This window comes from Haloarcula amylolytica, from assembly GCF_049705545.1.
In the GTDB taxonomy this organism is placed as follows: domain Archaea; phylum Halobacteriota; class Halobacteria; order Halobacteriales; family Haloarculaceae; genus Haloarcula; species Haloarcula amylolytica_B.
Genome location: NZ_JBNAMU010000001.1, coordinates 1,592,994 through 1,649,222, shown reverse-complemented (window position 1 = coordinate 1,649,222; position 56,229 = coordinate 1,592,994). Strand labels below are relative to the sequence as shown.

At 61.8% G+C, this 56,229-nt stretch carries 53 protein-coding genes and 3 rRNA genes (2 of these 56 running past the window's edge); 27 read left to right on the top strand and 29 right to left on the bottom strand.

Features of this window, described 5'->3' with window-relative positions; genetic code table 11:
- The 3 genes in view from ACOZ4H_RS08795 to ACOZ4H_RS08785 are tightly spaced (at most 55 nt apart) and all read left to right on the top strand, a layout consistent with a single transcriptional unit that may run on beyond the window.
- Window positions 1-442 carry the end of a DUF7502 family protein gene (locus ACOZ4H_RS08795; RefSeq protein ID WP_424328916.1) on the top strand. Its footprint begins 515 nt before the window's first position, so 442 of the gene's 957 nt are visible here — the last part of the coding sequence; its start codon lies off the left edge, out of view; the stop codon is at window positions 440-442.
- A complete protein-coding gene (locus ACOZ4H_RS08790; protein ID WP_424328915.1) occupies window positions 439-1,380 on the top strand; it encodes an AAA family ATPase in 942 nt (313 codons plus the stop codon). The genes ACOZ4H_RS08795 and ACOZ4H_RS08790 overlap by 4 nt, the downstream gene beginning before the upstream one ends.
- A 55-nt stretch (window positions 1,381-1,435) precedes the next feature.
- The gene (locus tag ACOZ4H_RS08785) at window positions 1,436-2,302 is read left to right on the top strand and encodes a DUF58 domain-containing protein (RefSeq protein ID WP_424328914.1); all 867 of its coding nucleotides are present in this window, start codon (window positions 1,436-1,438) and stop codon (window positions 2,300-2,302) included.
- A gap of 21 nt (window positions 2,303-2,323) precedes the next feature.
- Here ACOZ4H_RS08785 and pyrI read toward each other — a convergent pair whose 3' ends face one another.
- The 4 genes from pyrI to ACOZ4H_RS08765 all read right to left on the bottom strand — a co-directional run bounded on the left by pyrI (window position 2,324) and on the right by ACOZ4H_RS08765 (window position 5,987).
- Window positions 2,324-2,791: an aspartate carbamoyltransferase regulatory subunit gene (gene pyrI / locus ACOZ4H_RS08780; protein ID WP_424328913.1), complete on the bottom strand. Its 468-nt coding sequence runs from the start codon at window positions 2,789-2,791 to the stop codon at window positions 2,324-2,326.
- Window positions 2,788-3,702, bottom strand: a complete 915-nt coding sequence (pyrB, locus tag ACOZ4H_RS08775) for an aspartate carbamoyltransferase (protein ID WP_424328912.1) — start codon at window positions 3,700-3,702, stop codon at window positions 2,788-2,790. The genes pyrI and pyrB overlap by 4 nt, the downstream gene beginning before the upstream one ends.
- 156 nt (window positions 3,703-3,858) lie before the next feature.
- Window positions 3,859-5,016, bottom strand: coding sequence for an FG-GAP repeat domain-containing protein (locus tag ACOZ4H_RS08770; RefSeq protein ID WP_424328911.1), 1,158 nt, complete (start codon window positions 5,014-5,016; stop codon window positions 3,859-3,861).
- Between the two features lie 38 nt (window positions 5,017-5,054).
- Window positions 5,055-5,987, bottom strand: coding sequence for a sugar phosphate isomerase/epimerase family protein (locus ACOZ4H_RS08765; protein ID WP_424328910.1), 933 nt, complete (start codon window positions 5,985-5,987; stop codon window positions 5,055-5,057).
- A gap of 264 nt (window positions 5,988-6,251) precedes the next feature.
- Between ACOZ4H_RS08765 and ACOZ4H_RS08760 the strand changes: the two genes are divergently transcribed.
- Together ACOZ4H_RS08760 and ACOZ4H_RS08755 are read left to right on the top strand one after the other, a co-directional pair.
- The gene (locus ACOZ4H_RS08760) at window positions 6,252-6,878 is read left to right on the top strand and encodes a MinD/ParA family ATP-binding protein (protein ID WP_424328909.1); all 627 of its coding nucleotides are present in this window, start codon (window positions 6,252-6,254) and stop codon (window positions 6,876-6,878) included.
- A 28-nt stretch (window positions 6,879-6,906) separates the two neighbouring features.
- Window positions 6,907-7,536: an RAD55 family ATPase gene (locus ACOZ4H_RS08755; RefSeq protein ID WP_424328908.1), complete on the top strand. Its 630-nt coding sequence runs from the start codon at window positions 6,907-6,909 to the stop codon at window positions 7,534-7,536.
- A gap of 11 nt (window positions 7,537-7,547) precedes the next feature.
- Here the strand turns inward: ACOZ4H_RS08755 and ACOZ4H_RS08750 are convergent, their stop codons facing one another.
- The 3 genes from ACOZ4H_RS08750 to ACOZ4H_RS08740 form a co-directional block, all read right to left on the bottom strand.
- The gene (locus ACOZ4H_RS08750; protein WP_424328907.1) at window positions 7,548-7,748 is read right to left on the bottom strand and encodes a hypothetical protein; all 201 of its coding nucleotides are present in this window, start codon (window positions 7,746-7,748) and stop codon (window positions 7,548-7,550) included.
- Between the two features lie 129 nt (window positions 7,749-7,877).
- Complete coding sequence (locus tag ACOZ4H_RS08745; RefSeq protein ID WP_424328906.1) at window positions 7,878-8,822, bottom strand: FKBP-type peptidyl-prolyl cis-trans isomerase; 945 nt, start codon at window positions 8,820-8,822, stop codon at window positions 7,878-7,880.
- A 79-nt stretch (window positions 8,823-8,901) separates the two neighbouring features.
- Window positions 8,902-9,930: a threonine ammonia-lyase gene (locus tag ACOZ4H_RS08740; RefSeq protein WP_424328905.1), complete on the bottom strand. Its 1,029-nt coding sequence runs from the start codon at window positions 9,928-9,930 to the stop codon at window positions 8,902-8,904.
- An 80-nt stretch (window positions 9,931-10,010) separates the two neighbouring features.
- Between ACOZ4H_RS08740 and cyaB the strand changes: the two genes are divergently transcribed.
- Genes cyaB through ACOZ4H_RS08720 form a run of 4 tightly spaced genes read left to right on the top strand, consistent with a single transcriptional unit; the run spans window position 10,011 to window position 13,623 of the window.
- The gene (gene cyaB, locus ACOZ4H_RS08735) at window positions 10,011-10,553 is read left to right on the top strand and encodes a class IV adenylate cyclase (protein WP_424328904.1); all 543 of its coding nucleotides are present in this window, start codon (window positions 10,011-10,013) and stop codon (window positions 10,551-10,553) included.
- Between the two features lie 59 nt (window positions 10,554-10,612).
- Entirely contained in the window at window positions 10,613-11,815 is a 1,203-nt protein-coding gene (locus tag ACOZ4H_RS08730) for a methionine adenosyltransferase (protein WP_424328903.1), read from the top strand.
- Window positions 11,816-11,862: 47 nt separating this feature from the next.
- Window positions 11,863-13,050, top strand: coding sequence for a tRNA sulfurtransferase (locus ACOZ4H_RS08725; RefSeq protein ID WP_424328902.1), 1,188 nt, complete (start codon window positions 11,863-11,865; stop codon window positions 13,048-13,050).
- Between the two features lie 27 nt (window positions 13,051-13,077).
- Window positions 13,078-13,623, top strand: coding sequence for a DUF5804 family protein (locus ACOZ4H_RS08720; RefSeq protein WP_424328901.1), 546 nt, complete (start codon window positions 13,078-13,080; stop codon window positions 13,621-13,623).
- 38 nt (window positions 13,624-13,661) lie between these two features.
- Here ACOZ4H_RS08720 and ACOZ4H_RS08715 read toward each other — a convergent pair whose 3' ends face one another.
- The 16 genes from ACOZ4H_RS08715 to ACOZ4H_RS08640 all read right to left on the bottom strand — a co-directional run bounded on the left by ACOZ4H_RS08715 (window position 13,662) and on the right by ACOZ4H_RS08640 (window position 31,698).
- On the bottom strand, window positions 13,662-14,573 hold the full coding sequence (locus tag ACOZ4H_RS08715; protein ID WP_424328900.1) for a PLP-dependent cysteine synthase family protein: 912 nt from the start codon (window positions 14,571-14,573) through the stop codon (window positions 13,662-13,664).
- A 100-nt stretch (window positions 14,574-14,673) separates the two neighbouring features.
- A complete protein-coding gene (locus ACOZ4H_RS08710) occupies window positions 14,674-15,093 on the bottom strand; it encodes a CopG family ribbon-helix-helix protein (protein ID WP_004592383.1) in 420 nt (139 codons plus the stop codon).
- 164 nt (window positions 15,094-15,257) lie between these two features.
- A 5S ribosomal RNA gene (rrf, locus tag ACOZ4H_RS08705) occupies window positions 15,258-15,380 on the bottom strand.
- Window positions 15,381-15,509: 129 nt separating this feature from the next.
- Window positions 15,510-18,440 (bottom strand): 23S ribosomal RNA (locus tag ACOZ4H_RS08700).
- A gap of 401 nt (window positions 18,441-18,841) precedes the next feature.
- Window positions 18,842-20,313: ribosomal RNA gene (locus ACOZ4H_RS08695) — 16S ribosomal RNA — on the bottom strand.
- Together the 16S, 23S and 5S rRNA genes form the textbook arrangement of a ribosomal RNA operon.
- 633 nt (window positions 20,314-20,946) lie before the next feature.
- Window positions 20,947-21,243: a translation initiation factor eIF-1A gene (locus tag ACOZ4H_RS08690; RefSeq protein ID WP_424328899.1), complete on the bottom strand. Its 297-nt coding sequence runs from the start codon at window positions 21,241-21,243 to the stop codon at window positions 20,947-20,949.
- 150 nt (window positions 21,244-21,393) lie between these two features.
- The gene (locus ACOZ4H_RS08685; RefSeq protein ID WP_424328898.1) at window positions 21,394-21,630 is read right to left on the bottom strand and encodes a UPF0058 family protein; all 237 of its coding nucleotides are present in this window, start codon (window positions 21,628-21,630) and stop codon (window positions 21,394-21,396) included.
- Window positions 21,631-22,150: 520 nt separating this feature from the next.
- A complete protein-coding gene (locus ACOZ4H_RS08680) occupies window positions 22,151-22,900 on the bottom strand; it encodes a DUF7289 family protein (RefSeq protein WP_424328897.1) in 750 nt (249 codons plus the stop codon).
- Window positions 22,897-23,361 (bottom strand): DUF7266 family protein, encoded by a 465-nt coding sequence (locus ACOZ4H_RS08675; RefSeq protein ID WP_424328896.1) that lies wholly within the window; start codon window positions 23,359-23,361, stop codon window positions 22,897-22,899. The genes ACOZ4H_RS08680 and ACOZ4H_RS08675 overlap by 4 nt, the downstream gene beginning before the upstream one ends.
- A complete protein-coding gene (locus ACOZ4H_RS08670) occupies window positions 23,358-24,248 on the bottom strand; it encodes a hypothetical protein (protein ID WP_424328895.1) in 891 nt (296 codons plus the stop codon). The genes ACOZ4H_RS08675 and ACOZ4H_RS08670 overlap by 4 nt, the downstream gene beginning before the upstream one ends.
- On the bottom strand, window positions 24,242-24,814 hold the full coding sequence (locus ACOZ4H_RS08665; protein ID WP_424328894.1) for a DUF7288 family protein: 573 nt from the start codon (window positions 24,812-24,814) through the stop codon (window positions 24,242-24,244). The genes ACOZ4H_RS08670 and ACOZ4H_RS08665 overlap by 7 nt, the downstream gene beginning before the upstream one ends.
- 2 nt (window positions 24,815-24,816) lie before the next feature.
- A complete protein-coding gene (locus tag ACOZ4H_RS08660; protein ID WP_424328893.1) occupies window positions 24,817-25,341 on the bottom strand; it encodes a DUF7287 family protein in 525 nt (174 codons plus the stop codon).
- A 57-nt stretch (window positions 25,342-25,398) separates the two neighbouring features.
- On the bottom strand, window positions 25,399-27,435 hold the full coding sequence (locus tag ACOZ4H_RS08655; RefSeq protein ID WP_424328892.1) for a type II secretion system F family protein: 2,037 nt from the start codon (window positions 27,433-27,435) through the stop codon (window positions 25,399-25,401).
- Window positions 27,432-29,924, bottom strand: a complete 2,493-nt coding sequence (locus tag ACOZ4H_RS08650; protein WP_424328891.1) for a type II/IV secretion system ATPase subunit — start codon at window positions 29,922-29,924, stop codon at window positions 27,432-27,434. Before ACOZ4H_RS08650 ends, ACOZ4H_RS08655 begins: the two co-directional genes overlap by 4 nt.
- 137 nt (window positions 29,925-30,061) lie before the next feature.
- Entirely contained in the window at window positions 30,062-31,207 is a 1,146-nt protein-coding gene (locus ACOZ4H_RS08645; RefSeq protein WP_424328890.1) for a pyridoxal phosphate-dependent aminotransferase, read from the bottom strand.
- Entirely contained in the window at window positions 31,204-31,698 is a 495-nt protein-coding gene (locus ACOZ4H_RS08640; RefSeq protein ID WP_424328889.1) for an Lrp/AsnC family transcriptional regulator, read from the bottom strand. The genes ACOZ4H_RS08645 and ACOZ4H_RS08640 overlap by 4 nt, the downstream gene beginning before the upstream one ends.
- Window positions 31,699-31,814: 116 nt before the next feature.
- On the opposite strand from ACOZ4H_RS08640, the gene ACOZ4H_RS08635 reads away from it, so the two are divergent.
- From ACOZ4H_RS08635 to dhaM, 5 genes are all read left to right on the top strand, one after another.
- Entirely contained in the window at window positions 31,815-32,147 is a 333-nt protein-coding gene (locus tag ACOZ4H_RS08635) for a hypothetical protein (RefSeq protein WP_424328888.1), read from the top strand.
- Between the two features lie 157 nt (window positions 32,148-32,304).
- A complete protein-coding gene (locus tag ACOZ4H_RS08630; RefSeq protein ID WP_424328887.1) occupies window positions 32,305-32,895 on the top strand; it encodes a thioredoxin family protein in 591 nt (196 codons plus the stop codon).
- Window positions 32,896-33,036: 141 nt separating this feature from the next.
- Window positions 33,037-34,035, top strand: a complete 999-nt coding sequence (gene dhaK / locus ACOZ4H_RS08625; protein WP_424328886.1) for a dihydroxyacetone kinase subunit DhaK — start codon at window positions 33,037-33,039, stop codon at window positions 34,033-34,035.
- Window positions 34,032-34,742 carry a dihydroxyacetone kinase subunit DhaL gene (gene dhaL / locus ACOZ4H_RS08620; protein ID WP_424328885.1) on the top strand — a complete coding sequence of 237 codons (711 nt, stop codon included), beginning with the start codon at window positions 34,032-34,034 and terminating at the stop codon, window positions 34,740-34,742. Before dhaK ends, dhaL begins: the two co-directional genes overlap by 4 nt.
- Window positions 34,742-35,122: a dihydroxyacetone kinase phosphoryl donor subunit DhaM gene (gene dhaM, locus ACOZ4H_RS08615; protein WP_424328884.1), complete on the top strand. Its 381-nt coding sequence runs from the start codon at window positions 34,742-34,744 to the stop codon at window positions 35,120-35,122. The genes dhaL and dhaM overlap by 1 nt, the downstream gene beginning before the upstream one ends.
- A 101-nt stretch (window positions 35,123-35,223) precedes the next feature.
- On the opposite strand, the gene ACOZ4H_RS08610 is transcribed toward dhaM, so the two are convergent.
- Window positions 35,224-35,382 carry a hypothetical protein gene (locus ACOZ4H_RS08610; protein WP_424328883.1) on the bottom strand — a complete coding sequence of 53 codons (159 nt, stop codon included), beginning with the start codon at window positions 35,380-35,382 and terminating at the stop codon, window positions 35,224-35,226.
- Between the two features lie 196 nt (window positions 35,383-35,578).
- Here ACOZ4H_RS08610 and ACOZ4H_RS08605 point away from each other — a divergent pair, with 196 nt between their 5' ends.
- The 5 genes from ACOZ4H_RS08605 to ACOZ4H_RS08585 all read left to right on the top strand — a co-directional run bounded on the left by ACOZ4H_RS08605 (window position 35,579) and on the right by ACOZ4H_RS08585 (window position 40,272).
- Window positions 35,579-36,616, top strand: coding sequence for a DUF7504 family protein (locus ACOZ4H_RS08605; protein ID WP_424328882.1), 1,038 nt, complete (start codon window positions 35,579-35,581; stop codon window positions 36,614-36,616).
- Window positions 36,617-36,666: 50 nt separating this feature from the next.
- Window positions 36,667-37,335, top strand: a complete 669-nt coding sequence (locus ACOZ4H_RS08600; RefSeq protein WP_424328881.1) for an O-methyltransferase — start codon at window positions 36,667-36,669, stop codon at window positions 37,333-37,335.
- 99 nt (window positions 37,336-37,434) lie between these two features.
- A complete protein-coding gene (locus ACOZ4H_RS08595) occupies window positions 37,435-37,827 on the top strand; it encodes a hypothetical protein (RefSeq protein ID WP_424328880.1) in 393 nt (130 codons plus the stop codon).
- An 88-nt stretch (window positions 37,828-37,915) separates the two neighbouring features.
- Window positions 37,916-38,518, top strand: a complete 603-nt coding sequence (locus ACOZ4H_RS08590) for a chemotaxis protein CheC (RefSeq protein WP_424328879.1) — start codon at window positions 37,916-37,918, stop codon at window positions 38,516-38,518.
- 101 nt (window positions 38,519-38,619) lie between these two features.
- On the top strand, window positions 38,620-40,272 hold the full coding sequence (locus ACOZ4H_RS08585; RefSeq protein ID WP_424328878.1) for a long-chain fatty acid--CoA ligase: 1,653 nt from the start codon (window positions 38,620-38,622) through the stop codon (window positions 40,270-40,272).
- Window positions 40,273-40,316: 44 nt separating this feature from the next.
- On the opposite strand, the gene ACOZ4H_RS08580 is transcribed toward ACOZ4H_RS08585, so the two are convergent.
- Complete coding sequence (locus ACOZ4H_RS08580; protein WP_424328877.1) at window positions 40,317-41,090, bottom strand: hypothetical protein; 774 nt, start codon at window positions 41,088-41,090, stop codon at window positions 40,317-40,319.
- Window positions 41,091-41,216: 126 nt separating this feature from the next.
- Between ACOZ4H_RS08580 and ACOZ4H_RS08575 the strand changes: the two genes are divergently transcribed.
- Window positions 41,217-42,371, top strand: coding sequence for an acyl-CoA dehydrogenase family protein (locus tag ACOZ4H_RS08575; RefSeq protein WP_424328876.1), 1,155 nt, complete (start codon window positions 41,217-41,219; stop codon window positions 42,369-42,371).
- Between the two features lie 846 nt (window positions 42,372-43,217).
- Here the strand turns inward: ACOZ4H_RS08575 and ACOZ4H_RS08570 are convergent.
- Window positions 43,218-44,546 (bottom strand): Cdc6/Cdc18 family protein, encoded by a 1,329-nt coding sequence (locus tag ACOZ4H_RS08570; RefSeq protein WP_424328875.1) that lies wholly within the window; start codon window positions 44,544-44,546, stop codon window positions 43,218-43,220.
- Window positions 44,547-45,173: 627 nt separating this feature from the next.
- Between ACOZ4H_RS08570 and ACOZ4H_RS08565 the strand changes: the two genes are divergently transcribed.
- Complete coding sequence (locus ACOZ4H_RS08565; protein ID WP_424328874.1) at window positions 45,174-45,971, top strand: N-acyl homoserine lactonase family protein; 798 nt, start codon at window positions 45,174-45,176, stop codon at window positions 45,969-45,971.
- Window positions 45,972-45,989: 18 nt separating this feature from the next.
- Here the strand turns inward: ACOZ4H_RS08565 and ACOZ4H_RS08560 are convergent, their stop codons facing one another.
- Window positions 45,990-46,172 carry a hypothetical protein gene (locus ACOZ4H_RS08560; protein ID WP_424328873.1) on the bottom strand — a complete coding sequence of 61 codons (183 nt, stop codon included), beginning with the start codon at window positions 46,170-46,172 and terminating at the stop codon, window positions 45,990-45,992.
- A 69-nt stretch (window positions 46,173-46,241) separates the two neighbouring features.
- Window positions 46,242-46,961 carry a DICT sensory domain-containing protein gene (locus ACOZ4H_RS08555; protein WP_336330864.1) on the bottom strand — a complete coding sequence of 240 codons (720 nt, stop codon included), beginning with the start codon at window positions 46,959-46,961 and terminating at the stop codon, window positions 46,242-46,244.
- A gap of 268 nt (window positions 46,962-47,229) precedes the next feature.
- Here ACOZ4H_RS08555 and ACOZ4H_RS08550 point away from each other — a divergent pair, with 268 nt between their 5' ends.
- From ACOZ4H_RS08550 to ACOZ4H_RS08525, 6 genes are all read left to right on the top strand, one after another.
- The gene (locus ACOZ4H_RS08550) at window positions 47,230-49,128 is read left to right on the top strand and encodes a 2-oxoacid:acceptor oxidoreductase subunit alpha (RefSeq protein WP_424328872.1); all 1,899 of its coding nucleotides are present in this window, start codon (window positions 47,230-47,232) and stop codon (window positions 49,126-49,128) included.
- 3 nt (window positions 49,129-49,131) lie between these two features.
- Window positions 49,132-50,070: a thiamine pyrophosphate-dependent enzyme gene (locus ACOZ4H_RS08545; protein WP_008313341.1), complete on the top strand. Its 939-nt coding sequence runs from the start codon at window positions 49,132-49,134 to the stop codon at window positions 50,068-50,070.
- Window positions 50,071-50,156: 86 nt separating this feature from the next.
- The gene (gene lrpA1 / locus ACOZ4H_RS08540) at window positions 50,157-50,585 is read left to right on the top strand and encodes an HTH-type transcriptional regulator LrpA1 (protein ID WP_004591923.1); all 429 of its coding nucleotides are present in this window, start codon (window positions 50,157-50,159) and stop codon (window positions 50,583-50,585) included.
- 35 nt (window positions 50,586-50,620) lie between these two features.
- The gene (locus ACOZ4H_RS08535; protein WP_424328871.1) at window positions 50,621-52,378 is read left to right on the top strand and encodes a DHHA1 domain-containing protein; all 1,758 of its coding nucleotides are present in this window, start codon (window positions 50,621-50,623) and stop codon (window positions 52,376-52,378) included.
- 38 nt (window positions 52,379-52,416) lie between these two features.
- On the top strand, window positions 52,417-53,208 hold the full coding sequence (locus tag ACOZ4H_RS08530) for a CBS pair associated ParBc domain-containing protein (protein ID WP_424328870.1): 792 nt from the start codon (window positions 52,417-52,419) through the stop codon (window positions 53,206-53,208).
- 75 nt (window positions 53,209-53,283) lie between these two features.
- Complete coding sequence (locus tag ACOZ4H_RS08525; RefSeq protein ID WP_424328869.1) at window positions 53,284-54,987, top strand: methylmalonyl-CoA mutase family protein; 1,704 nt, start codon at window positions 53,284-53,286, stop codon at window positions 54,985-54,987.
- A gap of 64 nt (window positions 54,988-55,051) precedes the next feature.
- On the opposite strand, the gene ACOZ4H_RS08520 is transcribed toward ACOZ4H_RS08525, so the two are convergent.
- Window positions 55,052-56,229, bottom strand: the 3' portion of a protein-coding gene (locus ACOZ4H_RS08520) for an HTTM domain-containing protein (protein WP_424328868.1). The gene runs 229 nt beyond the window's last position; only the last 1,178 of its 1,407 coding nucleotides appear in the window; its start codon lies beyond the right edge, outside the window; it ends in the stop codon at window positions 55,052-55,054.

Here is a 56,229-nt window from a genome sequence, read left to right as displayed (position 1 = left end):
CGCGCTCGTCGACAGCCGGCGACTGCTCGGGACGCTCGTCGTCGTTATCCTGCTGAGTCTGGCGACAGTGCAGGTGGCCGTCGTCGACATCGGTCTATTGGACCGCGATCCAGTCGAGACGGAGTCGCCGAACGACCGGCCCAGCAATTACGAGGGACTCGAAGACGGCGACGCGATACTCGGCGATAGCGAGGACGTGCAGGCCGGCGACGAGAACCTCACCGCCGAGATCGATTCGACGGGCGGCGACGAGGAGGTCGACCGGAGCCAGTCGTTCCCGTCGTCGCCGGACACCGGGGGACCGGGGAGTGGAAGCGGCACGGTCGATAGCCAACAGGCCGGGTTCGCCGGCCAGGAAGACGTCGAGGATGCGGACCTCATCCGCGAGTACAATCTCAGGATCCGAGAGCAAGACACGGACGACGAGGACACCGACCCATGAGCCCAGAGCAAGACATCGACGAACTACAGCGGAAAATCGCGAACGCACGTGAACAGATCAGCACACGGATCGTCGGTCAGGAGGAGGTACTAGAGCAACTGCTCATCTGTATCCTGGCCGACGGTAACGCCCTGCTCGAATCTAACCCGGGACTGGGGAAGACGACGATGGTCCGGACAGTCGCGGAGGTGACCGATCTTCAGTTCTCCCGGATCCAGAACACCCCCGACCTGATGCCCTCCGACATCACGGGGACCGAAATCATCCGCGAGACCGACAGCGGCCGCGAGTTCGTCTTCGAGAAGGGGCCGGTGTTCGCCAACGTCGTGCTGGCCGACGAGATCAACCGGGCGACGCCGAAGACACAGGCGGCCCTGCTGGAAGCGATGCAGGAGAAACAGGTGACCGCCGCAGGCGAGACCTACGAACTGCCGCGCCCCTTCTTCATCCTGGCGACACAGAACCCCATCGACCAGTCGGGGACGTACGCGCTCCCGGAGGCCCAGACCGACCGCTTCATGCTGAAGCTGCTGGTCGACTACCCCGACTACGACGAGGAGCGGACTATCGTCGACATGTACACCGCCGGCGCGGAGCAGGTCCCCGTCGAGCGCTCGCTGACCCGCCCGGAGATTCAGGAAATCCAGCAACTGGTCCGCGAGATGCCCATCGCCGACGACCTCCGCGACCGGGCGGTCCAGCTCGTCCGCCGGACCCGCGAGGCCGACGACATCGAGTTCGGTGCCAGCCCGCGAGCGAGCATGGCGCTCGTCCAGACGGCGAAGGCGCGGGCGTTCCTCCGCGGCCGCTCGCACGTCACGGGCGAGGACATCGAAGCCCTGGCCGCCCCGGTGCTCCGGCACCGGATTATCGTGGACTTCCGGGCCGAGCGGGAGGGCCGGACGGCGGACGACCTCATCGCGGCGCTGATGGAATGACCCGCCCGACGACCGCAGTTTGGCGGGCGGCTCAGCGAGAGTGGGAGGGCCAGCCGTGACTATCGAACCGGACTTCCTGGACGAACTCGGCCGGTTCACCGCCGCGCTGAACCGCCAGACCACCTCGATTCGACAGGGTGATCAGCAGTCCCCGCGGGTCGGCGAAGGGCTCACGTTTAGCGATTACCGTCGCTACTCACCGGGGGACGACACGCGACGGATCGACTGGAAGCTGTTCGCCCGGACGGAGGAGTACTTCATCAAGCAGTACGAGGAAGAGCGGAGCCTGACCGTCCACCTGCTCGTCGACACGAGCGCGTCGATGGACTACGGCGAAGCGTCGAGTCACAAGTTCGAATACGCCGCCAAGCTCGGGCTCGGATTCGCCTACCTCACCGCAGAGGAGAACAACGACTTCCGGTTCTGTACGTTCCGCAACCGGGTGGACCGGATCGATACGGGTCAGTCGAACCGGGGGGAACTCCTCTCGCTCATCGACCAGTTGAACGAGATGACGGTCGACGGGACGGCCGATTTCGAATCCGCGCTGGAGGCGTACGCCGAACGCATCCGCTCGCGCTCGCTCGTCGTGGTGTTCAGCGACTGTCTGACCGAGCCTGAGGAACTCGAATCGGGCATCGCCGCGCTCGCACGCAACGACGCCGACGTGTTGCTCGTCCGCGTGGTCGCCCCGGGGGAACGGGACCCCGGCGTCGTCGGTGACGTGCTGTTCGCCGACCCCGAGAGCGACGAGAAACGCCGGTCGTATTTCAGCGGCTCGCTGGCCGAAACGTACCAGTCACGACTCGATGCCCACGTCGACTCGGTGTCGAACCGTGTCACTGCGCTTGGCGCGGACCACGTACTGGTCGATACCGGCGAAGACTACTTCGACTCGTTTGCGAGCATCTGGCTGCAGTAGCCGGACGGCAGCAGGGACGACTTACTCTGCGAGAATGTGTGCCGGCAGGTCGTCGCGGATGATCGTATCGCAGTACTCACAGCGCACCCCGTCGTCGCCGACGGCAAACCGCGAGTCGACGGGCTCGTCCTCAGTCGTGATGCAGTTGTGGTTCGGGCACTCGAGGACCCCCTCGACGACCGACGGGCGCTCGACGCGGCCTTTTTCAACGACCTCGTAGTCGCGGATAATGTTAATCGTCGCCGCAGGGGCGATGAGCGAGAGCACGTCGACCTCGTCTTGGGAGAGTTCGCGACCCTCGACCTTGACCACGTCCTTGTGGCCCAGACGGTCCGAGGGCATGTTCATCGCGACGGAGACGGAGTCGCCGCTGGTCCCGTCGATGCCGAGAATCGCCAGGACGTTCAGCGCCTGTCCGCCCGCGATATGGTCGATGACGGTGCCGTTCTGGATCTTCGAGACGCGGAGTTGCTGGTCGTTGTCGCTCATTGGTCGCCTCCGAGCATCAGGTCGAGCAGGGCCATCCGCACCGGGACGCCGTTGTGGGCCTGCTGGAAGTACTGCGCGTGGGTGGTCTCGTCGACGTCGTGGGCGATCTCGTCGACGCGCGGGAGCGGGTGCATGACGGTCAGATCGTCCTTGGCCGCATCCAGCGTGGCAGCGTCGATCTGGTACTGGCCGGCGACTTCGCGGTACTCGCCCTCGTCGGGGAACCGCTCGGCCTGGATGCGTGTCACGTAGAGCACGTCCAGTTCCGGAAGTATCTCGTCGAGTTCGGTGTGCTCGCGGATGCCCGCACCGGCCTCGTGGAGATCGTAGCGGACCGAGCGCGGAAGCTGGAGCGATTCGGGGCTGATGAAGTGCTGTCTGGCGTCGACGGTCGTGAGGGCGTGGGCCAGCGAGTGGACCGTCCGTCCGTACTTCAGGTCGCCCATGATGCCGATAGTCAGGTCATCGAAGCCCGCGTTCTCACGGATCGTGTAGAGATCGAGCAGCGTCTGTGTCGGGTGCTGGCCGGCTCCGTCGCCGGCGTTGACGAGCGGCACGTCGACGAACTCGCTCGCCATCTTCGCGGAACCCTCCATTGGGTGCCGGAGCACGAGCGCGTCGGTGTACCCCTCGACGACGCGCACGGTGTCGGCCAGTGACTCGCCTTTCTTCACGCTGGAGGACTCGACAGAGCCCATATCGACGATGTCGCCACCGAGGCGTTTCATCGCCGTAGTGAAGCTCATCTTCGTCCGGGTACTTGGCTCGAAAAAGAGGAGGCCAAGCAGCGTGTCGCTGTGCCGGTCCGCGAACGCCCCCGGGTCAGCCGCGATGTCGGCCGCGTGGTCGAGCACCGTCTCGATGTCGCCCCGCGAGAGTTGTTTCGCGCTGATGATGTGGTCGTGCCGCATTTCACTCGATACCGCGCTCCGGACGGTCTTGAATCCCCCGACACGGGAACAGGACGTTCGCCCCCAGCGTCATGTTCGGTTTGAGGGAGCATCGACACGAAGGTCGAAAACAGGCCGTTGAGAGCGTAGCGGCGGACGTAGCAGTAGGACGATTCGTCAGGGATTGCTCTGCCAGACATCGACGCGTGGCTCAGTGTACGCCTTGCCGACGATGTCGGGGATGCCGTCACCGTCGAGATCGACGACTTTCGCCTCGTGGGTGGGAATGCCGGTATTCAGTTGTTTCCGCTCGAAGTTCCCCGTCCCGTCGTTGTGGAACACGAACTGTCGGGGTTCGTGTCCGTCCTCCAGCCCCATTTCCGCGACGAAGATGTCGGGGCTGCCGTCGTCGTCGAAGTCCGCCACGTCGAGGCTGTGCGGGTTCGAGAGGCCGTCATGCAGCAGGGTCAGGTCCCACTCGGGCGGGTCGAACACGCCCAGTCGGGCCGGGCGGTCGTCGAGGTACGGCTCGTCGCCCTCGACGAGGATTATCTCCAGGTCACCGTCGCTGTCCACGTCCGCGATGGCGACGCGGGTACACTGCCAGCCCTCGGCGATCAGCTCTCGGTCCCACCCGTCGGCCGTCCGGTGGAAGACGTTGGGGCCGGCGACGATTTCGACCTCGCCGTCGCCGTCGACGTCCTCGACAGCGACGCCCTCGACGTCGAGGTCCTCCGCGACGATGTGGCGGTTGGCCACCGGCCACGGCTCCCGGGTCGGGTCGTCGGGAATGTCGTAGTAGAACACGGTTCGGGACTCCTGAGACAGCCCGACGACCTCGTTCTGTCCGTCGCCGTCCACGTCCGCCACGGCGGTGTCGTGATACTTCTCGAAGTCGTCGGTGATGAGCCGACGCGTCCACTGCTCCCGCGGGTCGTCCGGAATCTCGAACCACCACAGCTTGTGCTGGTGGATGTTCTGGCCGGCGACCAGGTCCGGGCGGCCGTTCCCCGTTATGTCGCCGAGCGAGCCCCCGACGGAGAGCTCCGGTGCGCTGGCAACGTCGTGGCGCTCCCAGCCGGGGTTTTCGTACCAGAACACGTTCGTCTGGAGCCAGCGAGCAACCGGCCCCATACCGAACACGGACAGCAGGTCGACCGACTTGTCGACGAGCGGGAACCTGACCTCGTGCTCGTCGCCGAGCGCGCCGACGATGACGTCTGGCCGACCGTTCCCCGTGAGGTCGGTCGTGAGACAGAAGCTCATCGTGCTCGCCGGCGGCGAGGCCTCGATGCGCTCGTGGTGGAGATTCATATCCCAGCCGTTCGGGTGCATCGGTATTGTTATAGCCGGGCTAACACCGCCGACAGCGGTCACGAACTCGTGGCAGGAATCCGTGTGGGGCTCCGCGATTGGTCACTCCCATCGAGGAGATGCTCCAGCGTGGTCGCCCCGTGGTCGACCTTCGCTGCCGGGTCGCTGTCGAGTTCGTTCTCGTATATCACCCAGTCGACGCCGGCGTCGGTCGCGGCGTCGACGACCGCATCCATATCCACGAGGCCCTCGCCGTGGGGGACGTTCTCGTAGCCCCGCAACGGCCCGGCCGAGGCTACGTCCCGAAGATGTACCATCTCGATACGGTCGCCACAGAGTGAGAAGAGCGCGGTCGGGTCATAGCCGGCTTCGCGGATTTCCGCGACCTCCGGCTCGAGCGTGACTTCCGTCGGCGCAGTCCGAGCAATGAGGTTCCATATCGGGGTCTCGCTCGGTATCGTCGTCGGCTCGGTCGGCCGAAGTTCAGTCAGCAACCGGTGTGTGTACCGCCCGACTGCTGCGGGTATCGGCGTTTCTCCGGTGATTTTGCCCACCCCGTCCGGGAGGAAGGGGCGGAACGCCCGCCGGCCGGTGTGATACCCGAGCTGCATGTCCCAGTCTGCGAGGGCGGCCGCTGCGTCGCGGAACCGGCGGGAGAGCGAGCGGATATCGCTCCGGGTTCGAAGCTCGGACGTCGAGAGATGTGGAACGACGACTGTGTCACACCCCACTGTTCGGCACCGGACTAGCAGGTCAGATTCGCCGTCCAGAGCAGCCTCGATTTCAGGGAAGTCTGCGTGGACGGCGACTGGTACGAGGTCGGCGTCATCGAGGGCCGCCGCGACATCTTCAGGCGGTTCTTCGTGGAACCGGTAGGCGAATTCGACCCCGTCGTAGCCGGCAGCACCGACACGCCGGACGATTTCAGGGAGTGACTCGGATAGGGTACGGATACTGTATAACTGGAGAGCCTTGTTCGGTCCACTGTCCATACTCCATAGTTGTGTTGTGACTATTATCGTTACACACATACTATCTCTTCATAGGTGGAGTCTAAACGAACGGTTCGGCCGTCGGGACGTTTGCCACTCGAAGTGTAGTCCCGCTACGGACAGCGGAATGCAGCGCGTAACAATCGTATAAACGTAGGCAACAACCAACCACGATGAGACGGTCGCCCTAGCCCGGGTTCGGTGGTCACTGTCCCACGGCTCCCAGCACGAGGGTTCAAAACCGATAGGCGGACCACCCACAGTATGCTCGCAATCGCTGGCGGCAAGGGTGGCTGTGGGAAAACGACGGTGGCCCTCGGGGTCGGACAGGCACTGGGGACGACGACCGGACGGTCGCTGGTCGTCGACACCGACCGTGATATGCCGAATCTCCATCGCCGCGCCGGTGTCGATCCGACATTCGGAATCACGGACATCACGGCCACGGCTGACCCGGCTACGGTCGCCCAGGGTGCCACGACCGTCGAGAACGTCGACGTGCTGCCCTGTCAGGCCGCCTCCGAAGCCGCTGTCGGCAACGCCATCGACAGGCTATCCCGGTGTGACCGGCCCGTGGTACTGGACTGTCCTGCCGGCGCCGGCCCGGACGCCGCCCGCCCGCTGCGGGCGGCTGACAGGACAGTGCTCGTGAGTGAACCAACCCGACAGAGCCTCACCGACACAGCCAAAACTGCGGCGATGGCTAGGGCGCTCGACGCGCCGCCCGCCCTCACGGTCCTCGTCGGCAGTGACGGGTCGGTAGATCCATCGGACCTGCTGGCCTCTCCGAGAACGGTCCACATTCCATCGGTGTCGAAACCGCTGGAATCGGACCGAGCGGCGGCAAAATACGTCGAGATAGCGAACGTTCTCACCAAGCGGAATACTTAATCTCGTGGCTAAATAACCTCTCAGTGGTATGGTCAACCGGTTGCGAACGGGCATCGATGTCCTCGACAGAAAGCTCGACGGTGGCATCCCTGCCGGGAGTATCGTCGTGCTCTCTGCCCAGCCGGCCAGCCAGGCGGAGCTGTTCCTCTACGAACTCACCGCCACGCGCGGAACCCTGTGGCTGTCGCTCGACCGGACCGCCGAGTCGGTCATCGCAAGCATCGAGCAGACGCCGGCTAACACCGGCGACCCGACGGTGCGACACATCTCCGGCGAAGCGCCGCTCGACAACGCCGGCAAACTCGTCTCGGCGCTCCCGGAGACTTCGAACCTCATCGTCGACCCCCTCGACGTGCTGGAAGCCCAGGAGCCACACTCGCGGTTCCGCGCGTTCATGAACGACCTGCAGAACCACATCGTCAACACCGGGAGCCTCGCTATCGTCCACTGTCTCGATGGCCGCGACGTGCCACCGCTTCGGGATACCACCGAGCACTTCGCCGACGTGGTGTTCCAGCTCGACACCACGACGAACGGTGACGAGGTGGAGAACCGCCTCGCGATTCCGAAATTCCGCGGCGGACGGGCCCCCACCGACATCATCAAGCTCAACCTCGTCGAAGAGGTCAGCATCGACACCAGCCGCGACATCGCCTGATACGGGTTATTCTATTCGCGGCCGGGCCGTGGCTCTCTGTCCGTCGAGCCGAACTCCGTTCCCACGAGTATCAACAGGAACAGCCCGAGACCGACGCCGACACCCGCTGCCAGTCCGAGCCCAGCGCGTCCGGTCAGTACGACCGTGCCGACGCCGAACGCGATTCCCGGCGGGAGCGCGAGGAGTGACGGGTACACTAGCGACACTCGCATGGGTAGTGATGACGTGTCGTGCGTATAACCGTTCTCCCGGGTGAGCCGTCAGAAAGTCGCAGCCGCTATCGCTCGGAACGGTAAAACAGGTGGCTGGCGCTCAATACTGCAGAACCGCTCGCGTGGCAGTTACTCTTCGGCGCCTTCGATCTCTTCGACGATCTCCTCGGCGTCCACGTCGGCGTCTTCCAGCGCGTCTTCGATGTCAGCGCCGCCGGCACCGCCCATGCCGCCCATCATGCCGGGCATGCCCATGCCACCGCCACCGATCTCCTCCTGCACGATGATGCGGTCGATGTCGAGCAGCTGGGTGAGCTGCTGGGCGATCTGCTGTTTGCCCATCATCCACTGCTGGTTCATCGTCAGCTGCGGCGTCGCCTCGATGTACAGGGTGTCCTTCTCGACCTCGACGGTCTCGTACTCGGGTTCGGACTCGTCGTCCTCGTCTTCGTCGTCGCTCTCGACGAGCTGTTCCTCTTCGACGGTGTCGGTCTCGAACCACACGTCGAGCTCCATGTCGAGCATCATCCGGATGATGCCCTGGGCCTTCTCCTCGCGGTCGGTGACCTCTTCGAGGATTTCGTAGTCGTACTCGACGTCCTCGCCGGCCAGCGGGTGGTTGAAGTCAACGCGCGCGCGGCCGCCGATGATGGTCTCGACGTGCCCGTGCTCGCCTTCGATATCGACGTGTGCGCCGGGGTAGCGGTCGTCCTCGGGGATCTTGTCCTTCGAGACCGTCCGGACCTCTTCCTCGTCGTACTCGCCGAAGGCGTCGGCGGCCGCAACGGTCACGTTGCCCTCGTCGCCGACCTCCTTCCCGTAGATGTCCTGCTCGACGTCCGGGAATATGTGGTTCTCGCCCAGCACGATGGTGCGCGGGCCGAACTCCTGCTGTTCGGTGTCGACGCCGTCGTCTTCGGCGACTTCCTCGTCAGTCGTATCGACAAGCTGGCCGCCGTCGACGGTGCGGGCGGTGTAGGCGAGCTTGACGACATCGCCTTTCTGTAGTCCTTCCGCTTGCTCTTCTTCGTCTGCAGCTTCTTCGTCGACTTCGGTCTCAGACTCGTTGCTCATACCCTGTTCGTCAGTCGTGGCACTCTTAAGGACAACGTTTCCCGGTCAGTAGCGGTCGAGCAGCTTCGGAAGTGGCCGGCTAGTACTCGCTTTCAGCTAGCAGCCGGTGGAACTTCTCGCGGCCGATGTTCCGCCCTGAGACGGGAAGGACGACCGTCTCGCCCCGTACTTCGTCGCCAGCCTGGAGCGCTGCGGCGACAGCCGTCGCACAGGCCCCTTCCATGACGATGCGGTCCGTCTCGAACAGGCGCGCCACGGCGTCCGCGATGGCATCTTCCGATACGAGCCGGAAATCGGCGAGTCCCGCCTGCAGTATTTCCGTCGGGAGTGCGAACGGTACCCGGGTTGCGACGCCCTCGGCGATAGTGTCGACGCTGTCGAGGGCCTCCAGCGTCTCCTCCTGCCAGGCGCGGTACACCGCGGGCGCGCCCGCGGCCTGCACGCCGACGACAGCGGTGTCGGTCATCGCCCCGAGCGTGATGCAGTACCCGGCCGCGGCGGTGCCGCCGCCGACGGGACAGAACACGCGGTCAACGTCTGGTCGTTCGTCGAGGATTTCGAGGCCAGCTGTGCCGACGCCAGCGAGCAGTTTCGGTTCGTTGCCAGAGTGGACGTAGCGCGCCTCACGCTGGGTCGCCAGGTCCTCGATGTGTTCGCGGGCCTCGTCGTAGTCCTCGCCGTGCTGGATGACCTCCGCACCGAGTTGCTCCAGCGCGTCGACCTTTCCGGCGTTGGCTTCCTTCGGGACGCCGATAGTGACGGGCACGTCGAACTCACGCCCGGCCCAGGCGATAGATTGGCCGTGGTTCCCCGTGCTCGCGGCGAGCAGTCCGCCGTCGCGGAACTCATCGTCGAGAGACGAAACGAGATTCACGCCGCCGCGGACTTTGAACGCGCCGGTCGGGAGCGTGTCCTCTCTCTTGAGCAGGACATCCGCCTCGAGGGCATCGGAGAGGGCTTCGCTGCGGACCAGTGGCGTCTCTGGGAGATGCTGTCGGATGCGTTGCCGGGCGCGTGCGACCGCCGCCACCGTCGGCGGCGTCAGGTCGTGATACGGGAAGAGGGTCGTCTCGTCCGGGGAGTCGATCGGTTCGTAGCGACCGGCCATACTACTACCCGGGAGAGCGGACACAGTAAATGGCGCGGTCGACGGGAGCGTTTTTCAGCGGGCCGGTCCAGCCCCACAGTATGTACGAAGTCGAGGTGAAAGTGCCAGCGGATATCGAGGCTGTCGCGCAGCGACTCGACGAACTCGGGGCCGAGCAGGTCGATACGGTGATACAGACGGACACGTACTACGACGCCCCCCACCGGAATTTCGCCGAGACAGACGAGGCGTTCCGGGTCCGCCGCGAGACCAGGAAGGGGGAGACGAACGCGAAAGTCACCTACAAAGGGCCACTGCTCGAAGCAGAATCGAAGAGCCGCGAGGAGTTCGAAACGGGCGTCGAGGACGGCGACGACATCGACGCTATCGTCCAGCACCTCGGCTTCGAGCCCGCGGCGACGGTCCGGAAGAACCGCCGGGTCTACGAGGTCCGAGAGTACGATGTCACGCTCGACGCTGTCGACGATGTCGGCGAGTTCGTCGAAGTCGAGCGCGAAACTGACGGCGATATCGAACCGGTACGGGAAGGTGCCTACGAGGTGCTTCGGGACCTCGACCTGGACCCGCACGACCAGCAACGGACCTCATACCTCGGCATGCTGCTCGGCGATGCGAGCGAGTAATCATTTCTCCGCTATCTGTTCCCGTAAGTTATAGAAGCCGGCCAGACGAAGCCGGGGTAATGACCGAGCGGAACATCCACGTCCAACCGGCGAGCGGGCTCGCCGTCGAAGATCAGGATATCGAAGTCGTAGAACGCAAGGGCATCGGCCATCCGGACTCTATCTGTGACGGTATCGCGGAGACGGTGTCGCGGGCGCTGGCCCAGACCTACATCGACCGGTTCGGGACAGTCCTGCACTACAACACCGACGAGACACAGCTCGTCGCCGGAACCGCCGCGCCCGCGTACGGCGGCGGCGAAGTGCTGGAACCGATTTATATACTGGTCGTCGGACGAGCGACGAAGAAGTTCGACGGCGAGCGCATCCCGGCCGAGAGCATCGCTCTCCGGGCCGCCCGCGACTACCTCGACGAGCAGTTCCCGCACCTCGATCTCGGCTCCGACGTTATCGTCGATGTCCAATTCGGCGAAGGGTCAGGCGATCTCCAGACCGTGTTCGGCGAGGAGGCGACAGTACCGATGGCAAACGACACTAGCTACGGCGTCGGCCACGCCCCCCTGACCGAGACCGAACAGATCGTCCTCAACACCGAGCAGAAATTGACCGGCGAGTACGCCGAGTCCAACCCTGTCGTCGGCCAGGACGTGAAGGTGATGGGCAAGCGCGAGGGCGACCACATCGACGTGACCGTCGCTGTTGCAATGGTTGACGAACACGTTCCGGACCTCGATGCGTACAAAACCGCCGTCTCGGACGTTCAAGCGTTCGTCACCGACCTCGCCGAAGAGTACACTGACCGGGACGTAACGGTTCACGTCAACACGGCCGACGACTACGACGCCGAGTCGATCTATCTCACGACGACCGGCACCAGCGCCGAGCAGGGCGATGACGGCTCCGTCGGGCGCGGAAACCGCGCAAACGGCCTCATCACGCCGAACCGTCCGATGAGCATGGAAGCGACATCGGGGAAGAACCCCGTCAACCATATCGGGAAGATATACAACCTCCTCTCGACGGAAATCGCACAGTCCGTCGCGAGCGAGGTCGACGGCATCCGACAGGTCCAGATGCGCCTGCTCTCACAGATCGGGTCACCGATTGACGAGCCCCACGTCGCTGATGCGACAGTTATCACCGAGGATGGTGTCGCGATCGGCGACGTCGAATCGGATATCCAGGCCACGATCGACGATGAACTGGCCGACGTGACCGACATCACGCGGCAGGTCATCGACGGCAACCTCTCGACGTTCTGAGAGGGCGAGGCGACACCCCTTTACTCGCCGGTAGTCAATTCGCGGGCATGCATCCGCCAGACGCCGACAGCGTGCTCGTCCGCCACGGCGAACTCGGCGTCAAGAGCGAACAGGTCCGCCGGAAGATGGAGGGTCAACTGGCGGACAACCTCCGTGCGATGCTCGACGCCCGAGATCTGTCGGGGAACATCGAACAGCGCCGGAACCGGCTGTTCGTCCACACTGACCAGCCCGAGGGCGTGACCGCGGCCGCGGCCGACACGTTCGGCGTCACCTCCGCCTCGGCGGTCACGACCGTCGGCCCGACGCTGTCCGCAATAGAAGATGCACTGGCCGCGACCGCGCGAGAGCAGTACGACGGCGGCGCTTTCGCCGTCAACGCCCGCCGGGCGGGACCAGCAGAGGCACACTCCTTTTCGAGTACGGACATCGAGTCCGACGGTGGCACCGCCGTCTGGGAGGCAATCGAGGAATTGGGTGACGAGCCCGCTGTCGACCTCGACAATCCCGATTTCGAACTGTTCGTCGAGTGTCGCGCCGACGAAGCCTACGTCTTCTGTGAGAAACGTGCGGGACCCGGCGGCCTCCCGCTCGGGACTCAGCGGCCCGTCGTCGCCCTCGTCAGCGGCGGCATCGACTCGCCCGTCGCCGCCTGGAAGCTGATGAAACGCGGCGCGCCCGTGATCCCCGTTTACGTCGACCTCGGTGACTACGGCGGCCCCGACCACCGGGCGCGAGCCGTTTCGACTGTCGAAACGCTCGCCTCGTACGCGCCCGGGCATGACCTTTCGCTTACCGTAATTGATGCTGGTGACATCGTCACCGACCTGTCTCGAGACCTCGGGGCGCTTCGAATGCTCGTTCTCCGCCGGTTCATGCTCGCGGTCGCCGACGCTATCGCGCGCGACCGCGACGCCGTCGGCATCGTCACCGGCGAGGCTATCGGGCAGAAATCCAGCCAGACGAGCGCGAACATCGCGGTCACGGACGCCGCGACTACGCTCCCGGTGCACCGACCGAACCTCACCGTCGACAAGTCCGAGATAACCAATCACGCGCGGACAATCGGGACCTTCGAGGACTCGACAATCGACACCGGTTGCAACCGCGTCGCCCCATCGCATCCGGAAACCAATGCATCGCTCGAAGCAGTTCGGACAGCCGAACCAGACGACCTGTTCGAGCGTGCCGAGGCCTGTGCCCGGGACCGCGTCGTCGTCCCCATCGAAAGCTAAATTTCCGGGGCGGGCCAGGGTTGAGCCATGACGCAGGTCTGTCTCGTCGGGAGCGAGGACGTGAATCTCCGGTACGAACTCCTCTCTCGCGAGACCGCACGGAACGCACTCGCCACCTACGACCTGCAGGAACCGTTCGCGAATACCGTCGCCGTCGACACCGTGAGTCTCGGGGCGGCGGTGGCGCTTCTCAACGACTTGAACTGGTATCTCGTCCGCTTCGCCGACGCCGCGTTCGTTCGTGATCCATCAATTAGTGAGACGGAATGGCTCTCCCGGGACCTCGCCGCGGCGATCCGGGACGACGACGTTGCGCCCGAGGAGACCGGGCGCTTTCTCAAGGTGTACGGTATCGTCGAGTCGGATGTAGACGGCGACAGTGACGACGAAGAGTCGGCGGACGGAGCATCAGAACCAACGCCCGACACGCAGGCGATGGAGACCGAGCGTCCACCCAAGCTTGTCGAGCCGATGCTTCTGACGCGGACCGGAGACACGATTCCCGAGTACGACCTTCGGGACGTGGACGACACGCTCATCGTCAGGGTGACCGAATCGGAGTTCGGGGCCTGACTCGGGTCACACCGCATACAGAACAGACCGGACCGGTCTCAGTCGAACAGTCCGGTCGACATATACCGCTCCCCGCTGTCCCAGTAGACTGTGACCACGAGCGGGTCGTCGACACCGTCCGCGATGAGTCGCTCGGCTACCTCTCGCGCGGCGAGGTTCGACGCGCCCGAGGACTGGCCGACGAGGATACCCTCCTCGTGGGCGAGCCGTCGACATTCGTCTTCCGCGTCCCCGAGTTCGACCGTCATCACGTCGTCGAGCAGGTCGGTGTCCAGATTGTCGCTGATGAAGCCCGGTCCCATCCCCTGGAAACTGTCCTCGCCGGTGCCCGGCTCCATCCCGGAGAGGACGGCGTTGTCGGCTGGTTCGACAGCGACGATGTCCATCTCAGGGAACGCCTCGCGCAGTCGACGGCCGGTGCCGGTGATCGTGCCGCCGGTTCCGACGCCCGCCACCAGCGCGTCGATAGTTCGGTCGCCCACCTGCTCGATAATCTCCTTGCCTGTCGTCTCGTAGTGGGCCGTCGGGTTCGCCGGGTTCTCGAACTGCCGCAACTGGACGTAGTCGTCGCGCTCACACAGTTCGTCCGCGCGCTCTTTCGCATCGGAGATATCGCCCTCGACCAGTTCTATCTCCGCGCCGTAGGCCTTCATTATCTGGCGGCGCTCCGGTGACTTCGAGGACGGCATCACCAGCACGACGTCGTACCCCTTCGTCGCCCCGACCATCGCCATCCCGATGCCGGTGTTGCCACTCGTCGGTTCGACGAGCGTATCACCCGGTTTGAGCGTCCCGTTTCGCTCGGCGTCGTCGATCATGTATTTCGCCGGCCGGTCCTTGGCGGACCCGCCGGGATTGAACGACTCGATCTTCGCTGCGACCGTCGCCCCCTCTGGCGCGCGAACCGAGACCAGCGGCGACCCGATTGTATCGAGAATAGAGTCTTTCATCGCCGCCGGCTACGCGCGCCCGACTTAAACGCCTACTGAAGGTCCCAAACGGTTCGTGGACTCCCGACACGCGGCAGTGTTTTCCGGCGTCGACGATACCTCACGAGAACATGTTGATGTCGTCGACCGGCAGGACCGAGTAATCAACCGACAGCGTGTCCTTCGTGGCCCGGACTTTGCCGACGAACGCGGAGATGTCCTCTAGCTGGCCCTCCAGTACGAACAGCTCCATGCAGTACCGGTCGCCGACGTGGCTGTGGAAGTTCGACGCGACGATAGACTCGTGGTCGTGACGGAGATGCATCATTTTCTCCTCGACGGTTGTCGTCTCGTAGTCGAACAACACTGTGACGATGGCCATCAGTTCGCGGTCTTCCAGCCGCTTGTCCTCGAACTCCCCCATCAGATTCCGAACCGCCTCTCGAACGACCTCGCTGCGACCCGTGTACCCGTGTTCGTCCGCGAACGTGTCGATTCGCTCCTCCAGTTCGTCCGGCATCGAAATGCTGACTACGCCCATGTATTAAATCAGACCCACTGTAGTATTAAGAATTCATATCCGACGGTGAGCGCGGCGGTGTGACTACTCGGAGGGATACTGTGCCGACGTGGCTGTCGCTCTGTCTAAATACGGAAAGCCCACTCGGGAGAGATGTCTCTCCTGAGTGGGCTATAAGATATGAATGGTGGCGGCGAACCGCGTTTCCCAGAGGCTCGCGCACTCCAGTACTCCCCGGAACGCTGGTGGGCTTATCTTCCGTGTTCGGGATGGGTACGGGAGGCAACCCCACCGCTGTGGCCGCCTAACGTCGAGTCGCGGAATCGAACCGCGATACACCAGTCTCGATCGGGTCCACCGTCTGTCCGTGCGATCCAGTTTGCGCCTGGACTCGTTCAGCGACGAGCGAATCGTCGGTGAATGAGTCACAGTGCGTATGAATGATGGCTTTGGTCTGTTAGTGCTCGTGGGCTTAACGTCTCGTTACCTCGACGCGCACACCCCAAGTCTATCGACCGCGTCTTGTACGCGGGACCTCGGCGGTGTCTCTTTTCCAAGTGGGTTTCGAGCTTAGATGCGTTCAGCTCTTACCCCGTGCGGCGTGGCTACCCGGCACGTGCTCTCTCGAACAACCGGTACACCAGTGGCCACCAACCGTAGTTCCTCTCGTACTATACGGTCGTTCTTGTCAGACACCATTACACACCCAGTAGATAGCAGCCGACCTGTCTCACGACGGTCTAAACCCAGCTCACGACCTCCTTTAATAGGCGAACAACCTCACCCTTGCCCGCTTCTGCACGGGCAGGATGGAGGGAACCGACATCGAGGTAGCAAGCCACTCGGTCGATATGTGCTCTTGCGAGTGACGACTCTGTTATCCCTAGGGTAGCTTTTCTGTCATCAATTGCCCGCATCAAGCAGGCTAATTGGTTCGCTAGACCACGCTTTCGCGTCAGCGTTCCTCGTTGGGAAGAACACTGTCAAGCTATCTTTTGCTCTTGCACTCTTCGCCGGGTCTCTGTCCCGGCTGAGATAGCCATAGGGCGCGCTCGATATCTTTTCGAGCGCGTACCGCCCCAGTCAAACTGCCCGGCTATCGGTGTCCTCCTCCCGGAGTGAGAGTCGCAGTCACCGACGGGTAGTATTTCACTGTTGACTCGGTGGCCCGCTAGCGCGGGTACCTGTGTAACGTCTCCTACCTATGCTGCACATCGGCGACCACGTCTCAGCGACAGCCTGCAGTAAAGCTCCATAGGGTCTTCGCTTCCCCCTGGGTGTCTCCAGACTCCGCACTGGAATGTACAGTTCACCGGGCCCAACGTTGGGACAGTGAAGCTCTGGTTAATCCATTCATGCAAGCCGCTACTGATGCGGCAAGGTACTACGCTACCTTAAGAGGGTCATAGTTACCCCCGCCGTTGACAGGTCCTTCGTCCTCTTGTACGAGGTGTTCAGATACCTGCACTGGGCAGGATTCAGTGACCGTACGAGTCCTTGCGGATTTGCGGTCACCTATGTTGTTACTAGACAGTCCGAGCTTCCGAGTCACTGCGACCTGCTCCGTTCCGGAGCAGGCATCCCTTCTTCCGAAGGTACGGGACTAACTTGCCGAATTCCCTAACGTTGGTTGCTCCCGACAGGCCTTGGCTTTCGCCGCCATGGACACCTGTGTCGGTTCTCGGTACGGACACTATGCTCGTCTTTTCATGGGCCCCAGGTTGAATCACGTTTCCCTATACCGCCGTTCGTCCGCTTCGTGCCATTACGGCTTCCACGGAGTTGGACGGTTCGACCGGGCGAATGCCCGGCGTGATCGACCCCAGGGCGTCAACTTTCACTGCATAGTGGCACAGGAATATTAACCTGTTTCCCATTTCGTCATAGTCGAGTTGCGGTATGACTTAGGACCGGCTAACCCTCAGCTGATCAGCAGTGCTGAGGAACCCTTATCCATTAGGCCGTCGGGGTTCTCACCCGACTATCGCTGCTACTATGGCCAGGATTTTCGTCACTATTCGGTCCACAGGAATTCTCATCCCTGCTTCCACCCAAATAGAGCGCCAATCTACTCGATTACCAGTATGAGTGGTACGGACAGGTCTCGGTGGTGGATTTGAGTCCCGATCATTTTGGGCGCCTCAAACCTCGGCCGGTAAGCTGTTACGCTTTTCTTAGAGGGTAGCTGCTTCTAAGCTCACCTCCCGGCTGTCTAGGGCTCGAGACCACCTTCAGAGGATTACACTTAATCCACACTTGGGGACCTTAACCTATCTCTGGGTTGTTCCCCTCCTGGTACACAGGCTTACCCCGCGCACCGGAATCCCCGCGTCAAACAGCGTCTGTAGGTTTGGAGTTTGACAGGTGTGCCGACTCCTCTCGGAGGCGGACACACCAATCGGTCGCTCTACCCCACAGACTACCTCGGCGGAGGTCATGCTTCGACATGTTTCGATTGGAACCAGCTGTTGCCGGACTCGATGGGCCTTTCACCCCTACACATAGATCACGAGAGGGTATTGTAGGACACCAACTCTAACAGACTTCCACGTGCCTTTCGGCACGCTTCATCTTGTCCATGCGTAGATCGTCCGGATTCGGGTCGTGTTCGTATGGCTCCCCGCGCTTGAACACGGCGGCCCTCGGGCAAAGCCCTGCGGCCATGTCGGTTTCCCTGTGCCTCCCCGGATACTCCGGTTAGACTTGCCATACAGACACACTCCCTGGCTCGTTTTTCAAAACGTACGACAGAACATCGGCTTCCTGTAAGTCTTACTGGACGCTCGCGCGTCGGTCATTCGTTACAGGACCTTGTATGCCCTGTCGCTCGATCGCCAACTGATTTCATGCTCTATTTCGCCTCCCTTCTGAGGGTACTTTGCAGCGTTCGTTCACACTACTTGTTCACTATCGGTCTCAGGTTGTGTTTAGCCTTCGCAGTCGATGCCTGCGTTATTCGCGAGGGATATCCAACCCCCGCTACTCTGGCACTACCGCACAGCGTACTGGTCTTCACTACGGGGTTGTCACCCTGTATCACGCTCTGTTCCAAGAGACTTCGTGAAGACGGTCGGCTGATGAGAGGTAGCCCTGACACCACATTGCCCGTGAGGGCTTCGGTTTGGGCTGTATCGCGTTCACTCGCGGTTACTGACGACATCACATTGCGTTTTCTTTTCCTCCCGATACTGAGATGTTTCAGTTCTCGGGGTTCCTCATTGCGCGAAGCAATTGTTAGAGAGATTCTCATTCGGAAATCTGTGGTTCTTCGCCTCCGTGCGGCTCCCCACAGCTTATCGCAGCTTGGCACGTCCTTCATCAGCGCCTGAGCCGAGCAATCCACCAGCTGGCATAGTAGCCAACGTCGTTGTGACTCGTTCAACTGAACGAGTCCAGTGGACGCCTGGATCGCACGTACACACGGTTTCATACTCGCCCCCAAGGTGGTAGATGGTGGGCGAATCGACCCTTCCCAGGCGCGGTTTCACCCGACCTGGTGCATCTGTCGTCGTATCACAGTCGAACGCCGTCCCACACTTAAGGGGAGTGGTTCGTCGGTGATACGAAGTACGGACCCGTCGGGAGTTGCACCCGACATCCCCGTGAGGGGATATCCGCCTCGGATAGGTCTTGTGAGCCCAGCGGGCCCATGCAGTAGTCGGCGCTTGCCGACTCGCGGTGACTTGTGGTCACCAGTCAGTTCCGTCTGGTTGTTGTGACCAACAACCAAATGTAGGTGGGTCAGGCCAGAGGCCTGATCCCGGTCAGTAGGAGGTGATCCAGCCGCAGATTCCTCTACGGCTACCTTGTTACGACTTAAGCCCCCTTGCGGAGCCCAGATTCGACCATCGCATGATGGCCTCATCCGGACCCCACTCGGGTGCTTTGACGGGCGGTGTGTGCAAGGAGCAGGGACGTATTCACCGCGCGCTTCTGACACGCGATTACTACCGAATCCAGCTTCATGCGGGCGGGTTTCAGCCCGCAATCCGAACTACGACTCCGTTTGGAGATTAGCGTCGCCTCTCGGCGTTGCATCCCACTGTCAGAGCCATTGTAGCCCGCGTGTTGCCCGGTCCATTCGGGGCATACTGACCTACCGTTGCCCATTCCTTCCTCCATTTTAGCAATGGCAGTCCTCCTAGTGTACCCAACCACCGCAGGGGTGTTGCTGGCAACTAGAAGTGTGGGTCTCGCTCGTTGCCTGACTTAACAGGACGCCTCACGGTACGAGCTGACGGCGGCCATGCACCTCCTCTCAGTAGCGTCGGGTAAGGTCGTCAACCTGACTGTCATTACTACTGTCGGGACCGGTGAGATGTCCGGCGTTGAGTCCAATTAAACCGCAGGCTCCTCCGGTTGTGGTGCTCCCCCGCCAATTCCTTTAAGTTTCATCCTTGCGGACGTACTTCCCAGGCGGCTCGCTTATCGTCTTCACTACGGCACATCACGTGCTCATGGCGCGTGACATACCTAGCGAGCATTGTTTACAGCCAGGACTACCCGGGTATCTAATCCGGTTCGAGACCCTGGCTTTCGTCCCTCACTGTCGGGTCCGGTCTCTCAACGTGGTTTCCCCATTGGTGGTCCGTCCAGGATTACAGGATTTCACTCCTACCCCGGACGTACCCGTTGAGTCTCTCGGCCCCAAGCTGTGTAGTTTCCACCGGACGCCGACCAGTTGAGCTGGTCGATTTCCCAATGGACTTACACAGCAAGCTACGGACGCTTTAGGCCCAATAATATCGGCCATCACTTGGACTGCCGGTATTACCGCGGCGGCTGGCACCGGTCTTGCCCAGTCCTTGTTCCTGTACCACCTTACGGTACAGAAAAGCGAGGGCTATATGCCCTCACACTCGGAGTCCCCCTATCGCACTGTCGTGCAGTGTAAAGGTTTCGCGCCTGCTGCGCCCCGTAGGGCCCGGTATCTTGTCTCAGATACCGTCTCCAGGCTCTTGCTCTCACAACCTGTACCGATTATCGGCATGGTGGGCCGTTACCCCACCATCTACCTAATCGGCCGCAGCCACATCCTACAGCGCCGGAACGTTTCTAACTCTCGACACTCCAGTCTAAGAGTTATATCCGCTATTGGCCTCAGTTTCCCGAGGTTATCGCGGTCTGTAGGGTAGTTTGGCCACGTGTTACTGAGCTATATGCCACAAGTCTGAACTCGTGCGACTAGCATGGCTAAATCGGACTCCGATAGCAATGGCCTCCGGCAGGATCAACCGGAATGTGCTGATATACATCAGCGGCGGAAGTGGTTGCACTCCGTCGGAAGCTAACACACTGGTTCCTACGCCAGTGTTGACTACTGCATGGGTCCGTGGGCTCACATCAGATTCCATCTTGACGGCGGACCGCAGGGGTGGAATCCTCATGGGATGAGATCTCGCCGACCCCAGAGGGGAAAGCGAGAGTCTCTCGTATCTCGGACCGACCCAGGTGGCCGACCGAGCGTGTCGACCCGGGCTCGCTGCCCGGTGCGACCTTCGCATTAGTTCAGAAGACGGGGGAACACATAAATGGATCGTCTCGCATCCGCCCTGTGTAGAACACACACGACGCATACGTAACGTGATGGCGTGGCACTCGTAACCGCCATACTGCGACAGGGTGTCGACGATCCAACGTGTCTTTGTTTTTGGATTCTGACATGGGATTCAGTGACCGGAGACCAGCCAGCCATTATATATCAAACGGGAGTGGTACGAACCCGACAGTATACAACGGTAGTGTACCGGGAGCTATGACGAAGCAAGAGTCGAGCCACTTGACAAGCCGGCAGTCAGAACAGGGGCAGCATGGGTCGTGGCAGAGAACTATCTCACCGTCGTCGTGAATCAGGACGCGGGTACAGTGGTAAAATTAGGCGGTCAGCGAGTCGATGTGGCCTTCCGAACGAAGCTGGTCGGCATCCTGCCCCTTGTAGCGCCATTCGATGTTGGCCTTCTCGTCTTGCCAGTCCCACGGCTCGGCGAGAACGATGTCGTCCTCGTTAATCCAGGTTCGGAACTTCATCCGGCCTGGAATCCGGCCGAGTCGGGTTTCGCCGTCCTCACAGCGAATGCGGACGTGGTTCCCGCCAAGGTGCTCTGTTACCACTGCAAACATCTCGTCGTTTGTAGGCATGCGGAGATTCCGCCGCCCTGAATCGTTGCTCACAATATAAATAGGATCGCCACCCGTATAAGTCGTTTGAGAGGCGGGATAGCGTGTACCATGCGGTCGGCCTAATGCCGTACCAGGAAAAGACGGAACAGTAGCTACCGGAAAGGTGAAACGATGAGAACGGACTGACGCCAGTACGTCGACTCAGTCGGCAGTCAGCGCCTGTGGCTCGTCGGCTTCCTCTGCCATTGCATCCGTCAGTCCGGAAGCGAGCGCGAATACCGCTTCCTTGTGGTCCGTCTTCGACTTGTGGATCGAGGTCGGTTTGACACCCAGGTCGGCGTACAGGTCGTGCTCGACACTTGTGTCCGCTTCGTGCTCGTAGTGGTTTTGTACCTGCGCGAGAAGACTGTGAAGGTGAATGAGTTCTTGCTTCTTCATTAGTATCCAATCTTATGGATTGGAGGGTAATAGTACTACCTTGCCAACGGCTCACACGTAGCTATCGTTCGGTCGCAAGTCTTGCCGAGCTCAGATACAGGTATAGAGTTGGATATCGACGTTTGAGCGTCTGTGTCCCAGATTTTGCATACCGCTTGTAATATTCTGGTTAGTACTCCCTAATATTAAACAACAACAGAGAACAGCCATCGTGACAGGTTTGAATCACTAACGTCTGAAAGGAATCGGGGGCCTGCCGACTGCGAATCGCTCTCAATCATGAAAGACCACGACAATGTATTAGTTTTCGAACACTTCATACCCGTTGAGCACATACCTATGTTCATAATGAACTGGAAGCACCCACGAGACGAGACTGCGGCTATGGCGAAACAAGAAGAAGCAAACAGCGGCACGCGATGGTCGTTCATCGCCGCGCTGATGACTGCTGCATAACGGCCTTCTCACCGTTCGATACTGAACCCATAGCGGCAGGGCTAGTCACTCCAGACGTGGCACGCTATGTGATAGTGCGTACATCAACTGTCGTATTGTGGACGACAGCGCGGCTGATGCCGGTACACTGGTAGGTGTGCGGTTCCGAGTGGCTTGACCAGTTCGACAGTTCTTGCTCGAACAGACGGTGCCACGCATCCGGGTACGCAGTCTCCGACACGTTGATCGAGACGGTTGTCGCAGATGGTGAGTGGCCAGCCTGCGGCGAAATGAGCGTCTTGTTCCGAAGAGTGGTCTCGATTGTGACACGGCCCGACGACGAGAAGTCCGTCTGTCCGTCAAGGGAAAGGACAGAGAGGTATACGCTGTCAGAGCTACACCGAAGGCTAGGCTTCCGGGAGACGACCAGTCCCTCCCGCTGGACCCGGTACACTACACCGCTGGTGTAGACGATACCGGTCCCCGAATCGGTCTCCCGGATGAGCGCTCCGGTCGAGATATTCGTTGAGCGGCCGTCAACAGTTACGTTCAGCGTTGACGACTGCAGAGAGAGCCCGTGGCCCTGGAGCTTCATACTCGTGGTCCGCCGGGGGGCGTCGCCTTTGATATGATCGTCCGTGGTCTCCGCGAACCCGACCATCGACGTTTCGGCGACATCCGTTGTCGCTCCCTGCTGAATGGCATCGAACGCGCCGAGTCCACCGAGCGACACCAGCGCAATGCCAGTGATGATGATACTGAACGTGAGTGTAAACGCGAGCAGGTCGGACACGCCACGGTCGTGACTGCGCCGACCGAACAGGGTGGCTCTCATCCGCGTGTCACCTCCATGCAATCGGCTGTCGCGTTGTACGAAACCGCCAGTGGACCACTGGACACGACCGAGGGACAGACACTGGTTTCGTTTCTGAACTGAACGACGGCGTACCGATCCAGTCCTGATGCGTTCACGTACACGCGCGTGCGGGAGGTATCTGGCGAGACCTCGACGTTGTACGACTGATCGGCGATTCGCTCGGGGTACATCGCGCGGAACGATATCGTCGAGTCGAGGGTCTCAGTATCGAACGCGTCGAGGCGAACCAGATCGCGCGCGACGCCATCGCCGACGTTCTCCAGGGCTTCTTCGGTCACTCGCTCACGCTGTGAGTCGACCATCTGGCTCCCGCCGATGAGGAGACCGGTCACCAGCAGCGACGTGATCCCGATAGTGAGCGCCTGCGTGACCGCGGGCGAGACGCCGCGGGTGTCGGACGCGAAGCGGTCGAGGGTCATCCGTCGTCCACCCCCACGCGTACCGTTCGATTATAGCTCGCAGACGGTGTGTCATAGGTCGTGTCGACGGCGGGAACGACGGGGTACGGCGCAGTGTCTCCGGAATCGTAGCTCGTGCCTGGGAAGTTACCGATGGCCGCAAAGCGGTAAGTACCACGTGCGCGGTTTCCCTTCTCGATGCGAACAGTGTACGGCGCGTCGAGTGTCTCAGTAAACGACGGGAATGTTCCGGGCGTCCCGCCGATGTCACAGGTCCCGGCGAGGAGGTCGACATCGGCGTCACCGGACCCTGAACAGGTAGTCGTCGGTCCGGAAGGTGGGGTAACCGCCACCTCCTTGTTGCCGGGTTCTGTCACGACCATCTTCCAAGTATCCCCACTGTCGCCTTCCACTTTGACGATAAATTCTCGCCCCACACCAGGGATGCGGGTCACGGTCAGATTGAATACGACAACGCGGTCAACGCTTCGAGCGATATCCCAGTGAACGTTTGATCCCGTACCGCCGGGTCGATCGAACCGAGATGCGGTCGTTTGGTTCACCTCGGTACCGAGCGACGACGACTCGTTCAGCGTCGCGTTGAGATAGGTCCCGCCACTGCTCGCGACGACCCGGTTGTGCGTCCTCGTGTAGTTCCGGAGCGCGTTCTCGTATCGCTCCTCGAATCCGTCGAGATCATCGCCCCGCGTTCGGGCCGCGAGCACGCCGAGATCGCGCTCGACGGAGGCTTCGCGGTCAGCCGAACGTTCGATAGTGTCTGCGCTCCCGGTGGTCGTGATACCGTCGGTGACGGCCAGGCTGTGAGCAAACAGAATCGTACTGAACACGACGATAGCGACGGCAATACCGCCGATCAACAGTAGTTGGCCGCGCTCGCTGGCTACCATACGACCAGACGCACCTCCACCACGTTGTAGACGACAGAGTCGGGCTCGGCGTCGGGAGCGAAATACCCGTCGACGGCCGAGAGGGGTGGCCCGGTACCGCTGCAATCGCCGATCCGGGCGGGCATGTCGTCGGTCAGCGTCACCGTTTCGGTCGCCACGGCCGCGTCTGCCGGGCGGTCAGCGACGTTCTCGCCTGTTTCCTGCGAGACGAGGGCAGTCTGTCGCGCGCTCGAATCCGAGTTCCAGTAGCTGAGATAGAGATTGTACTGGTTGCCCTGTCGGTCGAACGTCCGATTCAACATCATCTCGAACTCGGTGGAGCTACCCGTCTGATTACCGTTGAGCGTCGGCGTTCCAACGCTGTAACACGCTGTCGCGTTGTGTAGCGCACCGGTTTCAGCCGCCAGGGACAGCGTGTCGCTCGCGCGAGTTTCCAGTGCCGCTATCCGCTGTTGGGTGCCCGTCTGGAACGGACCGGTATCGACTGCCGACAGGCCATAGACGGTCGCCGTCACAACGACGATAGCTGCGAGGACGCCTTCCAGCGTGTAGGCCTGGCCCCGCATCGTTACCACACCCTCACGACGAGCCAGCAGACCGGGTCGCACTGGCCGGTTGCGTTGGTCAGCTTCACAACGCGGGAGGTCGATGCGACGTTCGTCCGACCGTCGGTCGACGGACCCCAAGCGAGTCGCTCACCGTGGTCGTCAACTGCCGGAGTCCGTGCCCCCGCTTCGAGCGTCGACGCGTTGACCACCGTTACGTTCACCCGTGGATTCACGCGGCGCTCCGTGGCAACGATGAGGCCGGCTTTCTCCTTGAGATCGCGGAGATCGTCTGTGTCCGCGTTGAGGGACGCGTTGATTCCACCGCTCGTGTTGTAGCGAACGTGGTTCCGCGTCCCCGCGACGGAATAGTTCTCGACGAGGTACGTCCCCGCTCTGTCCGCAATTGGTTGGTTACGCTGTACGTCTGGGGATTCGTACACGCCGACCGCACTGCCCTGTACGAACGCTAACACCCCGATTACCGTCACGAGCAGGACGCTCACCCCCACGGCGAAGTCCTGCGGTGTCTGTGCTTTCGAATCCATGTCCCACACACCCTATTTTCCGTTTGATACGAACGCCGTCGAACCGCGAGTAGTCCGCTAGCCCACGGCGATCCACACCACCAGTGCAATCGTCGACAGGACGACTGCGAACTTTACGCCGGCGACGAGTTTCACTTCCCGGATGTAGCCGGCGATGAACGACGACAGCAGCGCCTGCAGCGTCACCGCGTGGAAGAACAGCATCGACAGCAGTTCCGTGTCGACACTGCCACCGAACCCACCGCCGGGGGCGCTCGAGCTGCTCGATCCGGAAGCCTGCGTCGCCAGCCCGGCCATCACGTCGAGGAACTGCGTCTTCAACAGCGCCATCACCCCCAGCAGCGTCAGGTACGTCATCAGGATGATGACCGTCTGCATCCGTGTCCGGGACTTCCGCTCCCGTTCGATGTCGTCCTGATTCTCCGAGGCCTGGGCCGCCGTCGAGAGCACGTCCTGGATCTGGCTGGAGGCCTCCTGTGCCTCCGCGATGAGCTTGACCGTCCGCGCCAGCCGAGGGACGTTGTACTTGTTGTTAAATTCCCGGAGCGCGTCTTTCAGGCTCGTCCCGTAGTTGACCTTCGCGTGGATGGTCTCGAATTCATCGGAGAGCTTCCCGGAGGACGTCTCGGAGACCACCTTGACCGACTCCAGCAGCGTCATCCCGGTGTCGTTGGCCGACGCGAGCTTCCGGAGGTTCTCCGAGAGTTTTCCGATGATGGCCTTCCGCGAGCGCTGGTTCCACTCGTAGAAGATCATCAGCGGGATGAAGTTGATGTACATCGGGACGTACACCCAGAAGAACGTCGAGCGGACCGGGACAGCGATCATCCCCTCCAGCGATAACGGGGCCCAGCCGATGACGATAGCCGCGACGATGGCGAGAATGGACAGCGGAACCGTCAGCCAAAGCACCAACAGCGGGTGGTCGCGGAAGAATAGGTCGGGGCGTTTGAGGATGGCGAGGAGTTCGTGGGTCCCCTCCCGGCTCTTGATCCGGTCGAAGACGCTGTAAGTTCCCGTGTAGCTCTCGATGAGTCCGAGGTTGAACACGCCGACACCCTCATCGACGACGAGTTCCTTCTCGCCGGGGCTCGAACGCAGGTAGCCGTCCCCGATTGAGTCCTGCGTGACAGTCGAGACGAGGACGAGAAATCCCAGGCCAGTCAGGGGAATCAGCCCGTACACGGTGCCGTAGATGAGCGACTTCTGGGCGTTTCCCATCATCGACATGATGACCAGAATGATGATGAGAAGCAGCGGGAACAGCGAGAGCGTCATGTACATCTCGCCGAACAGCTCCAGCGTCTCCAGCATCTTCTCCTGTTCCTGCCTGGCGGTTCGCATGTGCTTTTCCTTCTGGTCTTCGAGGAACGAGGTCATGTCCCCGCCGGAGTTGATGATAGAGAGCATGTCCGTCAGGAACTGCGACAGTTCGTCCGAGGGCGTCTGGAGCGCCTGGTTCCGGACGGCGGTCCGGTAGTCAGTATCGAAATACTCCGTCTCCAGCACGATTGACTGGAACTCCTTTGCGACCTCACCGTACGTGTCTTCGGCTTTCCCCATCGACTGCAGGATTTCGAGCTGATTCAGCCCGCCCACGGACAGCGCGTACATGAAGGAGATAGAGTCGGACAACAGGACGTTGATTTCTCGCTCGCGCGCGCTCGCACGGAAGTACGGAATCGACACCAGCGACCCGAACCCGATACCGAAGCCGATTGCACCGAAGATGATACCGGTCAAGAGCACGAGGAAGGGCAGTTTCAGCACGTCCAAGATGGCCGAGACGTTCTCGGGCACGGGAATCCCGATGAGCGTCGGCGCTTGCCCGCCGCTAAACAGCAATTGAACGAGGAGATAGCCCAGGAAGGTGCCGACCAGCCACAGCGCGAGGCCGGCGATGACACCGACCGCGAGCGCGCGTGCGAGGAACATCTCCACGTTGTCGGCCATCCGGGCCTCCGCAAGTTTGTTCTCGACGCTGCTGACAAAGTCCCCCTCGTCGTCGAACACCATCTGGTACGCCGGGTAGAACGTGTCACCGAGCGCACCGCCGCTGCCCACCTGTTGCTGGCTCGGTGTGTCGAGGCTCATTCGCTATCTGCCTCCGCTCCGGCCTTCGGAACGAACTGGCCGAAGTCGATGCTGTCTTCGTCAGCGTCCTCCTCGGCGTCGTTCATCAACGCCGAGACGATATCCGGCGTTTCGCGGCTCTTGTACGTGTTGAACAGCGGCTGGGCGTTGTCCAGCACCTGCTTGGTCTCCTCGACCATCTCCGGCGGTGCGTCCGGCCGGGGCACCATCTCCTCTTTCTCCGGGTCGATATCGATCTTGACCGATTCCATCTCCCGGAGGTCCTCGAGTGACAGTTCGAGCTGGTCGTTGGCGATGAGCGTGAGAATGGTATCGGGGTCGTTGATGAACGCCTGGATGGTCGCCGCGACCTGCGTGTAGGTGTTCAGCCCCTTCTCGATGAGGTACGCGAGGACGACCTTGCGCTTGAACAGTTCCTCGTCGAGCTTCTCCTGAGTCCACCCGCGGTCGAACTTGATCTCTTCGAGCGTGTTCGAGTTCCCCATCTGGATGTACTCGTCCGTCTCGGCGCGCCACTCGTACACGTCCCGGACGTTGATCTCGTCGTTCTCGGCGGAGTACTCGTTGATTTCCGTCAGGGACTTGTTCCGGCGGACCTTGTTGCCGTCGACCCGGGTCTGGGTCTGAATCGATACCAGGTCCAGCGCTGTAAACAGCGTCTTCGAGACGTTGATAGGTTCGGTGGTGAACCGCTTGATGACCTCGCCGACGGAGTCGGCGTGGAACGTGGTGTAGGTGGTGTGGCCGGTCGACATGACCTGGAACAGCGTCCGGCCTTCCTCACCACGGATCTCACCCATGACGATGTAGTCCGGGCGCTGACGGAGTGCGGCCTCAAGCAGGTCGAACTCGTCGACGTCGCCCTTGTCGTCTTCACCGAAGGAGGGACGAGTAACGCTTGCGACCCAGTTCCGCTGTGGCAATTCGACCTCCCGCGTATCCTCGATAGAGACGATCTTGGAGTTCGACGGGATGAACAGCGAGACGGCGTTCAGGCTCGTCGTCTTCCCGGAGGCAGTACCGCCGGCGAAGATGAGACTCTTGTTGTTCTCGATACAGAGCCAGAGGAACGCCATCTCGTCAAGCGAGAAGGTGTTCCAGTTGATGAGGTCGATCGGCGTGAACGGCACGTCCTTGAACTGCCGGATGGTGTAGTTCGTCCCGTGGTCCGACACCTCCCGGCCCAGGGTCAACTGGGCACGCGACCCGTCCGGTAGCGTCGCGTCGACCTGTGGCTGGCGCTTCGAGATACCCTTGCCCGAGCGCTGGGCGAGCTTCACGACGAAGTCGTCGAGTTCGCCCTCGCCGTGTTCGACGTTCGAGATGATCTGCTCGTAATCGGTGTGATAGACGAACACCCGGGAGTTGTACCCGTCACAGGAGATGTCCTCGACGTTGATGTCGTGTTTGACGCCGTCGATGCGGGCGTAGCCGACGAAGTCCCGCTTGAGCATGTACAGCAGCTTCTCGACCTGGTACTCGTTCAGCTTCGGGTCGTCGTCTTCGAGAATCGCCGGCTCCGGACGCGTCGAGATGCCGGAGAGCTGTCCCGTGGTTTCGCTTTGCGCTTCATCGTCCATCCCGAACAGCTCCTTGACCTGGCCGAGCACGCTCTCCTCGCCGCCACCGGAGACCGATCCGTTGTAGAGGTCGTACCGCGAGAGGAGTTGTTCGGCCTCACGCTGGATCACTTGCGCCCGGTCGGCATCGGTCCCCTGGACGATGACATCGTCCTCGGAGTACTTGATCGCGGTTTTGAGCTTGCCCGAGAGGAACTCGCGAAGGTCGATCTCGATATCGGTGAGATACGGCTCGATAACGTAGTACTTCTTCTCGTTTTCCTTCCGGGAGTGGAAGATGATGACGCAGGCGTAGGGCTTGTTGACCCAGTACCGTTCTAGTTCGTTGAAGTGGGATTTCTTCGACTGGGGAACGGCTTTTTCGAGGTCGTAGCGATTGACGACGGTCGTATGGCCGTCTCGTGTCGAGAAGAACTCGTCTTCGTCTAGCTCCGGGTTCACGTCGACGGTGTTTTCGTCGGCGTACTCGTGCAGTTCACTGGCGATGTCTTCGGCGGCGGACAGTTTGTTTTCCGTGTGTTCGGGGTCGAATTTCAGATACTCGCTTTCATCAAAAGGGATAACTTCGCCGTCGCTGTCCCGGGGGAGACTGCCGTCCTCGTAATAATACTCCTGTTTGAAATGCTCCCAGGTGTAGATATCCTTCGCGACTGGCGTCGTGGTCGGGTCGAGATACTCCTCGAACGGCGCTTGCAGTGTTTTCCCGGCACTCGCCGCGTCTTCGAGCCGCTGACTGAGTTCTCTCGGCTCGAAGCCGAGGTATGCGCTCCGGTCGAACCGCCCCCCGTCGTGTACCTCCCGGCGGAGGTCGTCCCACGTGTACTCGCCGACCCGTACAGGCTCGTCAGTCAGTTGCCCCCCACTGTTGACCTGATCTGACTCACCTCCCCCGGTATCATCGATAGCCATTGTTATTCATCTCCCGTTAGGTGGGAAAAAACTTTACCCCCACCAAGTGTTGCTGAAAAAGAAATTCCGGCTGTTCGTATCACGGTCTCCTTACCGTAGTAAGTCGACCATACTGAATGTTTCGCCGGTCTTAATTATCAGTCAAGGAATGACTCGATCCGGGCCATCGCCTCTTTGAGATCGTCGAGGCTGGTCGCGTACGACACTCGCAGGTGGCCCGACCCGCCCTCCCCGAAGGCGGTTCCGGGCACGACCGCGACCCGCTTTTCCTGGAGGAGACTCTCGGCGAACTCGCCGGCATCGTCCCAGGGACACTCCGGGAACGCGTAGAACGCCCCGGCCGCCGGGAAGCAGTCCAGGCCCATCTCTTCGAAGCGGGTGAGGACGTACTTCCGTCGGCGGTCGTACTGGGCGGCCATATCGGTGACCTCGTCGCGGCAGTTGTCGAGGGCCTCGATAGCGGCGTGCTGGGCCGTCGTCGGGGCCGAAAGCATCGAGTACTGATGGATGCGGTTCATCGCCTCGATGGCCTCCGGCGGGGCCATAGCGTATCCCAGTCTGAACCCCGTCATCGCGAACGCCTTCGAGAAGCCGTTGAACACGACGGTCCGCTCGCGCATCCCGGGAAGGGTGGCGATGGACGTGTGGTCGTGTTCGTACGTGAGGTCGGCGTATATCTCGTCGGCGAACACGAGCAGGTCGTTTTCGCGGCAAAAGGCCGCGACAGACGCCATCTCCTCGGCCGTCATCGTCGCCCCGGTCGGGTTGTTCGGATAGCAGTACACGAGCGCGTCGGCCTCGGCCGCGCCGGACGATTCTAGCACTTCTCGGGTGAGTTTGAACTCGTCTTCCGCGCGTGTCGGAACATCGATAACGTCGATGCCGGCAAACGTCGCGCCGGGGACGTACGAGACGTAGCAGGGCTGGGCGATAGCGATGGAATCGCCGGGGTTTAGCAGCGCCCGAAAGGCGAGGTCGAGCCCCTCGCTCGCACCCGCCGTGACGAGGATTTCCTCGTCAGGGTCGTACTGCAGATTGTGCGTCGCCGCCTCGTAGTCCGCGATGCGTTCCCGGAGTTCCCGTTTCCCGCGGTTGGCTGTGTACGAGGTCTGGCCTCGTTCGAGCGACGCGATAGCGGCTTCACGGGCCGCCCACGGGGCCGAGAAGTCCGGTTCGCCGACCCCGAGCGAGATGATGTCGTCCATCTCTTCGGCCAGTTCGAAGAACCGACGGATGCCCGAGGGCGGCACGCTGGCGACTCTGTCCGCTGCTTCGAATGTCATGGTGAGACGGACAGCCGGTCGTCGTCATCGTGGTCGTCGAACTCCATCCCCTGCTCCTTGTACGACTCCATGATGTAGTGGGTTACCGTCTGCGTGATCTCGGGTATCGGCGCGATCTTGTCGCTGATGAAATGCGAAACCTCGCGCATCGAATCGCCCTCGACCTCCAGATCGAAGTCGTAGTCACCGCTGACGAGGCGCAGGGAGGTCACTTCCGGGAACTTCGCGATCCGGTCAGAGATGTCGTCGTAGCTGGTCTCGCGGTCCAGCGTGACGTTGAGTTCGACGGTGGCGCGGACCCGTTCCTCGTCGCTTTCGACCGCGTTCCAGTCGACGACTGCCTGATAGCCGCGGATGATGCCTGCCTCCTCGAACTCGTCGACGATTTCGGCTACTTCGCTCTTGGAGTAATCGGTCAACCGAGCGATGTCCTCGGTCGTGTAGCGAGCGTTCTCCCGTAGCAGGTCGAGTATCTCGCGGCGACTGCTCATACAGTGCCAGGAGAGTGACGCGGACAAAAGCCTTGCTCAATAGTGGGAGAGCGTCTCACCATCGGGCCGAAATACACCAGACAGCTTTAATATCTCTGCGGGTTAGGAAATGACTAATGTTCGAAGAGGGTGGCCAGCGGGCTGATTCTAACACGGGATGGGCACATATCGCGAACCACGACAAGGCGGCGACAGTTATTGACACGATACTCCGCCTCGATGCGGACGAGACGTATACGAAAACTGCCCTGAGCGAGGCGGCCGGCGTGCCGCTGAAGACGCTGTATCTTGACGGAACGCTCGAAGAGCTAGTGACGGTCGGATTGCTGGAAAAACACGAAGCAGAGGGGGAGGAGACGCTGTTCTCCGTTGACGACGGGAGCAGCGCGTTCGAGGCAGCGAAAGCCTTCGATACTGCGGCAGCGACGTCCAGCGAAGTGGACAGTTGAGCAAAAAGCGGCCGTCACAGAAGTCAGTCTATAGTAGCCAGTAAAAACCAACGCATACCTGATCGCACGACATCAGTGCGATCAGTGTGTAAATCGTTCCAATCGTTACTATAGCGCGTCCGTGGACTTTTAGCGGCGACAGTCGTAGTGAGCGACGATGGTTTCAATCGATTCGGAGTCCGACGTGCTCGGGCGTGGGGACGAGGCACCGTCGTTCGAACTCCCGGGAGCGGACGGGGCGACGTACTCACTGTCGGATTTCGCGGACAGGGACGCGCTACTGGTCGTATTTACGTGCAACCACTGTCCATACGCGAAAGCGAAGATTGATGAGCTGAACCGCCTCGCGACGGAGTACGACGACCTCGCTGTCGTCGGCATCAATGCCAACGACCCCGAGGAATATCCTGACGACTCCTTCGAGCGGATGCAGGAACTCGTCGAGCGCGGCGAGATACAGTACGACGCGTATCTGTTCGACGAGTCTCAGGACGTCGCAGCCGCGTACGGCGCACGCTGTACCCCCGATCCGTTCCTGTTCCGGAACGACGGCGGGACGTTCAAACTGGCATATCACGGTCGCCTTGACGACGCGCCGAACCCGGACGACGAACCAAGCGAGCGGGAGATGGCCACGCACGTCGAGACGTTACTCAATGGCGACCAGATTACAGCCGCTGAAAAACCGTCCAGAGGCTGTTCGATAAAGTGGAAGCCCAACAACGAACCGGCGTACTGGGACGCCTGATTGAGACGCGAAGTGAGTAGGGCTTCCGGCCGGGTACGTTGCCCGGAGTGAATCGTTGACCTAGAGAGACATGTTCTCCAGCAATACATTCCTAGCCACGAGTACTTTTATGCGGTGGTGAGACATCCGTCAGCATGTACCATGAAAAAGCTCATCAACGACGCGGAGACGGTCGTCGACGAGATGCTCGACGGAATGGTCGCGGCGTACCCAGACAGCGTTCGTCGATTGCCCGACACACAAGTACTGGTCAGGGACGACGCGCCGGTCGACGACAAAGTCGCTGTCGTTAGCGGCGGCGGCAGCGGCCACGAACCGACACACGCCGGCTATCTCGGCGAGGGTATGCTCGACGGGGCAGCGGCCGGAGAAGTGTTCACTTCCCCGACAGCCGACGAACTCGAAGCGATGATCGACGCCTGCGACAGCGGTGCGGGCGTCCTGCTGGGCATCAAAAACTACGAGGGCGACGTGATGAACTTCGAGACGGCCGGGGAGATGGTCGAAATGGAGGGGACGGAAGTAGCCGAAGTCGTGGTCAACGACGACGTCGCCGTCGAAGATTCACTGTACACGAGCGGTCGCCGCGGCGTCTGCGGAACGATTCTCGTTCACAAGGCCGCCGGCGCGAAGGCCGCCGAGGGCGCGAGCCTCGATGAGGTCCAGCGCGTCGCCCAGAAGGTCGTCGATAACGTCGGGACGATGGGCATGGCGCTCACCTCCTGTGTCACCCCCGAAAAGGGCGAGCCGACCTTCGATCTGGGCGAGGACGAGATCGAACTCGGCATCGGCATCCACGGCGAACCGGGCGTCGAGCGGACGGAAACGATGTCCGCTGACGAGGTTACCGACGAACTCACGGAGACGGTCCTCGACGACCTGGAACTGGACGGCGGACAGGAAGTCGTCACCATCGTCAACGGGATGGGCGGAACGCCGCAGATGGAACTGTTCGTCGTCAACCGCCGCCTGCAGGAACTCCTCGGCGAACGGGACATCGAGACGTGGGACGCGTGGGTGGGGGACTACATGACCTCGCTGGACATGGCGGGCTGTTCGATCACGGTCTGTGCGGTCGACGAGGAGCTGAAAGAACTGCTGGGTGCACCGGCCGAGACGCCGGCCCTGACAGTCCGATGAGCCAGTCGAGCGACCAGGGAGCCGCTGCCGTCGCGGCCGTCGAGAACGTCGCAGCCAGGATCGAGTCCGAGCGGGAGCGCCTCACCGACCTCGACTCCGCAATCGGCGACGCCGACCACGGCGGCAACATGGCCCGCGGGTGGCAGGCGGCGGCCGAGGCGGTTGCGGACCTCGACGACCCGGCCGTCGAGACGGTCGTCAAGACCGCCGGCAAGACCCTGCTGTCGGAGGTCGGCGGGGCGTCGGGTCCGCTGTACGGCGGCTCGCTCGTGTTCGCCAGCGCAGAACTGCAGGAGGGGCTCACCGCCGAATCGGCCGTCGCCTTCGCGGAAACGTACGTCGAGAAGGTCCAGGACCGCGGTGACGCCAGCGTCGGGGACAAGACGATGGTCGACGCGCTCGTGCCGGCGGTCCACACGTTCAAGAAATCAGTCGAGACGGACGACCTGCCGCCGCTTGAAGCCCTCGCGAAAGCCGTCGCGGCGGCGGAGCGGGGAGTGGAATTCACAGTCCCCATCCGGGCCGCGAAGGGGCGGGCGTCGTATCTCGGCTGGCGGTCGGTCGGTCATCAGGACCCGGGTGCGACGAGCACGCTGTACATCATGGAAGAACTGCTGGCGACAGCCGCGGACCACCTCGACAGAGAGGTCCCATCGGCCGACGCCAGTTCCCCGACGATTCCCGACGCGGAGGCGGCCGAGGAGTAATGGTGGGGCTCGTCGTCGTTTCCCACAGTCACACTGCTGCCCAGGGAATCACCGAGATAGCCGCGGAGATGGCTGGAGAGACGAACATCGAACCGGTCGGTGGCGACGGTGACGGCGGAATCGGGACGGTCCCCGACGACATCGAAGCGGGCCTCGCCGCCGCGGACGACGGCGACGGTGTCGTCGTCCTCGTGGACCTCGGCAGCGCCGTCATGAACGCGGACGTCGCCATCGATCTGAGCGACGTCGAGGCCGTGATAGCTGATGCACCCGTGCTGGAAGGGGCTGTCAACGCTGCGGTGGCCGCAACCAGCCCGGACGCCACGCTCAGTTCAGTTCGGGACCAGGCCGAAGCAGCCCGGGATGTCGACAAACTCTGAACGGGAATTCGTGTTCGCCTAGGAAAAGCACAAAGAGGGGCAGTCATCGACGACCGGTCGACCGAAGCCGCGTTCTGGCAACCAGGCTGCAGAGTCCAGCGTTAGATTTCGTCCAGCGACTCGAACCCGCTCCAGCACTCGCAGTCGAGGTCGTCGATAGACGTGACTTCGTCCGGAAGCGAACTTATCGGCATCCCGTCGTCGAACTCATCACACTCCTCAATGTGGATAGAAAAGTCGCCGCTCGACATGATAGGCATACTCCGGAATACGGCGTAGCGTTGCAAAAATCCTCGGAATCGAGGCGGTCCGGCGTATGCGCCGGGACCGGTCGCACAGAGGAAGATCATCCGGATAGTGTCAGACATTCGGATGGACCTGAGCGAATTGTACTAGTTACCAAGGTAACTCTTATTTGTTGATGGCTTTATGGTTCCTGATACGATACAGTACGTAATGAACTCCGGGAGTGGGACAGTGGACCAGCCGCTTGACGAGGCTGAGTCCGTATTGGTGCTGGCACGCGGTTCGAGCGACGCCGAACGAGAGGGATGTGCCGGGTTCCTGACTGAACAGGGGGTCAGTGACTCGAAGGCAATCTGTGTCACAGTGTCGGAGTCGCCCGATTCCCGCCTCTCGCTGTGGCAGCAGCACCTCGACGACGAGATGCCCGAAGAAGCGATCATCGTCGATGCCGGCAGCGAGTTACCGGCTAACTCGCAGGCGGCAGCGTCGGGCGCGTTTCCCTCCCTGACGCTCGACACCCTTCCAGCGACAGTGGAGCCGATAGATATCGGAGTAACCGTCGCCCGCCATCTCGGCCGACTAGAACCGGCAGATGCGCCGCTGCTTCTATGCCTGCATTCGCTGACTGGACTGCTTGAGTCCTGGGAACGTGACCGCGTCATCGCGCTAGTGACCGCGTTGAACCGACAATGTGCCGAGATGGGCGTATCGAGCCATCACCACATGGACCCGGAGGCCCATGCGGAGGAGACGGTGGAGATGTTCCGGCCGCTGTATGACGTCGTGTACGAGTACCTCCCGGATCACGGCTGGACCGTCACGGGATCGAACGACGCAGAGGAGACGCCGACGTTCCGGGACACCGTCACCCCGCCCGGCGGTGTCAGGAGGGGCGACCCGGAGGAACCCGAGACGATCCCGATACCCTACTCGTTTGATCAGGTTCTGGAGCTGATTTCCGCCCCGCGGCGACGCAGTCTCCTCTATCACCTGAAGGACCGGTCGGAAAACGAGATCCCGCTGGACGAACTTGTCGACCGCGTCCACGAACGCGAGAAGGCCATCCCGGCCAGGGCGACGCCGAAGTCACGCGATGAAGTAGGCGTGTCGCTGGCACACAATCACCTTCCGCGGCTGGACGACCTCGGGATTCTCTCATACGAGACAGCAGCCAACACCGTCGAGTACTACCCCAATCCCGCGCTGGAGTCAGTCATTCAGTACGTCGAGCGCCTCGAACTCGGCTAGCCCCGGTGCCGACCCACTCATTTATGTGACCGCTGCCGGCATAGCCCGGTATGGACGAAACCCCGCTCCCCGATGTCACAGAGCAATTCGCCCGTACACTAGCGCCAGCCAGCGACCCGGTCATCGAGGAGATGGATGCTAAAGCCGACCGGGAGGGGTTCCCGACGGTCGGCCCCGCAGTCGGCGGGTGGCTCCGCCTCGTCGCCCGGATGGTCGACGCTGATCGCGTCTTCGAGTTCGGATCGGGCTTTGGTTACTCGGCGTACTGGATGGCACCCGCGGTATCGGACGACGGGCAGATCGTCCTGACGGAGATTGACGCCGACGAACTGGACGAGGCCCGTGGGTTCCTCGACCGCGGCGGGTTCGCCGACCGGGCCGCCTTCGAGCACGGGGACGCAATCGAAACCGTCAAGCGCTACGACGGCCCGTTCGACGTGGTACTCATCGACAACGAGAAGCACCGCTACGGGAAGGCCTTCGAGGCTGTCCGGGGGAAGGTACCGGTCGGTGGTGCCGTAGTCGCCGACAACATGATCGAGGCCGGGCCGCTGGAGTTCGAGGAGGTACAGGCGTTGCTGGACGGCGACGACATCGACGCCAACGAGACGAGTCGGGGCATCGCCGCGTATCTCGAACGCGTCGGCGACGACTCGGCGTTCGAGACCGGGTTGCTGCCACTCGGTGAGGGCGTTGCCGTGAGCGTCCGCGTGGAGTGACAAATCCAGGGAGTGACATCCGGGGGTGACGCCGCGGCCAGCGGAACGGCGACTGCACCCAAACGCTATTATCATGTGTGTTGATAACTAACATGAACGATGGCGAAAGCAGATACCGGCACGGCCTCGACAGAATCGGGACTCGACACCGCAGTCATCGAGCGAGCGGCCGAGCGGGCGGGTATCGCCGAGCAGGACCTGTGTGACGCGCTGGTCATCCTTCACGCGGACCTCATCGGACGGCACAGTCAGTTCGAACGGGCGTTCGACTACGTCACCGTCGACGGGACCCGCGCCTACCGCATCTCGGACGAGGTTTGTGATGAACTCCTCTCGGAGTTCGGGTTCGAAGGAGACATCGCGGCCGGCGTCAGGCTCGCACACACTGAGCAGGCGAAGCTCCTGTTCGCCAAATCCGTCTGCGGGGACGACAACTTCGACGCCGACGAGTGTGGCATCGTTATCGGTATCGACACGGCCGAACAGTTCTGAGTGCCTCTCCGATTCTCGCCGACGAAAATGCGGGTGCATAGCTTATGTAGGAGGGCACACAACTGAGCGGCAACGCTGGTCCTAACGAATGAGTCTGATGATAGATATTCGGAAGCTCGGGTTGTTCAATCAGATGGCAAAAGAGGGCGGTAACACCGTTGCGAACCACCTCAGCCAGATGACGGGGATGGAGACGGAGATGGAGATCACGAAGATCAACTTCATCGATATCCCGGATATCAAAACACACGTCGGCGACGAGAAGCAGATCGGTATCAGTATCGAAATGGTGGAAAAGCCCCACGGACACATCCTGTTCCTGTTCAACGCCGCCAGCGCGAAGGACCTCGCCACAGGGATGATCGGCGATATGGGTGAGACAGACCCCAACGCGAACGGCTTCACCGACATGGAGCGCTCGGCGATTCAGGAGATCGGCAACATCATGACCAGCGGCTTCATCGACGGCTGGGCGAACGTCCTCGATACGACTATCGACATCTCGACGCCGAGTTTCACGTTCGGACCCGGGAGCGGGATGGTGGACCAGCTCGTCGGCGACCGTGACAACGAGATGGCACTGATGTTCGACTCCCGCGTCCACGCACTGGAGTCCGACATCAACGTGAAGGTGTACACGTTCCCGGAACTCGAAGAACTGGTCGACCTGATGCAGGAAATCGAAGTGTGAGCAGGCCAAGGAGAGGGGTAGACGGGCACTGCGGATGAACTCCTTGTCCTTCATAAAAAATTTAGCAGTGTTTCTTGTACCGTGGGCCCTTGCATCGTGATATGCCAGGAGGAAGCCCGCAAACGCTACGACCGTTCCTGTGGCGCGCAGAAACACTGTATCCCGACACAGAAGTCGTCTCTCGTACCCACGAGGGTATCGTCCGTCACGACTACGCCGAGTACGCCGAGCGGACGGCGCAGTTAGCGAACGCGCTCGAGGAAGCCGGCTACGGTGACGGCGAACGGCTGGGGACGTTCTGCTGGAACCACAGCCGTCACTTCGAGACATACTTCGGAGTGCCGGGAACCGGTGCGCAGTTACACACTATCAACCCGCTCCTGCCAGACGAACACATTCAGTACATCGTCAGCGACGCACAGGACCAGATCATCTTCGTCGACGAATCGCTCCTGCCGAAACTCGAGGGTACCGCCGCCGATGACCCCGAGTCCTTTGAGTCGGTCGAGCAGTTCATCGTGATGAGCGAGTCCGTCCCCGACACGGACCTCGATGCCGTCGCCTACGAGTCGTTCATCGCCGATCAGCCGACGGAGTACGATTGGCCTGAACTGGAAGAGGGCCGTCCTGCTGGCCTCTGTTACACCTCCGGCACGACCGGACGACCGAAAGGCGTCGAGTACACTCAGCAGATGCTGTGGAGCCACACGATGGCGATCCAGTCGCCACAGGGGATTCCGCTCGACGACGACGACGTTATGATGCCCGTCGTCCCGATGTTCCACGTCAACGCCTGGGGCCTCCCGTTTTCGGCAACTGCAGGCGGGGCCAAGCACGTCTACCCCGGCCCGCAGCCAGAGCCCGAAGACCTCGCGAAGCTCATCGAAGAAGAGGACGTGACCGTCACCGCCGGCGTCCCGACCGTCTGGCTGGGGCTGATGGAGTACATCAAAGAAAACGACGTGGACCTCTCCTCGCTTGAGCGCCTCATCGTCGGCGGAAGCGCCGCCCCGGAGGCGATGATCCGGTTCTTCGACGACCGCGACGTGGAACTCGTCCACGCCTGGGGGATGACCGAGACAGCGCCGGTGGGTGCGGTGGCGTCCCTGCGGAGCGACCTGGAGGATGCCGACTACCAGACGCAACTGGACAAGCGTGCGAAGCAGGGGCTCATCTCGCCCGGGCTTGAGTTCCGTGTCATCGACGACAACGGCAACGAGGTCCCCCACAACGGCGAGGACTTCGGCGAACTCCACATCCGTGGGCCGTGGGTGACGACGGAGTACTTCAAGCGGCCGGAAGCGAACGAACAGGAGTTCGAGGACGGTTACCTGAAGACCGGCGACGTAGTGTCCGTCGACGAAGACGGCTACATCAAGATCGTCGACCGGGCGAAAGACGTCATCAAGAGCGGCGGGGAGTGGATCTCCTCGCTCGAACTGGAAAACGAGCTGATAGCCCACGACGACGTGAACGAAGCGGCGGTGATCGGTGTCCCACACGAGCGCTGGCAGGAGCGACCCCTCGCCATGATCGTCCCGGCGGCCGACGCCGACGAGGACGCGCTTGGCGAGGAGCTTCGGGAACACATTCTCGACTCCTACCCCAAGTGGTGGGTTCCGGACAACTTCATCACCATCGACGAGGTCCCGAAGACGGCGACCGGGAAGTTCGACAAGAAGTCGCTCCGTGACGAGTACGCCGACGAATCACTCGTCGAGGGCCGCGTCCCCGACGATGCCGCACCGGAATAAGAGAAAGCCGCTGGAATGAGAGCGCCTCCAGCGAGCAGTTGCGGTTACTGAACGCCAGTGACGAGATTCCGGACTTCGGTCCGATAGGCGTCGGGCTGGAGTCCGAGATCGACATCGACGGTGACCGTGATGCCGTCGCTCAGAGCGTTTTCGACGACCTGATCGAAGTTCTGTGCCGGGTACGCGCCCCCGGAGATGACGACGAAGTCGCCGTGGTGCCAGACGGCGAACATCGCCGAGATGTCGATGTCGCTGGCCGGTATCTCGACGGCCTCGTCCTCGGTCACGTCGAACGAAATCCCCTCGAATGGGTACACGGCAGACAGTTCGACTGTCTCGGCTGTCTCGCCGGTGTCGATATCGATGGTTCCCTCGCCCGTTTTCTCGATGTCGGTCAACCCCTGGGCTTCCATCTGCTGTTCGAAGCTATCGCGGGCGTTCGTTCTGACTTTCGTCAGCAGTTCCTCGCGGCCCACACCGCCCGGGAGGTTGTCCAGATTCGGACTGAAGTCGACGCGGGTGGCGAAAAACACGGAGAGGGCAGTCTGCACTTGGTCGAGAGTGCGGCTGGCGACGCGCTTCTGTAGCTGTTCGTCGACGTACTGGACCGTACTGGAGACAGCCTCGACGGATACGGGGCCATAACTCCGGTCGAACACCGTTTCCGAGGACTGGTCCGTTCGCGTCCAGCCACCCTCTTCGAGTTGCTGTGTCGGAACTTCCGGGGGCGGTGCCTCGGCTGCGGCCAGAAACGAACACCCCGCAAGCCCGGCGGTTCCGAGGCTGGCTCCGGCAAGCAGGTAGTCTCGACGGTTCATGTCCGAGGAAGGCCACAGCCATGGAAAAGCGTGCTGGCCGATTATCAGTGATTTCCGAGAAACAACTACACCGGTGTTTGGCAGAGTTCCACGGAGTATATGAGTACACAAACCATGATAATTCACATGGATCTGCTATCCGAGAAACTCGTTCCGGAGCACGCACACGGGGTCAAAGAGGAGGCTCGGGAGTTCGCCGCGGAACACATCGAACCAGTCGCGGGAGAGTACTACGCGTCCGGGGAGTACCCCTGGGAGGTGCTCGAAGCAGCCACGGAGGCCGGCCTCGTCGCACAGGATATCGGCGAGGAGTGGGGCGGTAGCGGCTACGACCTCCAGCAGATGCTTGCGATGGCGGAGGAGCTGTACAAGGCCGACGCAGGGATCGCGCTGACGCTCCAACTCGCCAGTTTCGGCGCCGAGATCGTCGAGGACCACGGCGCGGACTGGCAGAAAGAGGAGTTCCTTGCGCCCGTCGCCGCCGGCGACCAGCTTACCGGCCTCGCCGTCTCCGAGCCGGAGACGGGGAGCGACCTCGCCGGGATGACGACGGCCGCCGAGAAGGACGGCGACGAGTGGGTGCTCAACGGCGAGAAGTACTGGATCGGCAACGGCGTCGAGGCTGACTGGGTGACGCTGTACGCTAAGACCGGCGACGACCCGAACGACCGCTACGGGAACTACTCGATGTTCATCGTCCCGACGGACGCCGACGGCTACCACGCCGAGCACATCCCCGAGAAGATGGGCTTCCGGGCGTCCAAGCAGGCCCACATCGTGCTCGACGACTGCCGCATCCCGGAGGAGAATCTGGTCGGCGTCGAAGGGGCCGGCTTCTACATGCTCGCCGAGTTCTTCAATCATGGGCGCGTCGTCGTCGGCGGGCACGGCATCGGCCTCGCCGCCGCGGCCATCGAAGAAGCCTGGGAGTTCGTCCACGACCGCGAGGCGTTCGGCAAAACCGTCGACGAGTTTCAGGCGGTCCAGCACAAACTGGCAGACATGCAACTCGGCCTCCAGTCCGCCCGAACGCTCACCTGGCATGCGGCGGAGCGCGTCGCCAACCAAGAGAACGCCGGTTACTGGGCCGCGCTAGCAAAGACGAAAGCGACCGAAGCCGCGATGGACTGCGCGGAGAAGGGGATGCAACTCCACGGGGGCCGGTCCGTACTGACTGAGAACCGCATTTCCCGTGTATACCGCGACGTGCGGATTCCGGTCATCTACGAGGGAGCCAACGACATCCAGCGGAACCTCATCTACAACCAGGCCCCGATGTAACGGATCGGCATCGTTCGAGCGATGTCGATTGGTCGATTACGGCGAAAACGGCGTGTTTTTGACGGGGGACACCACCCTTCGAGTGTTCTTTGATGGAACTTGGCTGGCCAGCTATCACTACGACGGCGGTTCACTACCGGACAGTCTGCACTGCCTGGACACACCGACCAGACAGGTCATTACGCTACTGTACGAAGTGCATACGAGTGATATCGGGGCAGTACACCACCCTACAAGTGTTCTGACAGCACCGGACAACCGTCCCGACACCACCATACAAGTGTTCCATCACCACCCTGCGAGTGTTTCCAGTTCGGCTACAACCGGACCAGGATAGTGAACACGTGTTCACACACCACCCTGCAAGTGTTCATACAGAGGTATGCGAGCGTCCAAAATGCCCGAAAGACACCACGCTGCAAGTGTTTTCGTGCCGTTGTTCCGAGTCACGATTCGCCACTCTCACACCATCCTGCAAGTGTTTCGCATACTGAGCAAGAGCTCGCAGGTACACCACCCTTCAAGTGTTCCGGAGAGCCCGTTTTGGGCGGTTTTCCCGGCGAATCGGCGTTGACACCACCCTGCAAGTGTTTTCGAAAGGGAATACCGTGAGGCTGTGGCGGAACCCACCCGACACACCGGTCTGCAAGTGTTCTACACACTGCAGTGGGGAGCAAATACCACATAACCGCCTGTTGGAACTTCGAGCTCACGGGCTATTGTGGGCACACACACCACCCTGCAACTGTTCTGGACTGCGCAATAGAGAGACCGCCGTTGAACACACACACACCACCGTGCAAGTGTTCTGCCGTGTGAGCCGACGGGGGTGTGCAAATAGGCTGGTTACGTGAACTGCCAGAGGTTCTGTTGCTCGTCGTCGGTCGTGTCCGGTGCCTCAAACTCGGTCGCCTCGTCTTCCAGGTAGTGCTCGAGAATCCCGTTGACGTTACTCGGCACAGCGTCGCTGTAGGAGGACTGGAGCGCAGCGTTGATGATGTCGGTCGGGTCGTCGGTGACCTCGTAGATGTACTTCCGTCCGCCCTTGCGGCCGAGGTTGCGTTCGGCAGAGCGGACCAGCCCTTGCATCGAAAGCTGGTCGAGGAACTCGTAGATTTTCCGCTCGGATTTCACTCGGCGGCCGCTCGACTCTGCAATCGAAGAGTAGAGATTGTAGATCCGCTTCGTCGACGCCTCGTGTTTCGGTTCGATGAGCGCAAGCGTCGTCGCGAGATACGTCAGCGCCTGCTGTGAACTCAGATCGTGCTCGAAGTAATCGAGGAGTTCGTCGGTTTCGATGGTGTCTGTCGCCCGTCGCGTGTGCGCCTCCGTCACACCTTCGGCACCTTCCATCCGCGCGTACTCTCCGGCCTTTTCGAGGATCCGGAGCCCTTGCCGAACGTCGCCGCGTTCCTGTGCCGAGAAGGCCGCCGCCAGCGGGACCACGTCTTCGCCGAGCACGTCCTCCCGGAACGCGATGTCGGCGTAGTAACCCAGAATGTCCCGGAGTTCGGTCGCATCGTACGGGCCGAACTTGATTTCCCGTTCTCCGAGCGTCGATTTCACTTTGGGTTCCAGCACGTCGACGAACTTGAGATCGTTCGAGATACCGATGAGTCCGACCTTCGCATCGGTGATCGGTGTGTTCTCGTTCGCTTCGGCCCGCGGTAGTTCGTAGAGGAAGTCGTTCCGTGCGTCCGCTGGAATGTTGTCGATCTCGTCTAGAATGATGAGCACGTTCCCGCCAACGGCTTCGATCTCCTCGTAGAGGAATTCGAAGACGCTGTCAGTGCTGTAGCCGCTTTCGGGGAGTTGGTTCTCCGGGTCCCGGAACTCGTTGACGAGCGTGTTGACCAGCGCGTAGGCTGACCGGTAGTTCCGGCAGTTTATCGGACCGATAACGGTGAGCGGGATGTCCTCGGCCTCGGCCTTCTCTTCGAGTTTGTCCCGGACCCATTTCGTAACGGCAGTCTTTCCGACGCCGGTCGGCCCGTACACGAAGACGTTGTTCGGGTCGTGGCCGACGATGACATCCTGTAGAGCGTTGATGTAGAACTCGATCTCCTCGTCGCGGTGGAAGATCGTATCGGGCGTGAACGTGTCTTTTTTCAGCGGTTGCTTTCGTTCGAAGATCGCGTCGGTCCCATCGAACGGGTTCTCGTTCACGTCGACCATCGTACACCACGTTTTGAGTGACTCTATATAAAACCAGTGACCACCATTCAAGTGTTTCAAGTGTTTTCACGCCGTTCAGTCACACACCACCCTGCAAGTGTTTCTCCAATCGCTCTCGAAAACAGCCACAAGCAGTCTGCTGCGACGATCCTTGAGTTATCTCACTTGAGTCCTGCGATTCTGGTATCTCTCGTCTAGACTAGAGATAGGCCTATTATCTACTTTTTATATTTTGTGGTACCAGTATCATATTCCTGTTAATTCAAGCGAAGCCTGTTTTATCGAATCGAGACTATAAGGCCCCACTGATGCCTTTATTTGTACTTATAGATGGTTTCGTCTATCACAGAATACTGATAAGGCTGAACTATCTCCCACGTGTTTAAATATGTGCTAAGGCCACCACCCCTCCCCACCCCCACCCCTGCCAACACCGAGAACACTTGCAGGGTGGTGTGTGTGGGTCCCGCTCTGACGACCGCGATTCGTTATAAAAGGATCCCGACGTTCGAGCGGGACGAAATCGATTTCACGTTGGAACGCGGCTGTTGCAGCGAACACGTCGAGGTACGGATGACCCGGGGCCTCGGCACCGCACTTTACCTTCTGACAGCCCGTAGACACCACATGAACGAGATCACGGTAACGTTCGTCGACCGGGGCCGCGTACAGGCTGACCGGAACTTCGTCGTCGACGGCCACAGCGTCGCGACGGCCTCGGACCGCGATCCGGAACACGAGTATGAAACGTACGTCGTCTGGAACCTCGTCATCGAAACGTCGGAAATGACTATCCTCTGGGACACGGGCTCCCACCCGGAGGCCGGCAACGGGTACTGGCCGGTGCCGCTGTACGAGGCGTTCGCACACGTCGATGCCGCCGAACACGCCCTGCCAGCGGACCTCGAAGAGGAGGGCTATGGCATCGAGGATATCGATGCCGTCGTGATGAGTCACCTCCACCTAGACCACGCCGGCGGCCTGCACAATTTCGCGGGCACGGATGTCCCGATCTACGTCCACCGCGAGGAGCTCCCGTTCGCGTACTACAGCGCGAACACGGACGAGGGATCTATCGCGTATCTGGCCAGTGATTTCGACCGCGAATTGAACTGGGAGATCGTCCACGGCGACAGCTATCATCTCACTGACGGGGTTGAACTGCTGCACCTTCCCGGCCACACGCCCGGACTCATGGGCGCGTTCATCGACCGCCCGGGGCAGCCGCTCCTCGTCGTCGGCGACGAAGCGTACGTCGAAGCGAACTACGCGGGCCAGCCGATGGCGACGAGCCTCCTCTGGAACAACGGCTCGTGGAAGGAGAGCCTAGAGCGGTGCCGCGACCGACAACGAGCGACGGGGGCTGAAGTGCTGCTCGGCCACGACCTCGCGGTGTTCGAAGACGTGTCCGGGGCTGCGGACTGATTCGATATCTGCGTGAGATTAGTCCGACACAGCGACAAGCGTTCGGTGCTCGCCGTCGTCGGTCGCCACGACCCACCGGCCTTCGTGGCGCTCGACGACGGCCCACACGCCGAAAAACAGGTGCAACTCCAGTTCGAGACCGTTGACGCGCTCTCCGGTCTCTTCGATACGGAACTCTCGGGACTCAGCAGCGTTCGTCATGTCACGGACAAGATGGCAGCGAACGGCGAGCCGTGGTAATGGCCGCGTTGGCCGGGTCGAACGCGGCTCTCACTGTTCGAGATAGCCGTACGTCTCCTCCAGATAGTCGATGATCCAGTCGACTGTGGACTCGTCGTAGGTCCAGAAGCCGTAGAACTCGCGTGGTTCGCGCTCCTCGGCCAGCAGGGCGCATTTCTGGGTCGGGTCACCGCCGCCGTCGAAGACGACAAACCACGAGTCGGCGATCTCGTCCGACCGTTCCAGATGCAGCGAGAACGTGCTGTACTCGGGCGGTTCGACGTCAGGGACGGCGTAGGCGTGGACGTCCACGTCAGTCTCACCCAGCCGTTCGTACAGGTCGAGTTCGCCCTGAAGCGTAGACAGCGTCTGGAAGCCGGCATGCAGCGTCCCCTGTCCCACTCGCCACGCGCGGTCCTCAATTTCGCGGGACGCGGCGGTCATCCGCTGGATCGACCACGAGGTGAACATCGTCTCGTCGAGGTGGTCAAGAATCGACGCGTACGGGCTGTTGTCCCGCGTGATGTACTGTCGGCCTTCGTCGAGCGAGTCGGTAAACGAATTGAGACTCGCGGCCGCGATGACCTCTTCGTCCTCGCTGAGAGTGATAAACTCGCCCGGCCGCCCGCTCTCAGTCTGCTCGGTCTGAACGTGGACGTTACGGTCCGCGAAGCGCTCGCGAAGGTCTTCGGCCGCTGTCGGCCCGGCGTTGAAGATAGTCAGCGTCTTCTGATGGTCCTCGACGCCAGCGATGAGTTCCGTTAACGACATCCTCGACTATACATCGGCATTCACTGTGTTAGTCGTTGCGGGAGGGAGTTACGCGCCTTACTATTAGTGGCTGACAAGTATGTCTCGGACGGAAATATCGGTCGTGTAAACACATACCAACAGTGACGAAGCGTCATTTCGAAAACGGCAATCTGAGGTGCCTGAGCCGAAAGATAACGATTAATGAGTGGTGATGTAGTGGAAAATCTTTAGTCATGGCCCCCCAACGGAACGATACGGCACCAGAGCTGGGGCCGAGGATTTCACCATGACAGACAACGAACTAATCTGGCGAATCGCCGGTGGTTCCGGTGACGGAATCGACTCGACAAGCCAGAACTTCGCGAAGGCCTTGATGTGGTCGGGGCTGAACGTGTTCACACATCGTCACTACCCGTCGCGTATCCGCGGCGGCCACACGTACGTGGAAGTACGTGCGAAAGACGAGCCAGTACAGTCCCGCGGGGACGGCTACAACTTCCTGCTGGCCCTGGGTGACTCCTTCGCCCGGAACCCACAGGAAGAGGCCTACTACGGTAAAGAGGAGCTGAAACCGCTGTACGAGAACTTCGACGACCTCCGCGAGGGCGGCGTCCTCCTCTACGACGAGGGGCTGCTCGACGAGGAGGATGTCGACGAGATCGGTCTCGAAGAGGCCGCCGAGGAGAACAACTGGCACGTCGTCCCGATGGACCTCCGCGGCATCGCCAAGGAGCACGGCCGCGAGATCATGCGGAACACGGCCGGTATCGGCGCGACCGCGGCCATTCTCGACATCAGCACCGACGAGTTCGAGAAGCTCATCAAACAGAACATGAGCGGCGACATGCAGGAGGCGAACCTCAACGTTCTCGAGGACGCCTACGAAGCCGCCAGCGAACTCGATATCGACCATGATATCGAGGTCCCCGAGGGCTCCCACGACGAGGAGCAGGTCATCCTCTCGGGCTCGAACGCGATTTCCTACGGCGCAATCGACGAGGGCTGTCGCTTCATCTCGGGCTACCCCATGACCCCGTGGACCGACGTGTTCACGATCATGTCACAGCACCTGCCCGAGTTCGGCGGGATCTCTGAACAGGTCGAGGACGAGATCGCCGCAGCCGCGCTGGCACTCGGTGCGTCTCACGCCGGCGTGAAAGCCATGTCCGGATCTTCCGGCGGTGGCTTCGCGCTGATGTCCGAACCGCTCGGGCTCGCCGAGATGACCGAGACGCCGATCGTGCTGGTCGAAGCGATGCGGGCCGGCCCCTCGACGGGGATGCCGACCAAGCCCGAGCAGGCGGACCTCGAACACGTCCTGTACACGTCACAGGGCGACTCCGCCCGCGTCGTGTTCGCGCCCGCGAACATCCGCGAGTGTTACACGCAGACCCGCTCGGCGTTCCGCATCGCCTACGAGTACCAGATCCCGGCTATCGTCATCTACGACCAGAAGATCCAGGGCGAGCTCCGGAACCTCCCGGCCAGCCACTTCGACGAGGAACCGAACGCCGACCCCGGTTCGGTCCTCACCGAAGAGGAGATTCAGGACGCGGCACACCACTCCTCCGGGAAGTTCCAGCGGTTCCTCCACGAGCCCGAGGACGGCTCGAACGTCAGCCCGCGCTCCGTGCCGGGCCAGAAGGACGGCCGCTTCCTCGCGACGGGCAACGAGCACAACCCGTCGGGCCACATCAGCGAGGACCCCGAGAACCGCATCGCCCAGATGAACCGTCGGCTCAACAAGCTCGACAACATCCGTGCTGATCTGGACGAAAACACGTCCCACCAGACCTACCACGGACCCGACGAGGCCGATTACGGCATCCTCGTGTGGGGCAGCCAGCAGGGGACCGTCTTCGAGGCCGTCGACCGGCTCAACGAGAACGGCCACTCCGTGAAGGCACTGGGCGTCTCCGACATGGCCCCGTACCCGGAAGACGAGGTCTCCGAGTGGCTCGAATCCGTCGACGAGGCGCTCGTCGTCGAGATGAACGCCACGGCCCAGTTCCGCGGTCTGACCCAGAAGGAACTCGGCAAGTACGGCGACAAGATGTCGAGCCTCCTGAAGTACAACGGCAACCCATTCGAGCCCGCCGAGATCGTCGACGGGTTCGAGTCCAGCATCGACGGCGAGGAACTCGCCGCGAGCAACATGAAGTACGTACCCGCGGCAGGTGACTAACCTATGAGTGCATTCTCAGCAATCAACGAAGAACGCGAGATCGAGCGCGACGAGTTCACACCCGGCATCGAACCCCAGGCGACCTGGTGTCCGGGCTGTGGCGACTTCGGCGTCCTCAAGGCGCTCAAGCAGGCCATGCCGGAAGTCGGCAAGAACCCCGACGAAGTCGCGCTGTTCACCGGAATCGGCTGTTCGGGGAAGCTCAACAGCTACTTCAACAGCTACGGTTTCCACACCATCCACGGCCGCTCGCTGCCCGTCGCCCGGGCCGCGAAGCTCGCCAACCCCAACCTCGAAGTCATCGCGGCCGGCGGGGACGGCGACGGCTACGGTATCGGTGGGAACCACACCATCCACACGGCCCGTGAGAACCACGACATCACGTACATCGTGTTCAACAACGAGATCTTCGGGCTGACCAAGGGCCAGACGTCGCCGACGTCGCCGAAGGGCCACAAGTCCAAGACACAGCCCCACGGCTCGGCGAAGTCGCCGATCCGGCCGCTGTCCCAGCAGCTCAACGCCGGCGCGACATACATCGCCCGGACCGCGGCTGTCAACCCGAACCAGGCGAAGGAAATCATCGCCGAAGCCATCGAACACGACGGCTTCGCGCACATCGACTTCCTTACCCAGTGTCCGACCTGGAACAAGGACGCGAAACACTACGTCCCGTACACGGACGTCCAGCAGTCCGACGAGTTCGACTTCGACGTCTCGGACCGCGCTGAAGCCGCCGAGATGATGCGAAAGACCGAGGAGCGACTGTACGAGGGCGAAGTGCTGACCGGTCGGATGTACGTCGAGGACGCGCGCCCCTCCTACGGCGAGGAGAAGCGCCAGATCGGTGAGATGCCGGACGAACCGCTCGCAGAGCGGTACTTCGACGAGGACGCGGAGTGGGAGCGGACCTACGACAACCTCCTCGAACACCACAAGTAAGGCCCGCTGCCGGACTGCAGACACCCCCCTCGAACGTGGGTTTCTGGTTCGGAAGATATTTTTTCATGCACCGAAAAGATTAGTCCATGAGTGCCGAGTCCACGGAGCGTCGAATCCTGTCGGTCCTTGAAGAGGACGCACAGGCTTCGTACGCAGAAATCGCGGAGCGAGCCGACGTATCGAAGCCGACAGTCCGGAAATATATTCAGAAACTCGAAGAGGAGGGCGTCATCGTCGGCTACTCCGCCGATGTCGACCCGAAGAAGCTGGCAGGCCAGTCGATTGCCCTGGTCGGCATCGATATCGCGAGCGATTGCTACGTCGAGGCCACGCGGAACCTCAAAGAGATCCCGGAGATGGAGGAACTGTACACGTCCAGCGGCGACCACATGCTGATGGCGGAGGTCCGAGCGATGGACGGGGACTCGCTGGCGGACGTGATCGAAGACAAGATTCTCGCGCTCGACGGCGTTACCGCCGCGCATCCGTCGTTTCTCCAGGAACGGCTGAAGTAACGGGTTTTTAGACGCTCCAGCGCTGACTGCACGGTATGCTTTCTCGGCTGGTGCTCGGACTCGGGCCGACGGCCGCGGACCTTCTCGACGCGATTAGCGACGACCGCGGCGACCTGGCAGTCGTGACCCAGGACGAGCACCGTGCTGAAACGCTTCGGGCGGACGGTATCAACGTATTCGAAGCCGACCAGACTGATCCATCTGTTCTCGCCGATATCGACTTTCACCCCGAGAGCGTCATCGTCGCCAGCGAGGACCCCGAGCGGAACGCCGACGCGGCGACGGCCGCTCGTGACTGCTTTCCCGACGTGTTCCTGCTCGCCTACGCTGGCCGCGGCGCGACGGCCGACCAGCGCGAGCGGCTCGATAGCGTGGCGGACCGGCTGGTCACGCCGGAGGCCGTCGTCACCGACTACGTCACGCAGTCGGTCGGCGACGAAGGAACGCGAACTAGACAGCTCCATCAGGTACTGCGGGACATCGACGACCACCTCGCCGTCGTCACGCACGACAACCCCGACCCGGACGCGATTGCCAGCGCTGTCGCCCTCGGAGCGCTCGCTGAACGGGCCGACTGCGAGGTGACGATCTGTTACTACGGGGAGATTTCCCATCAAGAGAACCGGGCGTTCGTCAACCTCCTCGATTTCGACCTCCGGAACCTGGATGCTGACTCCCCGGACGAACTGGACGCGTTCGACGCGTTCGCGCTTGTCGACCACTCCAGGGCCGGCGTCAACGACCAGCTCCCGCCGGAGACCCCCATCGACATCGTCATCGACCACCATCCGCCACGCGTTCCGATCGAAGCCCGCTTCGTCGATCTCCGGAGCGGCGTCGGGGCGACGAGCACGCTGCTGGTCGATTATCTCCGGCGGTTCAACATCGATATTCCGACCCCAATCGCGACGGGCCTGCTGTTCGGCATTCAGGTCGACACGAAGGACTTCCGTCGGGAGGTCGCCGCCGCGGACTTCGAGGCCGCCGCGCATCTCGTGACGAACGCCGACATGGCGACGCTCCAGCGCATCGAAGACCCGAGCGTGAGCCCGGAGACGCTGTCGGTCATCGGCCGAGCGATTGCGAACCGCGAACAGGAGGGGTCGGTGCTCCTGACTGGCGTTGGCGAGATAACCGACCGGGACGCGCTCGCACAGGCGGCTGACAGGCTGCTCGATCTCGAAGGTGTGCAGGCGACGATGGTGTACGGCGTCGTCGACGGGACGATCTACGCCTCTGCACGGGCTCGCGGGGCGGACATCGACCTCGGCGAGGCCCTGCGGGACGCCTTCGGACAGATCGGGTCCGCGGGCGGTCACGCCGATATGGCGGGCGCACAGATCGAACTGGGGATGATCACCGTCGACGAGCGCGAGGAGTCGCTGGAAGAGATCGTCCGCTCTATCGTCACGGACCGGTTTCTCGACGCCATCCAGTCGCGGTCCCACCGGCTGCTCGGGCGCGTCTACGCACGCGCTGACTACGACGTGGCCGCGTTCACGGAGTCGACGGCGCTCAGACGGGACGGCGAAGACACCATCACGACGGCTGGAAGGACATCTGAGGCATCGGGTGACGACATCCCAGAGGACTGGAACACCGATGTGACGTTTCTGGAAAACGGCGACGAGGACGGTAGCGACGAACCAGAACAGGCGGACGACGAGTCAGAACAGGCGGACGACGAGTCAGAACAGGCGGACGACGAGTCAGAACAGGCGGACGACGAGTCAGAACAGGCGGACGACAGCCCGGAGACGCTCGTCGAACCCGACGACAGCGAGCCGCCGTAGGCGAGCCTTTTTTGCCGTCGGTCGAGAACATCGCGCCGATGGAGGAATCGAGTCGACCGACGGTCGGAGACTACATGACACGCGAGGTTGCCACCGTCGAACTCGACGACACCGTCGGGGAGGTCGCCCGACGGATCGCCGACAACGACCACTTCAGCGGGTTTCCGGTGACTGACGGCCGCCGCGTCGAAGGGTTCGTCAGCGCACGCGACCTGCTGCTCGCGGAAGACCACGAGCCGATGTTTCGCGTGATGACCGACGATATCCTCGTCGCGCACCCGGACATGGCCGTTCAAGACGCCGCGCGCGTCATCTTGCGGTCGGGCATCCAGAAACTCCCGGTCGTCGACGACGCCGGCCACCTCGTCGGTATAATCTCAAACGCCGACGTGATCCGCTCGCAGATCGAGCGGGCGACACCGGGTAAGGTGGACAAGCTCAGCCGGACGCTCGAGAACATCCACGGCATCACGACGCACGAAGGCCGCCGTGAGGTAGACCTCGACAAGCTGACACCGACACAGACGACGGTGTACGCCGACGAACTCGAAGGCCGGGTGTACGAACTCGAACGGGGGCTGGCAGAACCGCTCGTCGTCATCGACAACGGCGGGGACCTCCTGCTGGCTGATGGCCACCACCGCGTGAAAGCCGCCGCACGGCTCGACATCGACGAGATGGACGCCTACGTGATTGTCCTCGATGAGACGGTCGAACTCGGGATGGCCGAGACGGCGGCGGATTCCGACCTGGGGTCGATCGACGATATCGAGGTCGTCGACTACGCACACCACCCGCTCGTTCAGACGACCGAACGGCTCCAGGATTAGCTCCCGGCTGTGTGGCTGTCGGTAGCACGCCACGCCGCCCGAACCTTCTTACTAAATCATGACATACACGGAGGCATGTTCGACGAGTCGGACCTCCAGCGCATCCGCGAGCAGAAAGACGAGTGGGAAGCCGAGACACTCGACCCCGTACTGGACGCCTACGGCGAACGCAAAGAGCGGTTCGCGACCGTCTCAAACCTCGACGTGGACCGGCTGTACACGCCACTCGACGTGGATAACATCGACTACGAGGAGGACATCGGCTTCCCCGGCGAGGAGCCGTTCACACGCGGCGTCTATCCCACGATGTACCGCGGCCGGCAGTGGACTATGCGGCAGTTCGCGGGCTTTGGCACCGCCGACGAGACCAACGAGCGGTTCCACTATCTCATCGACGAGGGCCAGACCGGGCTGTCGACGGCCTTCGACATGCCGACGCTGATGGGCATCGACTCCGACGACGTGATGGCAGACGGCGAAGTCGGCAAGGAGGGCGTCGCTGTCGACACGCTGGCGGACATGGAGCGGTTGTTCGACGGCATCAACCTCGGCGAGGTGTCCACTTCCTTCACGATCAACCCCAGCGCGCCGGTCATCTACGCGATGTACATCGCGCTGGCCGACCAGCAGGGTGTCCCGCGCGAGGAGATCCGCGGAACCCTCCAGAACGACATGTTCAAGGAGTTCATCGCACAGAAGGAGTGGGTCATCCCGCCGGAGCCGTCGCTGAAACTCGTCACCGACACCATCGAGTTCGCCAGTCAGGAGACCCCGAAGTTCAAGCCCATATCGGTGTCGGGATACCACATCCGGGAGGCCGGCTCGACAGCCGTGCAGGAGCTCGCGTTCACGCTCGCGGACGGTTTCGCCTACGTCGAAGACTGTCTGAACCGCGGGCTGGACGTAGACGAGTTCGCCCCACAACTCTCCTTTTTTTTCAATTCGCATAACTCCATGTTCGAGGAGATCGCGAAGTTCCGTGCGGCCCGGCGCATCTACGCCCGCGTGATGGACGACTGGTACGACGCGGAGGCCGACGCGAGCAAGCAACTGAAGTTCCACACCCAGACCGCCGGCCAGTCACTGACAGCCCAGCAACCGCTGAACAACATCGTCCGCGTGACGATTCAGGCCCTCGCAGGTGTGCTGGGCGGAACCCAGAGCCTACACACCAACAGCTTCGACGAAGCGCTGGCGCTCCCGTCCGAACAAGCGGTGCGGGTCGCCCTCCGGACACAACAGATCATCGCGGAGGAGTCGGGTGCCGCCGATATCGTCGACCCGATGGGCGGCAGTTTCGCCATCGAGTCGCTGACCGACGAAGTCGAGGAGAAGACGATGGCCTACATCAACCACATCAGGGACGAACTCGGCGACGGCTCGGTCCGCGACGGCGTCATTCAGGGGATTCAGGACGGCTACTTCCAGCGTGAGATTCAGGACGCCGCCTACGAGTACCAGCAGCGCGTCGAGAGCGACGAAGAGGTCATGGTCGGTGTCAACAAGTACACCGTCGAGGAAGACACCGAACCCGAGATTCTCACCGTCGACGAGGACGTACAGGAACGCCAGCGGGACAAGCTCGCGACGGTCAAGGCAGACCGCGACGACGCGGCCGTGGAAGCAGCGCTCGACGAACTGCAGCAAGTGATCACCGACGGCGGGAACGTCATGCCCGTCATCATCGACGCGGTGAAAGCCTACGCGACGATGGGCGAGATCATGGCCGTCTTCGAGGCAGAGTACGGGAGCTATCAGGAAACGGCGAGCGTCGCCTGACTGGCAAGCGTACGCTCTATCATCACTCTACTGACGGTCTAACCGTCTCTCCGGTATCAGTCTCTCATGCACATTGATACGACCCGAGCCGTTCCCGGTCGACGGATTCGGACCCGTTCAGGTTCGTCGACTCTGTCAGGATAATCAAATCCACGCGCTCGATAGCATCGTCGTGGCTTTGATTCCACTGCGAACACAGATACGTTGCGAGTGACCGTCGAATACTGGGTTCGTGGCGGGCTGTCCCGAGGAACTTCTTCCAGCGTTGGTTCGGGAACCGGTCGGCCACCTCCGACGGCCGAGAGAGATTGACCGGCTCCTGGGTAAGCGCGTCGACCCGGTTCCCGGACTCCAGGGTTGCCGGGGCCGCGTACCACCATGTTTCCAGTGCGGGGTCCGGCGCGAACATGTTCCAGCTCCGGTCCTCGATTCTGTCCGGCGTTCCTGTCGGTGCGGCGACGAAACCGACCGCGACAGCGTTGAGAACGATAATCGCGGCGATACCCAGCGTCGCTAGCGAATACGTCATCGTAGGGAACCAGATCTGCGGGGCACCTGTCGCTGACTCCGGCCACCGCGGCCGCAACGCTTCGACGGCAGCGGGCCGGCGGTCCGCGACCGCGTCCCAGAATGACGGCGGGAAAAACAGGACCAGTCCGAGAATCGAGACGAGCGGGAACACGCCCAGGCGGAACGAGAGCGCCATACAGACGTGAGCGGTGACGAACGCCGCGACCAGTCCAGTCCGATACCGTCCGCTCCAGATGACCAACAACGGGGACCCCACGAGCAAGGCGAGCCAGAGCCAGTTTCCCAGTACCAGCACCGGACCCCAGCCCGCAACAACGTCACCAACGCGGACGGTGAGGTGATCGAGCTGGAATACATACTGCACCGCAGTCCCTCGGTGCCAGTACGCACCGCGAAGCTTCATCAGGCCGTTCGTCACGTACACGGCCAGCACCTGCAGAACGACGCCTGCAGTACCGGGGGTGGCGACCCGTGTCGAGGCGGACTCCGGCGACCCTTTTCCCCAGCCACATCCGAGCGGGAGCAGGAGACTCCAGAACAGCAGCCGGCGAAACAGCGTATCGCCGGCGTTGAGGACGACAGGGTTCCGGAGCTGTATCGATACGAGCAGGACGAACGCGACGCCCGCACTCAGGCGGGGTCGGTAGCCGACCACCAGCGCCAGTCCGGCGAGCGCCGTCAGTCCGAAGGCCACTAGCGGCAGCCAGACGC

Bases quoted from the DNA above. Each gene is read 5' to 3' on its own strand.
- ACOZ4H_RS08790 (WP_424328915.1), top strand. From the start codon at position 439: ATGAGCCCAGAGCAAGACATCGACGAACTACAGCGGAAAATCGCGAAC.
- pyrI (WP_424328913.1), bottom strand. From the start codon at position 2,791: ATGAGCGACAACGACCAGCAACTCCGCGTCTCGAAGATCCAGAACGGC.
- pyrB (WP_424328912.1), bottom strand. From the start codon at position 3,702: ATGCGGCACGACCACATCATCAGCGCGAAACAACTCTCGCGGGGCGAC.
- ACOZ4H_RS08770 (WP_424328911.1), bottom strand. From the start codon at position 5,016: ATGCACCCGAACGGCTGGGATATGAATCTCCACCACGAGCGCATCGAG.
- ACOZ4H_RS08765 (WP_424328910.1), bottom strand. From the start codon at position 5,987: ATGGACAGTGGACCGAACAAGGCTCTCCAGTTATACAGTATCCGTACC.
- ACOZ4H_RS08760 (WP_424328909.1), top strand. From the start codon at position 6,252: ATGCTCGCAATCGCTGGCGGCAAGGGTGGCTGTGGGAAAACGACGGTG.
- ACOZ4H_RS08755 (WP_424328908.1), top strand. From the start codon at position 6,907: ATGGTCAACCGGTTGCGAACGGGCATCGATGTCCTCGACAGAAAGCTC.
- ACOZ4H_RS08750 (WP_424328907.1), bottom strand. From the start codon at position 7,748: ATGCGAGTGTCGCTAGTGTACCCGTCACTCCTCGCGCTCCCGCCGGGA.
- ACOZ4H_RS08745 (WP_424328906.1), bottom strand. From the start codon at position 8,822: ATGAGCAACGAGTCTGAGACCGAAGTCGACGAAGAAGCTGCAGACGAA.
- ACOZ4H_RS08740 (WP_424328905.1), bottom strand. From the start codon at position 9,930: ATGGCCGGTCGCTACGAACCGATCGACTCCCCGGACGAGACGACCCTC.
- cyaB (WP_424328904.1), top strand. From the start codon at position 10,011: ATGTACGAAGTCGAGGTGAAAGTGCCAGCGGATATCGAGGCTGTCGCG.
- ACOZ4H_RS08730 (WP_424328903.1), top strand. From the start codon at position 10,613: ATGACCGAGCGGAACATCCACGTCCAACCGGCGAGCGGGCTCGCCGTC.
- ACOZ4H_RS08725 (WP_424328902.1), top strand. From the start codon at position 11,863: ATGCATCCGCCAGACGCCGACAGCGTGCTCGTCCGCCACGGCGAACTC.
- ACOZ4H_RS08720 (WP_424328901.1), top strand. From the start codon at position 13,078: ATGACGCAGGTCTGTCTCGTCGGGAGCGAGGACGTGAATCTCCGGTAC.
- ACOZ4H_RS08715 (WP_424328900.1), bottom strand. From the start codon at position 14,573: ATGAAAGACTCTATTCTCGATACAATCGGGTCGCCGCTGGTCTCGGTT.
- ACOZ4H_RS08710 (WP_004592383.1), bottom strand. From the start codon at position 15,093: ATGGGCGTAGTCAGCATTTCGATGCCGGACGAACTGGAGGAGCGAATC.
- ACOZ4H_RS08685 (WP_424328898.1), bottom strand. From the start codon at position 21,630: ATGAAGAAGCAAGAACTCATTCACCTTCACAGTCTTCTCGCGCAGGTA.
- ACOZ4H_RS08680 (WP_424328897.1), bottom strand. From the start codon at position 22,900: ATGAGAGCCACCCTGTTCGGTCGGCGCAGTCACGACCGTGGCGTGTCC.
- ACOZ4H_RS08675 (WP_424328896.1), bottom strand. From the start codon at position 23,361: ATGACCCTCGACCGCTTCGCGTCCGACACCCGCGGCGTCTCGCCCGCG.
- ACOZ4H_RS08670 (WP_424328895.1), bottom strand. From the start codon at position 24,248: ATGGTAGCCAGCGAGCGCGGCCAACTACTGTTGATCGGCGGTATTGCC.
- ACOZ4H_RS08665 (WP_424328894.1), bottom strand. From the start codon at position 24,814: ATGCGGGGCCAGGCCTACACGCTGGAAGGCGTCCTCGCAGCTATCGTC.
- ACOZ4H_RS08660 (WP_424328893.1), bottom strand. From the start codon at position 25,341: ATGGATTCGAAAGCACAGACACCGCAGGACTTCGCCGTGGGGGTGAGC.
- ACOZ4H_RS08655 (WP_424328892.1), bottom strand. From the start codon at position 27,435: ATGAGCCTCGACACACCGAGCCAGCAACAGGTGGGCAGCGGCGGTGCG.
- ACOZ4H_RS08650 (WP_424328891.1), bottom strand. From the start codon at position 29,924: ATGGCTATCGATGATACCGGGGGAGGTGAGTCAGATCAGGTCAACAGT.
- ACOZ4H_RS08645 (WP_424328890.1), bottom strand. From the start codon at position 31,207: ATGACATTCGAAGCAGCGGACAGAGTCGCCAGCGTGCCGCCCTCGGGC.
- ACOZ4H_RS08640 (WP_424328889.1), bottom strand. From the start codon at position 31,698: ATGAGCAGTCGCCGCGAGATACTCGACCTGCTACGGGAGAACGCTCGC.
- ACOZ4H_RS08635 (WP_424328888.1), top strand. From the start codon at position 31,815: ATGTTCGAAGAGGGTGGCCAGCGGGCTGATTCTAACACGGGATGGGCA.
- ACOZ4H_RS08630 (WP_424328887.1), top strand. From the start codon at position 32,305: ATGGTTTCAATCGATTCGGAGTCCGACGTGCTCGGGCGTGGGGACGAG.
- dhaK (WP_424328886.1), top strand. From the start codon at position 33,037: ATGAAAAAGCTCATCAACGACGCGGAGACGGTCGTCGACGAGATGCTC.
- dhaL (WP_424328885.1), top strand. From the start codon at position 34,032: ATGAGCCAGTCGAGCGACCAGGGAGCCGCTGCCGTCGCGGCCGTCGAG.
- dhaM (WP_424328884.1), top strand. From the start codon at position 34,742: ATGGTGGGGCTCGTCGTCGTTTCCCACAGTCACACTGCTGCCCAGGGA.
- ACOZ4H_RS08610 (WP_424328883.1), bottom strand. From the start codon at position 35,382: ATGCCTATCATGTCGAGCGGCGACTTTTCTATCCACATTGAGGAGTGT.
- ACOZ4H_RS08605 (WP_424328882.1), top strand. From the start codon at position 35,579: ATGAACTCCGGGAGTGGGACAGTGGACCAGCCGCTTGACGAGGCTGAG.
- ACOZ4H_RS08600 (WP_424328881.1), top strand. From the start codon at position 36,667: ATGGACGAAACCCCGCTCCCCGATGTCACAGAGCAATTCGCCCGTACA.
- ACOZ4H_RS08595 (WP_424328880.1), top strand. From the start codon at position 37,435: ATGGCGAAAGCAGATACCGGCACGGCCTCGACAGAATCGGGACTCGAC.
- ACOZ4H_RS08590 (WP_424328879.1), top strand. From the start codon at position 37,916: ATGAGTCTGATGATAGATATTCGGAAGCTCGGGTTGTTCAATCAGATG.
- ACOZ4H_RS08585 (WP_424328878.1), top strand. From the start codon at position 38,620: ATGCCAGGAGGAAGCCCGCAAACGCTACGACCGTTCCTGTGGCGCGCA.
- ACOZ4H_RS08580 (WP_424328877.1), bottom strand. From the start codon at position 41,090: ATGAACCGTCGAGACTACCTGCTTGCCGGAGCCAGCCTCGGAACCGCC.
- ACOZ4H_RS08575 (WP_424328876.1), top strand. From the start codon at position 41,217: ATGGATCTGCTATCCGAGAAACTCGTTCCGGAGCACGCACACGGGGTC.
- ACOZ4H_RS08570 (WP_424328875.1), bottom strand. From the start codon at position 44,546: ATGGTCGACGTGAACGAGAACCCGTTCGATGGGACCGACGCGATCTTC.
- ACOZ4H_RS08565 (WP_424328874.1), top strand. From the start codon at position 45,174: ATGAACGAGATCACGGTAACGTTCGTCGACCGGGGCCGCGTACAGGCT.
- ACOZ4H_RS08560 (WP_424328873.1), bottom strand. From the start codon at position 46,172: ATGACGAACGCTGCTGAGTCCCGAGAGTTCCGTATCGAAGAGACCGGA.
- ACOZ4H_RS08555 (WP_336330864.1), bottom strand. From the start codon at position 46,961: ATGTCGTTAACGGAACTCATCGCTGGCGTCGAGGACCATCAGAAGACG.
- ACOZ4H_RS08550 (WP_424328872.1), top strand. From the start codon at position 47,230: ATGACAGACAACGAACTAATCTGGCGAATCGCCGGTGGTTCCGGTGAC.
- ACOZ4H_RS08545 (WP_008313341.1), top strand. From the start codon at position 49,132: ATGAGTGCATTCTCAGCAATCAACGAAGAACGCGAGATCGAGCGCGAC.
- lrpA1 (WP_004591923.1), top strand. From the start codon at position 50,157: ATGAGTGCCGAGTCCACGGAGCGTCGAATCCTGTCGGTCCTTGAAGAG.
- ACOZ4H_RS08535 (WP_424328871.1), top strand. From the start codon at position 50,621: ATGCTTTCTCGGCTGGTGCTCGGACTCGGGCCGACGGCCGCGGACCTT.
- ACOZ4H_RS08530 (WP_424328870.1), top strand. From the start codon at position 52,417: ATGGAGGAATCGAGTCGACCGACGGTCGGAGACTACATGACACGCGAG.
- ACOZ4H_RS08525 (WP_424328869.1), top strand. From the start codon at position 53,284: ATGTTCGACGAGTCGGACCTCCAGCGCATCCGCGAGCAGAAAGACGAG.